The organism is Treponema peruense, from assembly GCF_016117655.1.
GTDB classification, from domain to species: Bacteria; Spirochaetota; Spirochaetia; order Treponematales; family Treponemataceae; genus Treponema_D; species Treponema_D peruense.
In genome coordinates, this window is sequence record NZ_CP064936.1 from 1,956,041 (window position 1) to 2,013,711 (window position 57,671).

Consider the following 57,671-nt stretch of genomic DNA (forward strand, 5'->3'; position numbering starts at 1 on the left):
CGTTTGCCTGTGCTTCTATTTTTTCTGCAGTTTTGGAAGAAAGTTCCTGTGCAGAAGAAAGCTTCTGTTCAATTTCAGAAATATCAGATTCCACACCAGCCCTGATTGACTCGGATTTCTGTTCTAGTTCCTGAAGAGCCTTTGTAACGCCGTCCTGCATTCCATCTACATGAAGCTGGACTTCGGATTTGTACTTTGCAAGATTTGCTTCACTTATTGCAGAAAATTTTTCATAGGCTGCAGTTTCATCATCTGAAGCTTTCTGAAGGGCATCTGCATACAAAGATTCAAAGCGGCTTTTGATTTCGTCTGACTGGCTGTCAATGGCCGACTGAACTTTTTTGAGCTGTTCTGAATTGCCCGAACTCTGTTCTGAAAGGGACTCTGATACAGCCTTTATTTCTTCAAGTGAAGAGTCCAGCTGTGCCTTTATTTCTTCGAGGCGCTGCTGTGTTTGGGAAGTAAGGCTTTCGGAGCGGGCATCTACATCAGAAGTAATTGCGGCTGCCTTTGCATTGAGTTCCGAAAGTTTCTGCTTCATTACAGACTCAAGTGCAGCTGTCTTTTCCTTAATCTCTGAGTCAAGTTTTGCAATTTTTGTTTTCATTGCCGCACCTAGACTGTCAGAAGACTTGTTCAGTTCAGCATCAAGGCCGCTGACTGTCTGCTTGAGTTTTGCATCAAGGGCAGTTGTTTTTTCATTGAAAAGCTGGACGAGTGAATTAACCTTTGCTTTCATTTCTGATTCGGCACGGCCTGTTTCACCTTCCATGTCAGAAGAAATTTTTGTACTAAAGTCGTCAAAGCGTGAATTGAATACAGAAATTCTTGAGTCAACATCCTTCTCTATAGAAGAAATCTGCTCTTCCACGGACTGTTCAAGGGACTCAATTTTTGAAGTAATGCGGCCGTCAAGGGCTTCCGAGTTTTCTGAAAGTTTTGTATCAAGTGAAAGAAGACGGTTTTCAAAATCATCTGACATTTCGGAAAGTTTGCGTGAAAGTTCGTCTGCCTTAAGCTGGAACTCATCATCGAGCGAAGATGTTTTTTCCATAATGGTATTTCTAAAATCTTCACTTTTGGAATCAACCAGAGCGGCAAGCTGTTTTGTCTGCGAATTCAGTTCTTCCATGCATAACGAAACCCTTGCTTCTGAACGTTCATTGAGTTTTGCAAAGGCTTCGTCTTCTATTTTCTGCGCTTTTTCTGCAGCCTTGTCGTAGGCATCATTTATATCAGAATCAATTTTTTTCATAATTGAAGCGGCACGATTCAGGGACTCTTTTGTAGAAGAATCAAGTTCGCCTGCCCTCTTCTCATAGCGTTCCAGAAGATCGGATCCGATGGCCTTAAGCTGTTCGGCATTTTTTGAAGAAAACTGGCGCACTACTTCGGGAATGCGTTTTTCTGTTTCGTCAACAGATTTTTTTACGGTGTCAAGTTTCTGACCAAGTTTTTCTACTATACCGGCCTCTGCCTTGATTTTTCTGAGATTTTCTTCGACCGCAGACGTCATCTGCATAAGGTTAGAAACAAGAGTGTCGTAAGAATGAATTTTTTCACCGATATCGCGAACTGCTGCAACAGGTTTTTCAAGATCGGCAGAGTTTTTTTCAAAGTCTTCATACTGCATCTGAAGACGCTTTACAGCTGCCTTTGCCTGAATATTTTTGGCATCAAGATCTGAAGCAAGAAGCTTGAGTTTGTCTTTTTCGTCTTTAAAATACGCTTCAAAATCATTTTTGCGAAGATTTGCATAGCGTTTTATGTTTTCCATGGAATTCTCATTCCGGTCAATTTTTCTGATAACAAGAGACACTACTGCCGACACGAATGCGGCTGCTATTATTCCGAATACTACTTCTATCACTTTATTTCCTACCCACTTTTATTTTAGCACAATATCCTGCAACTGGCGATAATTTTTGAACGAAATATCGGCATCAGGAATTTTTATTCCGAACAATTTTCTAAAACCGGTCTGAATACATGCACTTTTCATTCCGGCTTTATTTGCACCAAGAACATCATATTTGTGACTGTTGCCCACGTACAGAATTTCGGACGGAGCAACCCCCAGTTTTTTTGAAAGAATTCCAAACGGATAAATTGAAGGCTTGAGCGCTCCGGACTCTTCCGAACCTATGCATACGTCGCACAAACTGCGTATTCCCCAGATGTCGCCCTTCTGTTCCGGCGGAAAATCAGAAAGAATTCCTATTTTAAGACCTGCGTTTTTCATTGCAAGCACGCAGTCATATACATGTGCAAAAGGCTTTATCTTTGTAAAAAAAGGCTTGAGTCCGTCATAGCATATCTGCCTGATGATCTGTTTTGATTCATCAGCCGGCTTTGAACTGACGAAACCGAAAAGCCGTGCCTGGTACTCGTAAAAGTCAGCGAGCGGCGCGGTTTTGTGAAGCTGTTTTCTTACCCTGTTGTATTTTAAATAAAACGAAATGTGACGCAGGAAGTATCCAGGCATGCGCACGTAAAGAGCCCATGAAGGATACAGAGTTCCATCAATATCGAATGCTACGGCTTTTATCCCCTCAAACATTCCTCTATTATACAGGAAAATTCATCTAATCTCAAGCGTATAATCAAAGGATGCACGGCCGGAAGTTCCAGAAGGATCACTTGAGAAAATCCAGAAACGAAGCTGGTTTTTAATTTCATCCTGTATTTTGGGCGGGAGAAGTGATGAAGGTCTTATTTCAATTTCACCGAGCGGAACACTTCCGTCTGCAAGAACAGTAAATGTAATTCTTACAGTTCGTGATGAGTCGACAAGCATTGCGTTTTCAGGAGAAATATCCAGAACAGGATTTTTTGGTGAAATAAGTTCACGCATTTTTCCGTTTGCAAGCATTATTGAAACCCTGCCGTCTGTTTTTGAAGACTGCATTGAAGTTGTACTTTTTGCACTGTCAGAAACAGACATTGAGTATTCTGTATCTGCAATGTCAGACAAAGCAGAAGCTGTGGAATCAGAAGCAGAAGAAGATCTGTCTTTTCTTGAAGTTGCACTTACCGAATCAGATGCGCCGGATGAAGCAGAAGCAGCTGTTCCTTCCAGTGAAGAGGAGAGAGTGTCTGCAGAAGAAGACTGCGAAGATGATGAAGACGAACTTTCCCATTCCGCAGAATCGTCAAACATACTTTCGTCCCACTGTGCCTTTTTTGTCTGGCCGGCATTCTGTTCTGCCATAAGTTCTTCCACACTTTTTCTGATCTTTGGTTCGGAAACTTCCTGTTTTTTTACAGGAGCAGGAGCCACTTTTTTTGTCGAAACTTCAGCACTCTTTTTTTGCACGGCGGAAGGTTTGGGTGTATTTTCTTTTTTTACTGCATTTCCCTTTTTTGGAGCAGCATCTTTTTGAGGCGCAGTTTCTTTTTTTGGAGCAGTATTTTCTTTTACAGCGGGAACCGTTTTTTTCTGGGGTTCAGTTTTTTTAACAACAGCTGACGGAGACGCAAGCTGAATCTGTATTGTTTTGTATTTTACCGGCGGCTCGAATTTTACAAAGGCAAAAATCACAAGCATGAGTATAAAACAGACTGCACTTGCGGCTGCCGAAAAAATACAGCTTTTTCTTTCCAAATTATTTGTCATTTTTTCCTGTCATTTTTTACAGATGTTCTGAGACTCACGGCACTGAATCCGCACTGTCTTAAGGCATCAAACACTTTTACAATTGTACCGTTAGTAACCTTGTCATCGGCAGAAACCATAACGGGAAACTCTTCACGCTTTTTTTCACCGGTGTCAAAGGCATTCAGTCCGGAAACAAGTCCCTTGAAGTCAACCTGTGCGTCGTTAAGCCACATTGAACCGCTTTCTTCTACAGTAATCGTAATTCCACCGGCATCAGAACTTTGCGCAGTTGAACTCTGCGGAAGATTAAGACTTATTCCTGGAAGCATCGCAAAAGTTGTGGACACAAGAAAAAATAAAATAAGCTGAAAAATTACATCCAGCATCGGGGACAAATCTATTCCCGAAGACACGGTATTTCTTTTTGATACACGCATGCACTTTTCCTTAAACCGGAGCTTTTCCGGTAAGCTTGAATATAACTTTTGTTACAAGAGATTCCATGTCCCTGATTTTATGATTCACCTGCGAATTGAAATAATTGTGAAAAATAATGGACGGAATTGAAACGGTAAGACCGCCGACAGTTGTAACAAGAGCTTCTGCAATTGCGTTTGCCAGAAGTGCAGGATCGCCCATGGAGCCTCCGTTTCCAAGAACACCGAACGCTTTTATGTTGCCGGTAACTGTTCCCAAAAGACCGAGCAGAGTCGAAATATTTCCTATTGTTCCGAGGGCAGTAAGAAGATGCTCAAACTTCGGAACAACAGAGTCCATCTTTGTCTGAACAGCTTCTTTTAAGTCAGCCTCATTAAGGTTGCGGTAAGAAAGAGCTGTTCTTACAACATCGGCGCAGGGTGTGTCTGCAAGAATACAGGCACTTTCTGCAGCAGAATAATCACGCTTATCTAGTGCACCGCAAATATCTTCTTCGAATTTCTGGTCGCGCTTTTTTACATTTATAAAATAGTAAAGTCTTTCTATAATAATAAAAAGAGAAGCAAGACCACACATAATAATCGGAACCATAAGGATTCCGCCGTTTTTTATTGTCTGAAACATATTTACCCCCATTCTAATTTTTTAATTTCAGATTTTATGACATCTCTAAAAATTACAATTTTCAGATTCTATCTTTATTAAAAGAAGAAGCGTACAGAAATATTTGCGCTTCCAGAATTTTTAATATATTTATTTCCAAAGTATGTTCTGTCATCCCCGGCAAAAAGTTTTACAAGATCATCCAGTTCTGCAGTAAGTCTGATTGAATCATGAATCTTGTAGAAAACTGTTCCGCCAATAACCGGAACAACGTCGCTTCCTTCACCCAAAAATTCTTCGAGTGCAGCAGAAAATCCCCATATTCCATTCTGGGACTGGAACGAAATGTCTGCTTTTACAGAATTGGCATATTCATTTGACGGAACATGCATCCAGTGCGAATTCCATCCTGCGCTGAAGTTAAAGGTTTTCCAGACATAGGAAAGAGATACTTCTGTCGTAAAAAGAGTGCGCTCATTTTTTTCAAAGGAATAAAGTCCCCATTCAGACTCAGAAGAATAATCTGCTTCACGCGCACCGTTTCCGAAAGCAGTCTTTTTGAATTGTGCAAGAAGATCAAGATTCAAAACTGAACTTACGGGAACTGCCGCCTTGAAGTCTGCAAACCAGTCCGTAGTTTCAGAATCCAAAGAGTCTGCTGCAGAATATGCATATTCACGCTCGGACTGTGCGTAAGTTGAATGTGAAGATTTTATTCCGCCTGCCAAAGACAGTTCAAGCGGCCTTTTTGAAAGAGCTGTCATCCATTTTGCGCCAAATGAAATGTCAAAAACCGGAACAACAGAATTTTCACCGATGGAAGTTCCTACTACTACACCACCGCCCGCACCTGCTGAAAGAAAAGAATTTTTCCAGTCAGCATCAAGAATAAAAACTCCGCGGTTAACTGACTGCGAAGAATAATTACTTTCACCGAATGCCGACTCAAAGTCATACGCAGCGCTTAAACCTGCCGAAAAATATTTTCCCTGCCAGAAAAAGCGTGCACCGGGATTCAGGTAAAATACATCGGCAGATTCCGAACGTACAGGAAGTTTTTCTGTTGCAATTTCTATATCAGGAACACCTGCATAGCGGCTGTAAAATGAACCGGACAGTTTAAAATCAAGTCCGAAACCGTGTCCGATTTTCCATGCAAACTTATTATCAGTAGAAAAAAAACGCTGGTTTAAATCATAAAAGAACGGACTTTTTCCCTGAAGGCCGTATGTGAGTGTTTCATAACCTGCATTCAGATCCAGAGTAATTTTGTCAAAAGAAAGTGTCTTTTCACCGAAAAGCGCGGTGTTCGCATCAAAATAACCGTCGCCTGCAGAATTAAGTCCGTAACCGTTTTCGCTTTCGTGCAGGAATTTAAGCATAAAAGGTTCATCGCCTGAACTTTTGTAAATTGAAAAATCCCCTTTGAAGTATCCAGGAAATCCGCAGCCTATAAGTCCCTGCGCATATACAGAACGGACAGAATCTTCTCCAAGATCTGCAACCGGTTCTTCTTCGGCAGTCACTGCTACAAGGCCCGGTAGTTTTGGAAGGACATCTTTTCCTGAAGGGGCAGCTGGAATTATTTTTGAAAAATCGGGAAGCGCATCTTTTCCTGCAGAAAGTGAATCTCCTGAAACTGTCGTTGTAACTTCTGGAAGAATAATCTGCTCGTCTTCTGAAACAGCACTGTTGTTCTGGCAGAAAGCAGAAAAGCAGAATGCAGCAAAAATACAGGCCGCCGTTTTTTTTCTTATTTCACAGTTCATATAAACCTCACAATTATTTCTATTTCAAAAACACGCGGACACTCTGTGCATAAGGTCCGTCGGGATAAAGTTTCAAAAGATTTTCTGCAGTAAGTGAAGCATCGGCTTCTTTTCCTGCAGCACTGAAAGCTTCTGCAGCACCGTACAAAGCTCGGCCGGCATCATCGTCATTACCGCTCATTCTTGCATACCGTGAAACAGAAAGATATACATTTGCCGCAGACTCACTGTCATTCTGAGAACGCCTGTGTGCGGCAACAATCATTCCTGTTTTTGCGGCCCATTCAAATTCAGAAGCCTCATTTTTTTTCGAAGACTGAATTGAATAAAGTTCTTCTGCAAGAACAGCCGCGTCATCTTTTTTATTGTCCTGACTCCAAAGATATTCAGCAAGTGCAGTTCCATTAATGCGTCCTTCGCGCGTTGAACTTCCTCCTGCAGACTTGTATTCATTTTCAAGTCTTAAAGCATCTTCTTTTATTCCGGATGCAAGAAGCGAAAGTTCTTTTCTTTCATTATAAATTCCGTCTTTTGCAGATTCTTCAGGAAAGTTTCCAAGAAGGATATTTGACTGTTCAAGTGCGGCTTTGTAATTCTGCGTAGTACGGTAAATGTTCATGAGATTTTTGCGCGAACTGTAAATGAAAGAACTTTCAGGCATTTCAGAAATAAGTGTCCTGTACTGAAGTTCGGCCATTTCATAGCGTCCCTGCTGTGCGTAACTGTCTGCGATATAGTAAACTGCCGCATCAAGAAATTTTCCGCGCGGAAACTTTTTTTGATATTCTGAAAAACGGCTTATTGCAGACGCATATTCTTTTGCTGAATAATAAAGTTCCCCACGCCTGTACGAAGCTTCGTCTGCAAAGTTTCCGGCAGAAGAATCATTCTGGATTTTTGCAAACAGAGCGTCGCTTTCAGAAAGATTTCCAGAGGTTGCATAAAGCTGGGCAATCTGGTAGCGTGAACGTATTCCAAAGTCATCATTCTTTTTTGCAGGTTCCGAAAGAACACGGATTGCGTCATCATAACGGCGCGCATCTGAATAAACCGAAGCGCATAAAACATACGCATTCTGTTTTTCTTCATCGCTGTTAGAAAGATTGAGTGCATTTTCTGCATGGCGTGCCGCTTCATCATAATTTGAATTGGCAGCCGCAACATTTGCTGCAACCATATTTGCATTCCACGCAAGAGGGTGATCAGAATAGCGGCCTGTAAATTCAGAAAGCATTTTGTATGCAGAAAGATTTTCGCCCAGTTTGTAGCGGCTATATCCGCAGTAAAAAAGTGCATAGGGAACATTTTCTTTTGCACCGCTTTCAATATATTTTGAAAAATATTTTTCAGAAGTACGCCAGTCTGCCAAATTGAATGAAGAAAGAGCCGTCATGTACCAACCGTCGGGTGTGTTTGAAAACAAAGACTGTCTGAGTGCCGCTTTCATGTAACCGCATGAAAACAAAACCTTTGCATAGTCGGCAGATGAATCCTTGTCAAGAAAATTCATTGCATCAAGTTTTTTAAACTGTTCAAGGCTTTCATTTTTTTTGCCTGCGGAATAAAGAAGTCTTGCATACAAAAGAACAGATTCCGGGCTTTTGCGTGACTCTTCCCTTTCCAAAGCTGCAAGAGCTCCCTTTGAGTCGCCCAGCATTAAAGAAGAAAATGCAAACCAGTAAGAAGCACTTTCATAAAGATTATTTTTGTAAGCCGGAGCCGCCATTGAAGAAAGTGCATTCTTTGCATGAAGCAGCGACTGTGTCCATTCTTTTTCATAAGCGGTACATTCTGCAAGGGAAGTTTCGTAATCTGCATAATAGACGCTTTCTTTTCCGATCTGCGATTTTGAAAAATAAGATTCCAGTACTGCCCGTTTGTCTGCACCCTTCATGCGGCTTCTGTAAAGACCGACAACAGCAAGCACATCACCCGCTGCACCGTCAGATTCAGCATTATCAAAATAAGATGCCGCTTTTTTAAAGTCCCCGTCAGCAAAAGCATCTGTTCCTAGTCTGGTCCAGAATTCTGCAAGAAGTGAATCGTATTCAAAAAGCGTATCGCGTGCACTTTCAAGAACTGCACCGGGGTCGCGGCCTACTTCTTTTTTATGGGAACTTGCAATTCCGTAAGCCTTCTGCAGCGCTTCGGCCGCAAGCGCAGAATCTTCACCAAGAAGAACAGCGGCATAACAGTCATAGGCTTTTTTATACATACCGAGCATTGCATAGGAATCTCCCGCACAAAGTGAAATCTTTGATTCAATTTCTGAACGGTTTTCTGTTTTGGAAAAATTCTCATACACTTCTATTGCGCGTGTGTAATTTTCTGTTTTTGAATAGCAGTCAAAAAGCATAACGCAGGTATCGCCATACTCAGAAAATCCGTATTCATTCCCGCCGGAAATAACTTTTTCAAAAAGCGGAACAGCCTTTGCAAATTCATTCAGGCGGTAAAAAGATTTTCCTGCATACAAAACAGACATATTGTAAAATGTGCGCACACTGTCCGGAAGATTTTTTTCTGAATACCGGAAACAGACTTCATAAAAAGAAGATGCAGCTTTGGAATAGTCGGCAAGTGCAAACTCAGATCTTCCTTTCCAATAAAGTGACTCTGCTGCGGTTTCTGAATCGTCGCCGGCAAGTTCACCTGCTTTTTCCAGAGTTTCTGCCGCTTCGGAATATCTTACCAGATGATAAAAACTTTTTCCCTTAAGCAAAAGCGTTCTTGGAATGAGCAGGGAAAGCGGAAAGTTTTTTTCCATTTGAACAGAGAATTCCACTGTTCCCGGATATGCACCGCTTGAATATGCAGACTGAATCTCACCGAACAAAGAAGAGTCGGTAAGTGTTTCTGCAGAAAACAAAAATGAACATGAAGCACAAAAAATTATTAAAGAAAATATTTTTTTCAATTTAAAAATCTCCCCGCATTAATTCACAGGAAAAAAATAGTCCGTAGCGCGGACCCTTTCCAGATGGATAAAGGAACTGCTGTTGTCAGAAATAAATTTTTCAAGTGGAACTTCGCCGCCGTTCATAAAGACAGCGCACTTGAATTTTCCGGCATCATCAAAATATGGGAACAGCGCGGCACATCCGTTAAAGACAAGTTCATCGGGTTTAATGGAAGACTGCTGCCTTATTGCGGCAAGATAAAACCACCCTGGATCCCGTACAGAAAGCACGTATAAAAGCGCCTTAAGTGACTGCGGGGGATAACCAGAATCAGGAACATAATGATACCGTTTTGCAGAAGCAGAATCATCTACCGCTCCCGAAAAAAAGTTTTCTTCTACATCAACACCGCATTCAGAAAAAACATAATCTTTTCCCGCACGCACTGAATAAATTTGTGAAGCAAGATTTCGCGTCCAGTCCAGTGCAAGAGTAAGATTCCATTCCTGCGAGATAACACCGTTTTTTCCAAGTTCGCTGAACAAAACCGTAGGAGCTGCAAGTCCTTCAAGTTTAAGTGCAGAACCCGAAAGAGGCTTTACAATTCCGTCTGCAATCCATTTAAGGAATCCCGCGCCGCCAACAGTAATGCGTCCGTTTTCAGGAGGTTCAACGGGGTTTCCGTCCTTGTCGGGAACAGTATATTTTTTTCCGGTAGTAATAAATTTGCGCGTACCGTCGCTATCGTAACAGACATCTTCTGTATAATCAAACAGCGGAATATTTTCGCGGATTACCTGCGCCATCTGTATAATTTCATGGTACTGCCCCGTAACTACAGAAACTTTTTCCCAGGGCAGGGAAGTTTTTGTCCACCTCAGAACATCGGCAAACGAAGCTGAATAGAGTCTTGTGAATGCAATACCGACGGGAACAGAATGTGCAGCATAAAGTCCGCAGACAACCAACTGCGCAACAGTACGGTTCTGTGATTCTTCAAACTGAACGTAAACGTCACTGTCTGTATTGAAGTACCAGCGTATTTTCTGCGGCTCACCGTTTTTTTTGTTTCTGTAGAGAACCCAGCTACCAGGAGAACATTCAGGATAAACAGCGGCCCTTACAGAATCAGAAACTTTTCCATCTTCAACAATGTCAACGTCAATAAAAGAACGCGGTGCCACAATAACGGCAATTGAGTCCATGCGTTCTTCCATTCTTATCTGGAACACGGTACCGGCAGAATTTTCCTTGAGTTCGGACGGCTTTGACTTAAGGGACGAAACGGGTGCCTCAAGCCAGGCATCTGTTATTCCCGATCTTATTTCTGCAGAATCAGGAATTCCGGCTCTGTTGTATTCCGCAAAAAACGGCAAAACAGCAAATACAGAAATAAATGCATACGCAGCAAGCTTTTTCAGCAACGCCAGCCTCCTCTGCCTAGTTTATGTCCGAAGCAACAGGAATATCGCTTTCTTTAACCGGCTCGGGGTCTGTGAAACCTGCACCGCCTTCTGCATAGGCAATTTCGGGTTTTACAACCTTTCCGTCTGGAGAATGAATCATTCCGTCGCTTTCTTCGTCAGGATGATTTCCTATGGGAGCATTGCTGAGCAAAAGTTTTAGACGGTTAATCTGGTTTACTTCGCTTGAACCCGGATCATAGTCAATAGCAGAAATATTTGCCTGCGGGTAACGGCGGCGCAGTTCCTTGATCATGCCTTTTCCGGTTACGTGGTTTGGAAGACAGGCAAACGGCTGTACACAGGCAATGCTCGGGCAGCCCGAATGTATGAGTTCAACCATTTCTGCAGTAAGGAACCATCCTTCACCGGTAATGTTTCCTATCTGAACTATATCGTCAACGCCCTTCATGAGATCGTAAATAATTGTAGGCGCGTCAAAGCGATGGCTCTTTTTGAGTGTCTTTTTCATATACTTCCTGTACAATTCCAAAAACCACACAAAGAGCTTTGCGTTACGCTCTGTTTTCTTTGGGAATGCAAGTTCGCGGTGTCTGAAAATTCCCGTACTGAATGTATAGAACAGAAAGTCTGCCAGATCCGGCATTACACACTCTGCACCTTCGCGCTCAATAGTTTCGACAATCTGGTTGTTTGCAGTCGGGTGGAATTTTACAAGAATTTCACCTACAACACCTACACGAGGTTTTTTGACTGGAACAAGCGGCAGGTTGTCAAAGTCATGCACAATTCCCTTTATGAGCTTGTGGTAAGTGCGGTTTGAAAGGGACTTGAGCGCAATTTCGCAGCGGCCGTTCCACTTTTCGTAAAGGGCATTTGCACTTCCCGGAACAGCTTCGTAAGGTCTTGTCCTGTAAAGAACACGCATAAGAAGGTCGCCGAGCATAACTGCATGAAGCATTCTGTGAAGCATTGGGAATGAATACGTAAAGCCGGGGTTCTTTTCAAAACCCTGCGCACTCATTGAAATAACCGGTACCTGTGAAAGTCCCGCGTCATTAAGCGCACGCCGTATAAAACCAATGTAGTTTGTGGCCCTGCAGCCGCCGCCGGTCTGTGTAATAAGAAGACTTGTTTTGTTCAAATCGTATTTTCCGCTCTGAAGGGCCGAAATCATCTGGCCTGCAACAAGTATTGACGGGTAACATGCATCGTTGTTTACATACTTGAGTCCTGTTTCAACTGCGGCGGGATCTACTGCGTCAAGAATAACAAAATTGTACCCTGAATAGGCAAATCCTTTCTGCAACAGCCTGAAGTGAATGGGACTCATCTGAGGTGCAAGAATCGTGTACGAAGTTCTCATTTCTTTTGTAAACACCTGACGCTTGTAGGCCGCACTCTTTACGGCGAACTTGCGGTGGTTGCGTTCACGGGCCTTAACAGCGGCAATAAGGGAACGGATTCTGATTCTTACGGCACCAAGATTGCTTCCTTCATCTATCTTTATGAGCGTGTACATGCGGCTCTTTGACTTGAGAATTTCGTCCACCTGGTCTGCAGTAACGGCATCAAGTCCGCAGCCGAAAGAAGTAAGCTGAACAAGTTCAAGATTCGGCATTCCGCTGGTAAAGGAAGCTGCACGGTAAAGCCTGTTGTGGTAAGTCCACTGGTCTATTATGCGCAGCGGGCGTTCAATGCTTCCAAGATGGGCAACTGAATCTTCTGTAAAGACAGCCATTCCCAGTCCGTTGATCATTTCGGGAATTCCGTGGTTAATTTCGGGGTCAAGGTGATACGGGCGTCCTGCAAGAACAATTCCGTTTGCACCGCGGCGTATAACTTCTTCAAGGGCTTCCTCACCCTTTTCCTTTACGTCACGGCGGAATTTTTCCTGTTCTGCCCAGGCTGCATCTACGGCTTCTTCTATTTTCTGCTTTGAAATGTGGAATTTTTCACCCATTTCTTCGTACAGACGCTCGCCAAGACGCTTTTTGTCGTAAATTGGAAGAAACGGGTTCATAAACAAAACAGAATCAGACTGTCTGAGTTCGTCGATATTATTGCGCAGAACTTCGGGGTAACTCGTTACGATAGGACAGTTGTAATGGTTTCCTGCCCCGGAATCTTCGGTTATTTCATAAGGTGCGCACGGATAGAAAATAAATTTTACACCCTGTTTCAGAAGGCTTTCGACATGTCCGTGCGAAATTTTTCCAGGATAGCATACCGACTCTGACGGAATTGTTTCGAGCCCCTTTTCGTAAACTGCACGACTCGAACGCGGTGAAAGCCTTACCCTGAAGCCCAGTTTTGTAAAGAAAGTAAACCAAAGCGGGTAGTTTTCGTACATGTTGAGTACACGCGGAATTCCTACATCACCCATCGGAGCATCTTCGCTCTTGAGGGGAACGTAGTGGAAAAGCCTCTTGTACTTCCACTCAAAAAGGTTGGGAAGATTTTTTCCGTCGTCATAGTCACCGGATTTGTCTGCCTTGTTGCTGGCGTCAACAACATTTGAACCTTTTTCTGATTCAAGTTCGGCACCGCGTTCACATCTGTTTCCCGTAATGAATTTTCTTACGGTTCTGCCGTCCCCGTCTTTTGAGCCTTCTACAGAAGAGCCGCCGGTAATAAAGGTATTTATTGTAAGAAGACAGTTGTTTGAACATTTTCCGCAGCGTCTCAGATCAAGTTCTACGCGAAATGAGTCCAGCTGTTCAAGAGTTGCAATGGAACTCTTTACAAACTTTGGCGTCTGGTCGGGGTCATCGGGCTTGGGGCGTCTCAAATCTTCCCACTGATCCTGTGCAATAAGTGCCGAACCGTACGCGCCCATAAGGCCTGCTACATCTGGACGGTAAACGTTAACACCGGCAATTTTTTCAAAAGCACGCAGAACGGCATCATTGTTGAATGTTCCGCCCTGAACAACGACTTTTTTGCCTATATCGCTTGCCTTGCGCAGTTTTATTACCTTGAAAAGTGCATTTTTAATTACTGAATAGGAAAGTCCGGCAGAAATATCTGCAACTTCGGCACCTTCCTTCTGGGCCTGTTTTACTCGGCTGTTCATAAAGACAGTACAGCGCGTTCCAAGGTCAACAGGTTTTTTGGCAAGAAGCGCAATCTTTGAGAATTCCCTTACGTCCATTCCCATTGTTCTTGCAAAGTTGTCCAAAAAGCTTCCGCAGCCGGCAGAACATGCTTCGTTAAGCTGAATTGAAATAATTGCGCCGTCCTTCATTCTGAGGCACTTCATGTCCTGTCCGCCGATGTCCAGAAGGAATTCAACCCCAGGAACAAAGAAATCTGCGGCACGGTAATGGGTAATTGTTTCGACTTCACCGGCATCTACTCCGAGGGCCGCCTGGAAAAGAGCTTCGCCGTAACCTGTAGAAACAGAACGTGCAATGTAGCAGTCCTTGGGCAGGATTTTATAAAGGCTTTTGAGTACCTTTACGGCAAGTTCCACCGGGTTTCCTGCATTTACATCGTAAAAACGCCACAGAATGCGTCCCTCGGTGTCTGTAAGAACAGCCTTTGTTGTTGTAGAACCGGCGTCCAGTCCCAGAAATACAGGACCTTTTGCAGTAGCAAGATCCCCGGTAAGTGCCTTTTCTTTTGAATGGCGCTCATTGAACTCGTCAAGTTCTTCCTGTGAAGTAAAGAGCGGCTCCAACCTCTGGACTTCCTGCATTTCGGCACCAACAAGATTCTTTAAACTCTCGCGGAATTCCTTTATTGTAGGGAATTTTGCTCCCTGTGAAGAAGGATCAGAGCATTTTACTGAACGTTCTGCGGAATATGCGGCACCGCTTGCGACAAAAAGCTGGCTGTTGTCAGGAACAATTGTCTGTTCCGGGGTAAGTTTGAGTGTTATTGCAAAGCGTTCTCTAAGCTGATCAAGAAAGTGCAGCGGTCCTCCAAGAAAAGCCACGTTTCCGCGGATTGGCTTACCGCAAGCAAGACCTGAAATTGTCTGCGAAACAACGGCCTGGAAAATAGATGCCGCTATATCTTCACGGCGGGCTCCTTCATTTATAAGCGGCTGTACGTCTGTCTTTGCAAAAACACCGCAGCGCGCGGCAATAGGATAAATTGTTCCCGCTCCCCAGGCCAGTTCGTTAAGGCCGGATGCATCTGTTTCAAGAAGAGCCGCCATCTGGTCAATAAAAGCGCCCGTTCCGCCTGCACATGTACCGTTCATGCGCTGCTCTACACCGCCTTTGAAGTATGTGATTTTGGCGTCTTCACCGCCAAGTTCAATAACAACGTCTGTCTGCGGAATAATTTTTCTTACGGCTGTCGTTGCGGCTACAACTTCCTGGATAAAAGGAATGTTCAGCCACTGCGAAACAGAAAGTCCGCCCGAACCGGTTACTTTTACGGTAACAGTCTGTTCTTCGCCAAGAGGAAGCTCTTTTTCTATCGTATCAAAAGCTTTGTTTACAACCTGAATAATCGTATTGCGTATATCTGCACGATGTCTTTCGTATGCCCCGTACAAAAGTTCGTCGTTATCGCCAAGAATAACAACCTTTACTGTCGTAGAACCTACGTCTATTCCCATGCGCAGTGGCTTTGCAAGAGGCTTGAAAACTGCTCCTTCCAAAGTACTTTCTGCTCCACTATTTGTAATATCTTCCATATAAAACCTTCTGAATTCCTTAATATAAAACGCTCTAAGCAATAAAAAAAGTATCTCAACGATATATTTTATACGGAAAATAGTATTTAGGCAAGAACGGACTCTTTACAGCTCATTCAAGGTCTTTTCCGGGGTAATTTTGGCCTGTTTTTCCTGAATTATTTGAATTATTCAATTTATTTGAATAATTCAATTTATTTTACACTTCTTGTCTAATAAGGCAAACAGTATTATTCTATCTGAATGAAAAACGGTAAAAGTTCATCCCTTCTTGCAAAGGGTCTGTCGCTGTCGGTACTGACACTATTTTCAAGAATACTGGGTCTTGTGCGTGAAATGACAAAGGCACGCTTTCTTGGAACTTCAGCATATTCGGATGCATTCGGAATAGCATTCATGATTCCAAACCTGTTCAGAAGGCTTTTTGCAGAAAATTCAATTTCGGTTGCATTTATTCCGACTTTCAGAGGCTATATAGAAGACTGTTCCACAGAAGATGCAAAAAAAACGGCACAGGACTTTGTAAGCGCAACATTTACACTGGTAACATTTTTAACGGTTGCCTTTGTTTCTGTGGGAATGATTTTTGCTCCGGCAATACTGCGTATTTTTTACGGAACAGAAGATGCCTCTTCAATGTCAGAAGCAATTGTTCTTACAAGAATAATGTTCCCTTACCTGGTTGTAATTTCAATAGCGGCATTTTTCCAGGGAATTCTCAACGGAATGAAAATATTTTCGCCTTCAGGATTTACGCCAATTCTTTTCAATTCAATAGTAATTGCAGCGACATACATTCTTGCCCCGCACACGGCAAACCCTGCACGCGCAATGGCAATCGGTGTAATAACAGGAGGTGCTGTTCAGGCTTTGTTCCAGCTTCCGTTTGTTTTGAAGAATAACTGGAAGGTAACATTTGCTTCACTTCCAAAAGCATTTTCTAACCCCGGAACAAGAAAAGTAATTGCCCTTGTAGGACCTACAATTATAGGAATGGCCGGCTACCAGATAAACGACATTGTATCTTCTGCACTGGCAACGCGCGCAGGAGAAGGTGTTGTTTCAAGCCTTCAGTATTCGCTTCGTCTTCAGGAACTAATACTCGGAATATGCGCAGTAACTATAGGAACAGTTATTCTTCCAGACCTTACAGGATTTGCAAAACGCGCTGAATGGAACAAATTCAATTCCATGCTTACACAGGCTGTTAAAATTATGGCACTTATTGCAATTCCGATTACATTCTATTCGCTCATAATGGGACGCGACATAATTACACTTGTTTTTGCAGGTGGAAAATTCGATGAAAATTCAATTACGATGACAATGGGTGTATTTTCGTTCCACATTGCGGGACTTTTCTTTATTGCAGTAAACAGAATTGTATCGCCGGCATTCTACGCACAGCAGGATACAAAGAGCCCGACCATTGCAGGACTCATAAATTTTGCCGTTAACGTAATACTTGCGGCAGTTCTTACAGGTCCCATGGGCGGAAGGGGAATTGCGCTTGCACTTACAGTGGCAAGTCTTGTAAACACCGTCATGCTGTTTGTTTTCCTTAAGCGCAGTCCTTCTGTAGATGTAGCGGGAGTCGTAAAGTCAACACTTTTGTACAGCATAAAAATTGCAGTTCTTTCGGCTGTGTCGTCTGTTCCGATACTTTTACTGCGTTCGCCCTTACAGACACTGTGTGCCGGAAAGGGAAGAATTATTTCAAACGGAATTCCTGTTGTGGTTACGGCAATTGTTTTTGCTGCTGTCGGAATTGCACTCATGGCTTTGACAAAAGATTCCATTCTTGGTTTGCTTGTTGCAAAGATAAGAAATAAGACAAAAGCAGCAAATGTTAATGGAAGTAAAAATGAAAACTAAATTTGATTCGATAATTGAAGGCGCAGATTTTGAAAAAATATACAGCGAAAGAAGAAACAAAGTTTTCTCTTTTATGGCTGAACACAATATCGGCGCGGCAGTATTCAGCGACTTTGAAGAAAAACGAGACCCGGCGGTAAGATATCTTTGCGGACATCCGGGAGACGCACTTCTTGTTCTGGCAGAAGACAAAACCGCAACACTTGTTCCGTGGGACATAAACCTTGCAGAACAAAAGGCCCATGCAGATGAAATATGCGCTTATTCAGACTACGGGCGCAATTATGCAAATGCTATAAAAGCGGTTCTTGCAAAACACTGCGGCGACAGAAAAACAAAAGTCTGCATTCCGCCGGAAACAAGCCACATAAGTTTTCTTAAACTTTCTGCAGAACTTCCTGATACCCAGTTTGTATGTTCTGAAAATTCTGTCCACGACTTTGTAATAAAAATGCGCGCAGTAAAAGATGCATACGAAATTGCATGTACAAAAAAAGCATGCGCAATTACCGATGTAATGACAGATATAATAGAAGAAAATGTGCGGTCAGGAAAATTTTCTAAAGAAACAGATGTTGCACTTTACATTGAGCGCGCGCTGAGGGAAATGGGTTGTGAAAAAACCAGCTTTGACACGCTTGCAGCCGGTCCTGAAAGAAGTTTTGCAATACATGCTTTTCCGGGATACACTGCCGGCAGATGGGGAACTGAAGGTCTTTCTATACTTGACTATGGCGTTTGTTTTGAAGGCTACGCAAGTGACTGCACTATCACTGTGGCAAGGGGAAAACTTTCTGAAGGCCAGAATGAACTTCTTTCCCTTGTAGAAAAAGCCGCAGCTGAATGCTTAAAACTGTACAGCCCCGGAAAGCCGATTCTAGATGCCGCACTTAAGGCAAAAGAAATTTTTGCAGAAAAAGGAAGGGAAATGCCGCACAGTCTTGGCCACGGAACAGGACTTGAAATTCACGAACATCCTTACGTAAGTCTCAGGGCAGATTCTAAAGAAACATTTGTTTCAGGAAACATTGTCACCCTTGAACCGGGACTTTACGATCCTTCACTTGGCGGAACAAGACTTGAAAATGATATTCTGATTTGCGACGATGGAAACGAATGTCTCACATCGTCGCGTATTATCAGAATTTAACGGAGCCTTTCAAGAATATCTTCTATCTTTTCTGAAAGCGCTCCGGCCATGTTGCGGTCGGGAAGGTTTCTTACGAGTTTAAGTGAATTGCCAAGAACAGAAACAAGGAGCGCACGGCCGCTGTCTGTTACGCTGCCTTCTGTTTCTGAAATTTTATTTTTCTTTCTGAGAATATCTGCGGCCGCAAGAAGGCCGCGCCGCCCTGACAGACGGGATATAATGTAGTCGAGCTGAAGTCTTGTATTGCTCTGCAAAAACTCATCTTTCTGTTCTGCCGGCAGATACTCGATAAGAGCGCGCAATTTTTTAAAGAGGCTTGCGGCAAGTCCAAATTTCTGCGCTATGAGTTCGTCGGTCATCGCTTCTGCAAGACTTTCAAATGTGCGCGCGGTCTCATCTATAAGATCCTGCGGAATAAGATTTGGCGCGGCCGGCTGCACTTCTGCGGCACAAGTCTGCGGTTTTTCTGCCAGAGTGTCTTCTGACACTTCTTCTTCTGTAAAGTCATCGTCTTCGTATTCGGGAAGTTCTGCAGGTTCGGGAAGAATTTCTTCTTCACACTGCGGCACACTTTCAGACGTCTCTTCTTCGACGGGGGCTTCTTCTTCAATGAATTGGGCTTCGGGAACTTCTTCGCTTTCTTCTTCATCTTCAAAGTTGGCCGCAGGAATATCTTCGTCTTTCAGTTGCAGTGCAGAAGGTTTTGGTTCGGGTTTGGGTTCAGCCACTGGTTGCGGTGCGCATTCAGGAACTGCACTTTTCTTTTCGTCTTCGGTTTCGATTTCTTCGGGCAAAAACTGAGTTTCCATTTCTTCTTCTTTGGGGCTTGAAGCATTATCAGCTGAATATGCAAACGGATTGTCGCTGAAAAAATCATCCGGGTCTGAATCATCGCGGGCAAGATCTTCCATTGAATCATTTTCCTGCGGTTCAAATGCTTCGTCTTCTTCATCCAAATCTTTTTCAAATACATCTGCATTTTCTTCTTCTTTTGAAAGAGGCTCAAGAGTATCTTCTTCAATGTCAGGAAATTCTGCTTCGGGAATTGTGTCATCACCGACGGCTTCTGTTTCTACGGGAGAGTCAAAGTCTGGGTTTATGTCTTCATCTGCAGAAGAGAATTCGTCAAACTCAAAGTCGTCTGCAGGTTTTGCTGCAACAGGTGCGGCCGTTCCCAGAATCTTTGCACTTACGCGGTCTGTTCCCTGCTTTGCTGCAAGATTGTCACCGTCAAGCACATCGAGTTTTCTGTAAATTGCGAGCGCATCACTTAACCGGCCGGACTTTTCGTATGTCTCGGCGAGCATTCTGTTTCCTTCAAAGTCTTCGGGATTCTGGTTCAAAAATTTCTGAAGGAATTCTTCTGCCTTTGAATAGTTGCCTGTCTGACTGTAACGCTTTCCACCGTCGCGGTAAAATTCAGTGGCGGCAGGATTTATTGCATGGATTTTTTTAAAGCAGCCGAGTGCCTTTGAGTCTTCACCCTTACATATATAGTACTGGCCAAGAAGATTGAGAGCATGCAGATCTTTTGGATTTTCATCCCACAGTTTTTTTATTTTCTGGCTGGCTGCATTCAGTCTGTTTGCCGTAAGAAGTATGCGTGAAAAACGGCGCAGCATATTTTTGTCTTCGGGACGCAGCGTCTCTACTTTTTCCATTTCGGCGACGGCTTCATCTGCGCGCTCCGTACTTTCAAAAGTATCTGCAAGTCCTGACATTGCCTTTGTGTTATCGGGATCAATTCTGAGCGCTTCGTTGTATTCTGATTCGGCACCGTCATATTCACTCTGCTTTCTGAGTACATCGCCGAGTTTTGTGTGCATGGAAGAATTCTGCGGGTCTATGATTATTGCATGCCTTACAATGTCGCCTGCAGCCTTTGTTTTGTTGCGCTTGAGAAGAAGATCGGCGTATCCGTCTATTGCATCAAGCCAGCCCGGTTTTGCCCTGAGCGCCGATTCATATTCAACTGAAGCCCTTTCATATTCCCCAAGTTTTTGATAGCTTTCTGCAAGATTCAGGTGAAGTACAGGATGGTTGGGGTCTATCTTCAAACCGCGCTGATAGGAAAGAACTGCCTCTTTATTCTGGTTTTTGAGCGCATAAATTGAACCGATGTGATTGTATGCAAGTACATCATCAGGATTGGCCTCAACTACAGTATTGAAACACTGGAGCGCATCATCGTAACGACCCATGAGTTTGTACGTAAAGCCCAGATTGTAGAAAACCTGCATATTTGACTCGTCTGCAATAACGGCCTGTTCCAAAACCGCAATTGACTCATCGTACATTCCGAGCCTTCTGTAAATTGCACCGAGGTTATTGAGAGCTGAAATATTTTCGGGATCGGTCCGCACAATTTCCTTGAAATAAGGAAGGGCACTTTTGTCGTCACCGCTTTTTACGTATATGTTTCCCAGTTTTACAAGAAGGTCCTTGTTCTGCGGGTCAGTTCTTAAAAGCCCCTTGTACAGTCTTGCAGCAAGGTCATAGTCCCTGGAAAGAACAGCTGATTCAGCCCGCTCCAAAATGATTCCGTTCTGTGATTTTAGTACATCCATAATTACCTCTGTCTGACTGATTTTTCTGTTTTTTTCTGCGGCCGGGCAAACACTTCTTTTGAAAGTTCCCCTGTTATTCTGTCGTCAATTTTTGAATAAGATGCAACCGCAAAATAATATATCTTTCCGTTCCTAAGACCGCTTACGGTAAAGGACGAACTGTTTCCTGCCCTGATTGGTGAGCGGCCTTCTGCTGCAGTTCTGCCAAGGTATTCCCCCGGACGCTCCCCGTAATATACGTAATATCCGCCCGCAGTGTTGTCTACGGAATACGACCAGCTGAGTGTTACTTCACCGTCACCCGGAGTTGCAATTACCGTAAACGGCGCAAGCGGAGAAGGCACCTCGTCAAATGTGAGTTCAAGCTGGGTAAGTGACGGCGTTTTTGTTCCGGCTCCGTCTGGAAGAAGTTCTGCAGCCACCTGAAAATACAATCCCTTTACATCAGCAATTTCTTCGCCCGGATTTACTGCAATCCATTCAGGCTCGCTCCGTGTCCAGTTAAAAAAATTGTCCCCGCTTCTTACATAAAAAAGAATGTCTGTCTGTTCTGGAACGGTTGTTACCGCGTCTACTCTTTTTAATGCTGCACCCTTTGAAACCATTATAGGCATTGTTTCAAGACGGCCGCCTTCGGTTCCGTAGATGTCGCAGAGAAGACTTCCGTCGTCTTCAGAAACGGCAGAGCGCACAAGGTTAAAGTCATCTGCGAGGCCTGTAAATTCGGGGCATATTTCAATGTCTGCCACAACACCGAGTATCATTGAATGAACGGAACCGCCTGCTTCACGCCCGTTTGATGTTACATAAACAAGGGATTCAAGAGAACCGTCCACCCAGTATTCGAGGCAGCCGTTTTCGTCATTGTAGCTTATTGAATGATGTGACCATTTTTCGGGAACTACAGCTTTATATCCAGAAAGTGTTACGGCACCGTCATTTTTTGTATAACCGTCAAAAACATTTGAAAAAGTCCATACAAGAGTGTTGTTAAAAAACGAAGCAGAAATAAACTGGTAAAGAGGATAACCTGCAACTGTTCTTGAAGAACGCCACGAAAAAACAATTTCACCGTTTTCTGCAATAAAAGGATTGAGCCAGAATTCAATCGTGAAAGGACCTGTTGTTCCGCTTTTTCCGAAGACTGAACTGCTGTTGCCGCGAAGACGGATTCCGCCTGTACCTCGGAATAGACGGCCGCTCTTTCCCATAGCCGCATTCTGTGAAATGACAGAAGAGTCCGAGTCCACGCTGTAGTTTTCTGCACGGTCAGTTACACTGCTGCCCTCGAAGTCCAGAAGCATGTCTGTGTCCAGACCAAGCCGCCGGCCGTTTGTGTCAAGCTGCCTGCTTTCGTAACCAAAGCGCCCTGTTCCCGAAACAATTCCATCCTGCACGGAAAGTTCGGGCCAGCCGGCTTTACCGCCAAGAATAATTTTACGTTCCTGTGTTCCGGCGGGATTTAAAAACAGCGCAAAAAATGCTATAATTACTGAAACATATTTTATACTATTGTTGACACGCATATGAGTAACTCCGGTAATTCCGATTCAAAAAACAAACTCCCCTTTTACGAGACGCTGCACAATACTGCACTCAGAGCTCCTTCACAAAGCGGTGTCTATATGTGGCGCAATCCGTCGGGAACAGTCATCTATGTAGGCAAGGCAAAAAACCTCAGAAACCGGCTTTCATCCTACTTTAGCGGAAATAAGGACATAAAGACTCGTCTTCTTATAGCAAACGCCGCCAGCATAGAATACACAACGACAGGCAATGAATACGAAGCTTTTCTTCTTGAAAACAACCTCATAAAAAAGTACAGCCCGCGTTACAACATTTGTCTTAAGGACGGAAAATCCTACCCGTCGCTCAAGCTTACCAGAGAAAAATTCCCGCGGCTCATAAAGACACGGAACATTGTAAAGGACGGTTCGGTTTACTTTGGACCCTACCCCGATTCCAATGCTCTTGAAACTTTTCTGGAAACGCTGTACGAGATATACCCGCTCAGGCACTGCCGAAAAATGAGCGCCGCCTCGCCGTGCATGTACTATCACATCGGAAGATGTCTGGCACCGTGCAAAGATAAAGGCTGCGAACCCACCTATATAGAATATATCGAAGAAATACAGTCCCTACTTGAGGGCAAAGGCGAAGAAACATCAAAAAAAATTGAAGCCGAAATGAAAAAAGCCGCGCAGGACATGAACTTTGAAAAGGCAGCACGGCTCAGGGACGGACTCAAAGCGCTTAGCATAATGCAGAACCAGAATATTGTAGAAGGCTTTGACTCTGATGACCGCGACTACATAGCATACTGGCGCGAAGGGGAACTCATTTCGTTTACAGTCATGCAGATGCGCGGCGGAAAACTTCTGGGGCGCGACAACTACAGAACGTCCAGTCTTAATGAAGATTCAGAACTCTGTGCTGAATTCATGGGCGCATACTATACTGACAAAAATGAAATTCCGCCAAAGATTTATGTTACCGAAAATGACATTACAGAAAACATCTGCCGCTGGATGGAAGAAAAATACGGAACGCTCATACAGATAATTTCTGTTCCCGAAGCAGCAGAAAACACTGCGGAAGATATGGAAAATACTACAAAGGAACGCGGCCAAAGCGGAACAGGACTTGCACTTCACCGGGCTGCACTGAATATGGCAAAAGAAAATGCACACGAAGATATAATCCGCCTTATGAGGGAACGCGGTGACTTTCCTGCAATGCGGGAACTTCAGGAAATACTTGAACTGCCAAAACTTCCGGTGCGCATAGAAGGTTTTGATATAGCACACATAGGCGGAAAATTTCCTGTCGCAAGTTTAATCAGTTTTCTGAACGGAAACCCGGACAAAAAAAATTACAGATATTTCAGACTCAAAACTACAGACGGAATAATTGACGACTTTGCTTCAATGCGCGAGGCTGCGTCCAGAAGATACACGCGCCTTGTAAACGAAGGGAAGGAACTGCCAGACCTTATTTTAATAGACGGCGGTATAGGCCAGGTAAATGCCGTACACGGAATAATTTCTGCGCTCGGACTTGAAATACCGATAGCGGGTCTTGCAAAACGTGATGAAGAAATTTACCGTCCCGGAAAAAGCGAACCGGTCTGTCTTCCCAAAAGAAGTGATGCTCTCAGGCTTCTGCAGCGTGTGCGCGACGAAACACACCGCTTTGCAACAAGCCGCAACCAGCAGCTCAGAACAAAAGAAAATACAGTAACGCCGTTCCTTAAACTTCCGCACATCGGAAAAGAACGCGATAAAATTCTTATGAAAACTTTCGGTACGCTCAAAAAACTTGCACTTTCTGATGAAGCACAGGTTGCACAGTCCCTTCACGTAAGGGCAGACATTGCAAGCGATATTCTGATGCATGCAAAAATTCTTTTTGAAGAACAGGAAAAAAAGAAACAAGAAGAACGCATGTCGCTGGGGCTTCCCGGAACAACAAAGGAAAAAGCTGCACGCTACAAACTGAATTCAGATCTGGCTTCGGCAGCACTCGAAGTTGCTTCATCCGAAAAGGAGACTTTTTCTACAGAGAATTGATTCCCATAAAGGCACATTCATCGCGGTAAAGGCGCGGTGTCTTTCCTGTAATGCGCGTAAATTCTTCATAGAACTGGCGGCGTGAACCAAAACCGCACTGGACAAAAATATCATCAATTCTGTCGGAACTTTCGCGCAGTCTTATACAGGCAAGTTCAACCCTTCTTCTTGCAATATACTGCCCGACCGGAATATGCATCGCGTTCTTGAAGATGCGCCCAAGATAGTCTGCATTGACATTCATTCTGTCTGCAAAAAATTTAACTGATGCATCTGCATTTGAAAGTTCATCTTCCATCATTACAATAAGCTGTCTTACAATAGACGGGGTTCCGCCGGATTTCTGGAAGGGCTGTTCCTCATTGAAACACTCGCCACTCAGTTCAAGAAGAAGATTAATCAGTTTAATGCGGTACACAAGTGAAGAAAAAGAAGGCTTCTGATATTCGCAAAGAATGTCCGAACACATGCGCGTTACAGAAGAAGTATTTTTAAGGTCCAGGCTCTGCGGAAGAATTATTGAATCACAAAGTCTTTCATAGGCAATGGCAGGACTGCTCAGAATTGTAAGTGCTTCTTTTTCTTCCATAAGGTGGGGCGCATAAAAACGCTTTTGTCCGCTTACATTTTCACACTGGCAGAAATGAAACCAGTAATAAGATGCAGGAGACTGAATCTTACGCGTTCCAAAATGAAACTCTCCGGCAGGAAGAAGAATCATGCGACCGGGTTTTACTTCGAGTTCAAGTCCGCAGCAGGTAATTGAAGCACGGTTTTTCTTTCCGATAATGAGTACGGTATCGTTTTCAAGAGTGCGGCTCATGTGGGACCAGCCGGGGTTAAGCATTGCACAGCCGCACACAGACGGAACAGTTTTGTCCACATGCGAAAAATGAAAGTAATTCATAAAACCTCTTTACGCGAATAGAAACAGAGTAAAAAAGTCGGAATTCCGCACACATTCTCTGTATTTTGTATCTACAAAAATTACACATTCCAAAATAAAATATGTGTATGAGAAAGTCAATTATTTTAACAGCAGTATTTTTATTTTTAGGAGAAGCCTGTATGAGCGCACAGAAAACGGTTCTTGAAGAAAATTCATTATTCCAGAAATCGCAGAAGACAGGTCTTGAATATGTTTTAAGGCTCGATCCAGACAGACTTCTTGCCCCGTGCAGAATCGCCGCAGGAAAAAGACCTAAGGCAGCAACTTACGGTGGTTGGGAAAGCATGCAGATTCAGGGACACAGTCTTGGACACTACATGTCTGCACTTTCTGCTTTTGTTAATTCTACAGGAAATGCGCAGGCAAAAGAAAAACTGGACTACGTTGTTTCCGAACTTAAGGAAATACAGTGCGCAGACGGCTACATCGGCGGAGTTCCTTCTGTTCCCTTTGACACAGCGTTTACAGGAAATTTTGAAGTTGATAGGTTCAGCCTGGCAAAATACTGGGTACCGTGGTATTCTGTCCATAAAATTTACGCAGGACTCATTGACGCATACACTCTTACACAAAACAAAGACGCTCTTGAAATCGTAAAAAAAATGGCAGACTGGGCAGTAAACGGAACAGCCAATATGACAGAAGAACAGTTTCAGAAAATGCTCACCTGCGAACACGGCGGAATGTGCAAAGTCTTTGCTGACTTATATGGTATTACAAAAGATGAAAAATATCTCAAAATGGCAGAACGTTTCATTCACCAGGAAATTGTAAAACCGGCAATGAAACAGTCAGACAGACTGCAGGGCTTTCATGCAAACACTCAGATACCAAAATTCATAGGTCTTGCAAAACTATACGAACTCACAGGCAAAACGGAATACCGCACAGCCGTAGAATTCTTTTTTGACACTGTAACAAAAAAAAGAAGTTATGCTATCGGGGGAAATTCAATAGGCGAACACTTTGGCCCTGAATACCAGGAAATACTCGGACGCGACACCTGCGAAACATGCAACACTTACAACATGCTTGAACTTTCTGAATATATTTTCAGGTGGAACAAAAACGCAGACGCAGCCGATTATTACGAAACTGCACTTTACAATCACATACTTGCCTCACAGGAACCGGTCACCGGAGCAAAAACATATTTTGTTTCTACTCTGCCCGGCTTCTATAAAGTATACGGAAGTTTTGAAAATGCATTCTGGTGCTGCACCGGAACCGGAATGGAAAATCCTGCACGATACAACCGCTTTATTGCAAAAGACTACGACGGAACAATTTACATAAATCTGTTTATTCCGTCTGCAATTACTACAGAAGACGGATGGAAAATTGCCATCGAAACAAAATTTCCGTATGAACAAAGTGCGCAGATAAAAATTCTTTATGAAGGAAAAAATCCGCGTTCATTAAAAATACGCACACCGTTATGGACAGAAGATGCAAGAACCGCTGACGGCTACGAACTCAAGTCTGAAAAAATAAGCGCAGGCGAAACTTATTCCGTAAATCTTCCAATGAACCTTCACACAAGAAGAACAAGGGACAGAAGCGGAAACTTCAGCATACTTTACGGACCACTCGTTCTTGCCGCAGACATGGGAAAACGTGCAATGCCCAACGACACCGTAGACAACCAGCTTGTGTACATGAACTCTCCGGCACAGAAAATTTCTGCCATCACCGCCGACCCACTTACACCGCAGGGCTGGATAGAAGTTTTGGACAAAGAAAACCTGACTTTTGCAACAAAAGAATCTGCCGCAGAAAACGGAACTTCATACACATTAAAGCCTTTCTACGACATTCACCACACACGCTATTCCGTTTACTTCAATGCATTAAACCCCGCAGAAGACGAGCGTGAAGCGAAATACGAAAGCATAACCGTTGACTTCGTTGAACCCGGCCGCCAGCAAAGTGAAGTTGAACACCGTTTCAAAAACGAAGCAACAGAAATGGGATATATCCCAGAAGTTGACCGCAGTTACAGAAAGATTATGTCAGGTGAAGGATTTATTTCTTACAGAATGAAATTCGACAATACAAACAAAAATAAAATTGTTCTTACAACATACGGTAAAGATGCAGGAACAATAAAAGTATATATTGACGACACAGAACTTTCTTCAGTAACTCTGGCCGGAACAGACGGTGAAAAACTAACCGACACACAGATTGAAGTTCCCGCAAAAATCATCAAAGAAAAGGCAAAGTCACGAAGAACAGCCATAATGAATGTAAAGCTCATCTGCGAACAATCACAAAGCCCGCGCATACTTGAACTAAGAGTTACAAAATAAAGTTGTCTCTAAAAACCCAGTTTACCGAGTTTTTAGAGATGCCATAAGCGATTATACAGTTGGGAAATTCTTTCCCAACTGTATAATCGTTTTCCTTCGTACTGCATATCGTGCACAACTGTAAAGCCCAAACAAATTCATCCATTCCATAGAAATCATTGAATTTACTCCAATTTATTTACATATTCTGATATATAATTAACAAGACACTGATAAAAAACGGAATTTCTATAAATATTATACGAATGATGATTCAAATGATTTTTGTCATAAAAGTTTTTAATTTCACTTAAAGCAAATAATATATCTTCAATATACTTGCTTTTGAAATTATGAGTAGCAGAAGAAGTATTCAATAAATAAACATAGAGTTCATCATACAAAAATACTGCACTTTTAATTTGATAAAAATAATGAAGATTAAATACATAATCCTCACAGACAAGCAAATCTTCTCTAAATCTAATTCCGTTCAATAAACTAGCACAGAAAAGTTTATTGACTGGAGAATGCAGTACTACAGCATTCTCCAGTCTTGAGCGTAAGCGAATAATTTTTTGAAGAAATTCACGTCGATTTTTACAAACTGTATTTTTTTTTATTTTCTTTTTATAATTATTTTTAAGAGTTTCATATCCAGCAATTTGCTGTATTCCGCACATAATAAAATCAGAATTATTATTAATCGCAGCTTCATACATTTTTTGCATATAATCCGCTTCAATCAAGTCATCACTATCTACAAAACAAATCCACTCACCTTTAGCCACATCCAGCCCGACGTTACGCGCAGAACTAACACCGCCGTTTACTTTATGAATCACTTTTATTCGACTGTCTTTTACAGCATACTCATAACAAATAGCAGGAGAATTATCAGGGCTTCCGTCGTCAACTAAAATCAATTCAAAGTCAGTAAATGTTTGATTAAGTATAGAATCAACGCAACGGCGCAGATATTTTTCAACATTGTAAACAGGAACAATGCATGAGATTTTTGGAGTTATTTGATATTGTTCTGAAATTTGATTTTCCATAGTGTTTTTGCACTACGAAAAAGTTTGTTGTGTTTAATAAACAGGTAAGAAATTATAACTGGTCTATTGTAATTACTGGAATCTTACTGAACTGGAGTAACTGTTTATCATTGCCAAAATACAAGTCGCAACTGCTGCAAACTGCACAAGACAATTGAAAAGAATCCATTGCTTTGAAATCCTTGAAATCAGCTCTGATTTTTGCAGCTTGATGCGCAATTTCATTCGTAATGTCAAGAACTGTAAAATTCAGATCATTCAAAAATTTCTCAAAGCGATAAACTTGTTCAAGATCCATATTTCTGTAGGGATATACACAATATTCCTCAACAGTAATAGTTGATGTAACAAATTCAATTTGCTTCCGATAACATTCTTGAAAAAATGATTTTACTTTGTCAAAAAAGAATTCATTCCTTTCCAAATAGTATATAAAAGGTGCGGTGTCAAAAAAAACTTTGTTAAACTCTGTCATCAGCACGCATTTCTTTCATATATTTTTCAACATTCTGTCCGCGGTCTGATTTTACCACGTAAGAATCCCAGTCAACAGCCCTACGAGTTTTTTGTTCCGGAGAAAGAATCGTAACCATAACTTTTTGCCCCTGACGTAATGAAACATCTTCATCAAGAACAATATTTGTTCCATTGTAATAGGCGTTTACAGTCTGATACATATTTACCTCCAAAAAAAAACTCTATACTTAATATAACATCCCAGTTTTCTGTTGTCAACAAACTTTTCTAATGCATTTCCTCCTTTTGTTTATGATTATTCTCTTCCAACGCAATTTTCAAAAATTCTTCTGATTCTTTTTTCAAAGTAAAATCTTTATCAACTGAATAAGATTTATCAAGAATTTTAAAATCAGTATCTGTAATATATCTTTCACCGCATCCTGTCATTTCAAATAAACTTTCAAGTCTGGAATTCATTCCGCTGTTTAAACCATTTAATTTAATTGCTGCAAATTTCTTTTCAAACAAAACACTGAATACACAGCAATGAAAACTGTTTGTAATAACATATTCCGCGTTATCCACAAGGCGAAGCCATTCAGATACTGTTGCAAAGTTTTTTTTGAAATTATCAATACAGGCATTTCCAGTAACATATTGAACATCCAGATTATTCTTCTGGGCAAAATTCCAAACTGTCTTTTTGTCAAACCTTCCACCATTTTCTAAATAATAAAAAAGAATATAAGGTTTTGAAGGAGTTTGAATCTTCTCTTCTTTATAAATAGTTCTGTAAATTTCAGCATTTAAAAGCAGTGCCGGATCGCACACCCATTTTGCGTCATTTCTACCAATTTGTTTACAAAGATTGATTCCATTTTTTCACGTACACTAATAAAATCAAAATTTTTAAGAAGTTTTTGTATTTCACTCTTTTCATTCCCTAAGAAATTATTTCGCCCCCCCAACTGGCAGCATATGAAATTCGTTTTGTTTCAGACTTTCCAAAATCAAGGAAATATGAATGAATGACATTTTTAAAAATACGTAAATTACCTTTTCCAAAATTCCAGACTTGATCACTTCCAACAATATAAGCATCTGCTTCAGGCGGATTTGATTTCAATTCTTCGAAATTAGAATATGCTTTATCTGAGAATTTAAAATAATTTTTTCTGAATTCACAAAAATGTCTTGAATGTAATTCATTTTCTTTTTTTGAATCTGCAATTCTTTTCTTTTGAACAAAAAATTTAAATAAAATAATCGGATTCAAAGCTTTCAGAATTCTAACAAAGAAATTTGTTCTGCCCAAATCATTTTCATAATTATATCTAATCAAAAAAGCGTCATGCCCAGCATTCCTTAAATATTTTTGCAAAGCATAAGCCTGAAGCTGCTGCCCGTAATTGTCTTCACTCCACCAAAAAGTAAGGATTCCTATCTTCATTTTACTCTCCCCAACATCTTCTTAACCGCTTTAATTCCTTTATCGCCAAGTATTTTTCTTCCACAACGACACGCTGCTCTGCCCTTGTTTCAATTGCAATATTTCCTGCAGCAAGTTTTGCAGCTCGCTTTAACATAAACGGGTCAGTTCCGCTAAGTTTGTCCTGCGAATAAAAATTCTCTGCAGCCTCAATCAAATGTTTTGTAAGGCTTCGTCAGTGTAAAGGTTTGCCGCATGTACATTTTTTATCTTCACATGCAAAAACACTTACCTGTCGTCCAGGTTCAAAAGCAAGATTGTGTTCAAACATATGCGCCACATAATCGCAATCTTTGGCGTTCAGAACTTTGCCACTTTCTTCATACAGTAAACCGGCTTCATCATCGGTCATTTTTTTTGAACAAAAGTCAAATATATTTATCTGTCGCTCACACCAGTTTTCAAACTTAATTTCAGGAACAAGATCCCCGCCGGGGCCAAGACAAACGCCACAGCTGTTGCGTACATCACCGCCCTTTAGTGAGCAATATAATAGAAGAAAGTCGCTATTTTCAGAAATCCGTCGCAAAATTCCAGCAAGGTCGCTCCATTTTGGGCAGGAAGTTACAATAATATCGCTTTCGCACCATGCTCCTCCGGCCGGTGTCCTAAGAAAATTGAACATCTGCTCCACGTCGCTGTTATTGACCAGAGAAATATCTTCATAACTTAATAAAAGCGAGGTTCGCTGCACAGCTTCTCTCCAAAACATAAATGGTTGCGTATTGTCAATAATAAAAAACCTCAATTGACGTATTATAGACTTATGTCCAACAACTTTAGAGAAAATTTAAAAGACGAACTTGAATATCAGGATATAACTATTAAAGAACTATCTCTAAAAACAGAAATCTCAAACCGATCAATAGAAAATTATCTGAGCAAGCGCGAATCTATTCCGCCGGCAGACTATGCTGTAAAAATTGCAAAAGCACTCGGCGTCACAGTTGAATACCTTGTCACCGGCCGGAATCCCGACTGCACAACACCCGACAAAACCCAGCAGATTTCACGAATGCTCCATAAATGTACCGAAGACCAAAAATCAGCCGTACTCTCACTTTTACAGGCATTTGCCGCAAAATAAAAAATGTACATACCAACAAAATGCGAAAAATCAGTTCTGGAATTTTTTAAGAAAAAACAGATAAAAACACTCACAAAAGAACAGATTGCAGATTCTTCATCCGGAATAAAAAACGCACTTCCCGCACTGGAAGGTTGTGTCGCAAAGGGTTATCTGACTTATTCAACCGCAGGCTACACCCTCACCCCCGCCGCAGATGACATACTTTAGAACGATTGAGCAAGTATCAACTTGCGATTGAGTTCAATTAGTGCGCGTAAGCGCACATATAAATAAGGCAGTTGTGCAACAACTGAAGTTTTTAAGAACGGCGCTATCTCCGCCGTTCTTAAAATACATACTTTGAAAATAAACTTGACCCGATGTAACAATTATGTTACATTAGAAGCATGAGAGTTAAATTCCGCGTATTAATCAATAAGCAGGGGACCAAACAGATAAAAAAAGCTCCGCCTACTGTCAGGTTGCTGCTTAGTGATTTAATTTCAGATATAGAAGAAAAAGGTCCTATTCGAACAGAATGGAAAAACTTCAGTGACTTGGGAAAAAACAAATATCACTGTCATTTAAATTACAGTTATGTTGCTTGCTGGTATTATGATAAAAAGGCAGATGCCTATTTAGTGGAGGTAACTTATGCAGGTAGTAGAGAAAACGCGCCATATTAATGCAACTCTCAGCGGAAGGGGAATTCCTCTTATAAAAGAAGCCATATTAAAAGCATATCCAAAAGCAATAATTCGTGAAGATGATACAGATGAAGAATATATTGACTGGGATGAATCTGATCTGGCAAAAGAAATAAGGGCAGAAAGAACCCCTGGACTTGTTTTGGCAGCCTATCGTGAAAGAGAAGGACTTACTCTTGTTCAGCTTGCAGAAAAAGTAGGAACAAAATATACTGCAATCAGTGCAATGGAAAACAACAGAAGACCCATTGGTTTAATTATGGCAAAAAAACTGGGAAAAGCACTTAATGTTGACTATAAAAAATTTCTTGAATAACTGTCTAGATCTTTTGTATATTGAATTCAATTAATACGCGTAAGCGCACACGTCTATAAAACAAACAGGCTGTTCCAAAAGGACATACCTTAAGGAACAGCCTGTTTGTTACAAATCAATCAACTTTCTTCTATATATATGCGTTTATTTTGCAAATCTTACTCTGCAAAGAGTGCTGTAGAAAGATAGCGGTCGCCGGAATCAGGAAGAAGAGCAACAATTGTCTTTCCCTTGTTTTCCGGACGTGCAGCAAGAATTTTTGCAGCCTTGAGTGCAGCACCCGAAGATATTCCTACAAGAATTCCTTCAGAACGTGCAAATATTTTTCCTTCTGCAAATGCATCTTCATTTTCTATAGGAATTATCTCATCATAAATCTTTGTATCCAGTGTATCAGGAACAAATCCCGCTCCGATTCCCTGAATTTTATGAGGACCGGCAACTCCCTTTGAAAGAACAGGGCTTGTAGCAGGTTCAACAGCAACAATCTTTACAGCAGGGTTCTTTTCCTTAAGGTATCCGCCTATTCCGCTGATTGTTCCGCCTGTACCGACTCCGGCTACAAAAATATCTACTTTGCCGTCTGTCTGCTTCCAGATTTCGGGACCTGTTGTCTCGCGGTGTGCCTTGGGGTTTGAAGGATTAACAAACTGTCCAAGAATAACAGAACCCGGAATTGAATTGTGAAGTTCTTCGGCCTTTGCAATTGCTCCCTTCATTCCCTTTGTTCCGTCAGTAAGAACAAGTTCGGCACCGTAGGCCTTAAGAAGATTGCGTCTTTCTACACTCATTGTTTCGGGCAAAGTAAGGATTGCCTTGTATCCCTTTGCAGCAGCAACACTCGCAATGCCTATTCCGGTATTTCCCGAAGTCGGTTCAATAATTGTAGCGCCAGGTTTAAGTACTCCGCTCTTTTCTGCATCTTCAATCATTCTGAGCGCAATTCTGTCTTTTACGCTTCCCGCCGGATTCAGATATTCAAGTTTGGCAAGAATAACAGCACCTTCAATTCCTGACTTCTTTACGTAATTATTCAGCTTTAATATAGGTGTGTTTCCGATAAGTTCCAATGCGCTTTCTTTAATGTCTGCCATAAATCCTCCTGGCGTTTTTATTTTCCTACTTAATCTATAGGTTATAAGTATATATTAAAATATTAAACCTACTATGTCAATAGGTTTTTGTAGTTTTTATTCATAAAATTTCCAATTCTTTTGTTTGATTTCTTTCTTCCATAATTAGCGTAAAATAAATAAAAATTTATAAAAAAACGCTAATTATAGTATTTTTTATAAAAACAGGTTGAAAGTTTTATTTGAATGGTTTATAGTTAAAGAGGTCATTTAATATCGTTACTTAAACTAATTTATATCAAAGAGGTTGCAAAATGGTCCAGAAAGAAGAATGGAACGGATTTGAAGGAAGACTGTGGCGCGAAGAAGTAAATGTTCGCGACTTCATTCAGAACAACTACACACCTTATGACGGAGACAAGAGTTTCCTGGCAGGTCCAACCGAAGCTACAAACAAGCTTTGGGGCAAGCTTCAGGAACTTCAGGCCGAGGAACGCAAGAAGGGCGGAGTTCTCGACATGGATACAGACATTGTATCTGGCATCACGTCACATAAGCCCGGATACATCTCAGAGGACCTCAAGGGACTCGAAGCTGTTGTCGGACTTCAGACAGACAAGCCTCTCAAGAGAGCTTTCATGCCTTACGGCGGAATCAAGATGGCAGAAGAAGCCTGCGAACAGTACGGCTACAAGCCCAATCCTGAACTCCACAAGATTTTTACAGAGTATCACAAGACACACAACCAGGGTGTTTTTGATGCTTACACACCAGAGATTCGTGCAGCACGCAAGGCTCACATTCTTACAGGTTTGCCAGATACATACGGACGCGGACGCATCGTAGGAGACTACCGCCGTATCGCTCTTTATGGTATTGACTACCTTATCTCACAGAAGAAGTACGACCTTGCCAACATCGGCGACGGAACTATGACAGATGACGTTATTCGTCTTCGTGAAGAAGTTGCTGACCAGATTAAGGCTCTTGTACAGATGAAAGAAATGGCCGCTTCTTACGGATTCGACATTTCAAAGCCTGCAAAGAACGCACGCGAAGCATTCCAGTGGCTTTACTTCGGCTACCTGGCAGCTATCAAGACACAGAACGGTGCAGCTATGTCTGTAGGACGTATTTCTACATTCCTCGACATCTACATCGAGCGTGACCTTAAGGCCGGAATTCTTAACGAATCACAGGCTCAGGAACTCGTAGACCACATTGTTATGAAGTTCCGCATGGTAAAATTTGCACGCATCACTTCATACAACCAGCTCTTCTCAGGAGACCCGGTTTGGGCAACTCTCGAAGTAGCAGGTCTTGGACAGGACGGACGCTCAATGGTAACAAAGAACGACTTCCGTTTCCTGCACACTCTTGAGAACATGGGTCCTTCACCGGAGCCAAACCTTACAGTTCTCTATTCAAAGAGACTTCCAATCAACTTCCGCAAGTACGCTGCATACATTTCTGTAGCAACAAGTTCAATCCAGTACGAAAACGACGATGTTATGCGTCCAATCTGGGGCGATGACTACTCTATCTGCTGCTGCGTTTCTGCAACACAGACTGGAAAGGAAATGCAGTTCTTCGGAGCACGCGCAAACCTTGCAAAGGCTCTTCTTTACGCGCTCAACGGCGGTAAGGACGAAGGTCTTGTTCCGGGTATGCAGGTTGGACCGGCTTATGCACCTATCACAGCCGATGTTCTTAACTATGACGAAGTTATGGCAAAGTATGATCTCTACCTTGAATGGCTTGCAGACATCTACGTGAATACACTTAACCTTATTCACTACATGCACGACAAGTACTTCTACGAGGCAGCAGAGCTTTCTCTTATTGACACAGACGTTCGCCGCACATTTGCTACAGGTATTGCAGGATTCAGCCACGTTGTTGACTCACTCTCTGCCATTAAGTATGCAAAGGTTACAGCAATCCGCGAAACTGCAGAAGGCCCCACAAAGGGTCTCGTAAAGGACTTCAAGATTGAAGGTGACTTCCCGCGCTATGGTAACGACGATGACCGTGCAGACGACATCGCAATCTGGCTGCTCAAGACCTTTATGGCAAAGATCAAGAAGCACCACACATACCGCAATTCTGAACCTACAACATCTATCCTTACAATTACATCAAACGTTGTATACGGTAAGGCAACAGGTGCTCTTCCTGACGGACGTGCAGCCGGCGAGCCATTCTCACCGGGAGCAAACCCATCTTACGGCGCAGAAAAGAACGGACTTCTTGCTTCACTCAACTCTGTTGCAAAGGTTCCGTACGAGTATGCTCTTGACGGTATCTCTAACACCCAGACAATCAACCCGGGTGCACTGGGACACACAGATGAAGAGCGCGCAGACAAGCTCGTAACTGTTCTTGACGGATACTTCGAACAGGGTGCACACCACCTTAACGTAAACGTATTCGGAGTAGAAAAACTTCTTGATGCACAGGCTCACCCTGAAAAGCCTGAGTATGCTAACTTCACAATCCGTGTTTCAGGTTATGCAGTTAAGTTCATTAACCTTACCAAGGAACAGCAGGACGACGTTATTTCAAGAACTTGCCACGCCAGCCTGTAAGGAGACATATGACAGACAGTTCTGAAACATCAGGACAGTCTGTGTATGGTTACATTCACTCTACGGAATCATTCGGTTCCGTAGACGGGCCCGGAGTCAGATTCATTATATTTGTTTCCGGCTGCCCGCTCCGATGCAAGTACTGCCACAATCCCGACACCTGGAAAATGGAAGACGGAGAGCGCTTTACTTCTGACGAGATGCTTGCAAAAGCCCTCAGATACCGCCCGTATTGGAAAAATATTGGCGGTATTACTGTTTCTGGGGGTGAGCCTCTTTCCCAGATTGATTTTGTTTTGGATCTGTTTAAAAAGGCAAAGCAGAATAATGTAAACACATGCATAGACACGTCCGGCGGACCGTTTACAGCAGAAGGCCCCTGGTTTGAAAAGTTCCAGGAACTTATGAAATACACAGATCTTCTTCTTGTTGACATAAAGCATATCGACGAAGAATCCCATGTTGAACTTACCGGGCATACAGGAAAGAACATAAAGGAAATGTTCCGCTATCTTTCCGACACAAACAAGCCTATATGGATAAGGCACGTACTTGTTCCAGGAATTACCGACGATGACGGTGCGCTTGAGAGAACAAGGGACTTTATACGCACACTCAATAACGTAAAGCGCGTGGAAGTTCTTCCCTACCACACTCTGGGCAGAATGAAATACCAGAAAATGGGTATTCCGTACAGACTTGAAGGTGTAGATTCCCCAACCGCTGACCGACAGGCAAACGCAAGGGCAATTCTTGAGTGTGACAAATACACAGCCTGGGAAACCGAGTTTTTGAATTAAGAATAAAAATGTCTGTCTCATTCTTTTGGGACAGACATTTTTTTGTGAAAACCTTCACACTGATTTTAATTTATTTCCGTTTTTTACAAGTTTTTTTATTGAAATAATCTTAAATATTAACAGACACATCTCTTTATTTTCATATATAAAAACAAATTAGCATAACAAAAGCAGCATTAACCCACCATTTGCATAAAAAAAACAATATTACTAGTATTAGAACCGCAGTGCAAACAGGCACAGGCAAGGAGTAAACTTATGAAAATGAATTTAAAGGGAACAATTGCAGCTGTCGCATTGGTTTTTGGAATGTCAGCCGTTTCTGCAGAAGGTCTTTCTTTTGGCGGATACTTCCGCACGGGAGCTGCATTCAATCTTGACTCAGATGCATCTAAGGCAGAAGCTAAATATGCAGAAGGAAACTACTACGGCGGTGGAGACAGACTTCGCCTTAACATCGCTTATGATTCAGGCAGTGCAGGAGTAACATTCCGCTTCCAAAATGCCGCAACAGGTGCTTACTTCAGCGAAGATAACGTAAAGTGGGCAATGGGTTATGCAAAACTTTTTGACGGACTTGTAGTTGCAGAAGCAGGTATTCTTACAGACTCATACACAGGTTCTGACGGTTGGGAAGGATATGATTTCTCTGGCAGCAAGGGAATTGGTCTTGTTGTTCTTCCTGTAGAAGGACTTGCAATCCAGTCAACATTCCTTTTGGACGGAACTTATGCAGACGTTGGGGATCTTACACTCAACGCAAAATATACTGCAGACGGTTTTGCTGTAGCAGGCGGATACAAGTTCAGCGGTGAAGCTTTTGGTTATGTAGGAATTTCTGCTGTAGAAGATCTTTCTGCAGCATTCGAAGTAAAGTGGGTAAAAGACTCTACTCTTGACTTTGTAGAAGACATCGGATATTCATTCACAGATTCTTTCAGCGCAGGACTTCTTGCATACGAAAGACTCGGCGGTGATGACCCGGTATTTGAATTCAACCCGCACGCAATGTTTGGAATTGACGACACATTTGCAGTTTCTGCAGAAAGCTACATTACAGTTCCAACAGCAGAAGGAGAAGATGTAAGCTTTACTGTAACACCAGCCCTCTGGATAAGCGTACCAAAGGCAACAGTAAGCGTATTCTACACATTCAAAAAAGCCGGCGACACTACAACAAACGTTGCCGGTGCAGGTGTAAAAGTTGCTCTCTAATTCAAAAAATTAGATTACAAAATCGAGGCTGTCTGTAAGGGCAGTCTCTTTTTTTTTAAGCAGATTTATTCTATACTGTCTGAATGGAAAATATCACAAATAATGAAATTGTAATTTATACAGACGGTGGTTGCAGCGGAAACCCGGGGCCGGGCGGCTGGGGATGCGTAATTCTTGACGGTACAAAAGAAACAACTCTTTCGGGAGGGGAATCGCCCACTACAAACAACAGAATGGAACTTACAGCGGCAATAAGTGCTTTAAGGGCAGTATGCGACAGTCCCGAATTAAAATGCCGCCCGGTTTGCGTCTACTCTGACAGTCAGTATGTTAAAAACGGAATTACTTCGTGGATAAAAAACTGGAAAAAAAACGGCTGGAAAACTGCCGCCAAAAAGAGTGTTCTTAACAAAGATCTTTGGGAAGAACTGGACATTTTATTCAACTCGCTTTCTGTAGAATGGAAATGGGTCAAAGGCCACGCCGGAATAAAATACAACGAAATATGCGACAGTCTTTGTCAGGAAGAGATTCACAAAAGAATGTAAATAAGAATAATCTGTCTTCGGGCAGATTATTCTTATTATAAAAAATGGCGCCTATCTTAAAGACGCCACCCTTTTGCAGACTAAAAGAATGCTCTAAAGTTCTTCGGCCCTAACCGCGAACATTTTTATTCCCTCGCTCTTGAACTTTTTTTTGACACTGGCAATTACAGCCTTTGCAACAGGAAGTTCGCTGTCCTCTATGTAGCTTATAAGAACAAAATTTGTTTCGGGCCATGTAGTGGTTCCAAGCTTTCTGTCAGCACCGCCGCGCCCGTAAACAAGCGGAACAGTTGTATAAAGAATGTGCGGCAGATTTTCTTCAAGTGCACCCGTTATTTCTTCTTCTACCGATTTATTCGAAATTATTTCAATCCTGTACATTTTTTCTCCCTAAAATATCAGCCGGAATTTCAACTACAACACCGCTTTTTTCTGTCTTTTTTTCCTTCATGATAAGTGAATACAAAACAGGAATAAAGAACAGAGTAACAAATGTAGAACTCGTAAGTCCTCCTACTACGGCAACACCAATCGGCTGAACCATTCCGGCACTTCCGCTTGTGGCAAAGCACATAGGAATCATTCCAAGAATTGTCGTAAGAGTTGTCATGAGAACCGGGCGCAAACGGCTGCATCCTGCTTCAAGACATGCTTCCTTTTTCTTCATTCCGCGGTCAACCAGAAGGTTTGTGTAGTCAACAAGAATAATTCCGTTGTTAACGACTATTCCGACAAGCATAATAAGACCGATTGCACTCATCATCGAGATAGGCTGGTTTGTAAGCTTGTAAATTGCAACGACACCTATAATCAGGAACGGAATGGTTGTAAGGTTGATTATCGGAGCCTTAAAGCTTTCGTAAGTTGCAGCCATTACTCCGAATACCAGAATAATTGCCATAACGATAATCAGAAGATATGTCTTTGCCTGACTTTGCATGTCCTGCCATGAGCCTTCATAACTTACCGTTACGCCTTCGGGAATTACAAACGATTCTGCAATTCCGTCTTTAATCATATCTTCCACAACATTTGCATTCTTTTCAGAAATAATGTTTGCAGTTACGTGAACAATTCTTGTGCGGTTTTCATGAGAGATTGTTACAGGTCCAAGCCCCTTGACTACTTTTGCAAAGTTCGCAACGCTTACAAGACCGTTTGTTCCGGATACATAAATCTGTTCAAGGTCAATTACGTTACTTCTGTCTTCGGGACGCAACATTACGTATACAGTATAATCTTCGCCGTCCTGTCTGTAAACTGTGCTGGCAGTTCCTTCTATGCTGGCGTTTATTTCATTTGCAACAGTGTAAACGTTAACGCCAAAGTTGTAGGCACGCTGGCGGTCTATTTCTATTTCTACCTGCGGAAGTCCTTCGTTTGTGTCTATGGAAGGTTCGCCTATGTCAGGAATGCTGCTCATTACGTCAGACACTTTTTTTGCAACCTCAAGTGCATTGTCCAGACTGGAAGAACGGATTGCAATGTCAAGATCGTCTCCTGTCATCTGTCTGCCCATTCCCTGTCCAAACGAGAATGTTACATCGGTAAAGTCGGCAAAATGTTTTCTGAGCTTATTCTGAATTGTAACATCATTGTCTATCTGTTTGTCACTTTCGGGAAGCTGAATCTGAATGGAGCCGCTGTAAGACGAACCGCTTCTTCCGCCCGAACCGACTGTTGTAATAAGAGTTTTGTAACCTTCAATTTCGGACTCGATAATATGCTGGAACTGTTTTACAACTGCTGTAGTTTCGTCAAGCGTTGTTCCGACAGGAAGAGTCATTTTTACGGTAACGCTGTCATCGTGTCCTCCGGGCATCATGTTAATGCGCATAGTCGGAATAAGCATAAAGCTTGCAACAAGTGCCGTTGCACATACAATTACAGTTACTGCCCTGTGGTTAAGAGCGGCTTTTAGAATTTTTCTGTAAACGCGGTCAATTGCACTCTGGCATGAATTAAAGAATCCGTAGAGCTTGATAAGAAATTTGTTTTTAACCGGCTTTTCGCTTCTATTCGTAAGTGGAAGGAAATGGCCTGCAAGAACAGGAACCAGAAAAATTGCAACAAAAAGACTGCTTACGAGAGCAATAACAATTGTAAAAATAATGCCCTTGAACATCTGTCCCATAAAGCCAAGATCTTTCATAAAAAGAAGGAAAGGAACAAATACGCAGATTGTCGTAAGGTTTCCCGAGATTACGGAACTTATCATTTCCTGGCTTCCAAGAATAGCTGCAATTCTTGGCTTGGCTCCCCTTGAGCGGTAGGAATAAATGTTGTCTATCATAACAATTGACGCATCAACAATCATTCCTACACCAAGAATAAGTCCGGTAAGGGTCATCATATTCAGTGTAATTCCAGCAAGGTTCATACACAGAAGTGTTATGATAATTGAAAGCGGAATTGAAATTGCAATAATAATTGTTGTCTTGAAAGAACACAGGAATATGTAAAGTATAATTACAGCAAGTACAAGTCCCTGCCAGGCGCTGTCCAAAAGCGTTGCAATTGTATCACGTATTCCTTCAGTATCGTCACGGATTATTTCAAGAGAAATGTCTTCGGGAAGAGTGCGTTCAAGTTCGTCAATTTTTTGGTAAACTGCATCGGCTACAGTAACACTGTTTTCTCCGGACTGCTTTGTTATTGAAACATACACACCGGGAAGACCGTTTATGTAAACTATGCTGGATGCATCTTTGTACCCCATGTAGGCGCGTCCAATGTCAGAAAGTTTTACATCATAGCCGTTTACTGTTTTTACAACAGTATTGCTTATTTCATCAATGTCAGAATATTCGCCGGTTGTTCTAATTGAATAGTCCGTTTTTCCTTCAGTAATTGTTCCGCCGCCGAGTTCTATATTCTGCTTGGCAAGGGTAGAAGAAACGCCGCTTAAAGTAAGGCCGTAAGCCTGAAGTCTGTTCTGGTCAAGTTCAACGCGCACAATCTGTTCGCGGCCACCCATTGTATTTGCTTCCCCTACACCGTTTGCCTGCTCAAGAACATCTACAATGTTGTCGTCCGCAATTTTTTTAAGTTCATCTACAGAACGGTTTCCGCGGACGGCAATGCGCATGATAGGCATACTGTTACTGTCCATTTTCATGATTGTAGGTGTAACATCGTCGGGAAGACTTCTTGTAACGCGGTCAAGTTTGTCACGCACGTCATTTGTAGCAATGTCCAAATCTGTTCCGTAGTTGAATTCAAGCGAAACAACACAACGTCCTTCAGAAGAACTCGAAGTAATATTCTTTAAATTGCTCAGACTTACAAGCGCATTTTCTATAGGTGTCGTAACTGATTTTTCTACTGACTCAGGGCCGGCGTTTGTATATGAAGCCATAACCATAAGATAAGGCATGTCAACATCAGGCATAAGGCTGATCGAAGTTCTGCTTAAGGTAAATATTCCGGTAAGGCCCAGAAGAATAAAAACCATCAGCGTAAGAATCGGGTGCCGGAGAGTCTTTTCACTAACCATTATTCTGCCTCCGTCTTTTGAATATCTTTAATCAAAGCGCCGTCGTAAAGAAGTCTTATTCCTTCTACAACAACACGCTCGCCTTCTTCTATTCCGGAAAGAACCTGAACCGTATTGTCTACGGAATGTCCCAGTGTTACTTCGCGCTTTGAAACTGTTGTTCCGTCTGATGATGCAACATACAGAATATTTGTTCCGTCAAGTTCAATAACTGCACTTTCGGGAACAGTAATATAACCTTCGTAAAGAATTGTGTTCAGCTTTACTTTTGCAAACATTCCTGCGTTTATTCTTTCATCTTTTTCATCAAAGACCATTATGATTTCTTTTGTGCGGCTTTTGGGGTCAACAACAGGTGAAATGTTAACCACGCTCGCGCTGAACACTGTGTCGGAGTAAGCTTCTACTGTTACATCTGCGTGAAGGCCTTTTTTAAGTGCAGCAACATAGCGTTCAGGAATCTTTGATGTAATCTGAAGGTTTTTTACATCGCCTATTACAGTCAGCGCAGTCGAAGTAGAAACCTTTGCTCCAACTTCAAGCGGAGTGGAAGAAATTGTTCCCGAGATAGGTGCATAAACCGGACTGTTTGTAAACTGGGAACCAGGAACAGAAGGATCTACTTCTGCAATTACGTCGCCCTTCTTTACATGGGAGCCGAGCGAAACATAAACTTTTGCAATCTTTCCGCCAATGTCGGGGTAAACTTCTACAGAATTGCGGCTTTCGATTTCACCGTTTGTAAGGACATAATCCTGCAGTGCGTTAAGATGAGCTGTCTGGGTTCTGACCGTAACAGCAGTCCTTTCTGACTGACCGCCGTTCATTCCTTTAAAATCGGAACCGGATTTTCCGACAACCTTAACATAGATAAATGTTCCCGCAAGAACAACAGCACAGACTGCAACAACAAATACGCTTTTTCTGATTTTCATTTTTCACATCCTATAAAAAAATCTATACAATTATTCAGCAAGTAATGTACCGAACGGAACTCCAAGCAGGTTTTCAAGATCAAGAACGGCGCACACAAGATTGTATGCTTCCGAAAGAAGATTGAGTTTTGACTCCAGCAGGTTGTCATGTGACGTCTGGAGTGTAAGCAGATCTTTTGTTCCATGATTATATGCATCTCTCGTCATATCGTAAGTAGACTGGGAAAGCTCAATTGAACTTCTTCGCATTTCCATGTTTGCAAGCGACTGGTTGATTTTGTTCATATAAGTTTGTGCGTCCACCCTGAATTCAGAACGTGCATTTTCAAGCTGGATTTCCAGATCGGCAACAGTATCTTTTTTTGACGCAATTGACTGCGCGCCCGAAGACCACGGCAAAAATCCGTCAAGCGGAATTGAAGCGCCCAGAGAAATACTTCCTGGTGAGTCAAAGGAAATTTCATCTTTTGCGCCGTTTGCATTTGTTGCGCTGTATGTGTAGGAAGCACTCAGCGACGGTCCCCACGCGGCAAGTCTTGAAGCGTTGACTGCATTCTGCGCAATTTCGAGCTGCTTTTCCAAAGATGCAATTGTGTAAGACTCAGGGGTAACGCCGGAAGCATCCACTTCTGTAACAGCCATTATTCTGTCAAAGCTGCCCGAAAGTTCAATCTGCGTGTCCTGCGGAATACCAATCACCTGTTTGAATTCTGCAAGTGCGTTATCAAGAGAAGTTTTGAGCGTGTCCAGTTCAAGCTGTTCATTCTGGTAGGTAACCTGCGCACTCAGAACATCAAGTTTTGACAAAGTGCCGCGGTTAAACTTTGAAAGGTTTGACTCGTACTGGCTCTTTGCAGTCTCAAGACTTTTTTGCTTGAGCTTTACATTTTCTTCCTGGTACAAAATTGAATAGAAAGATTTTCTAACAGCAAGTTCAACACTTCTTAAAGTTTCGTCATAAGTCATCTGCTGCTTTTCGTAATTAAGGCAGGCGTTTTTTACAGTAGTATAAATTGAAGGAGCAAGATTTACCTTTACCGACCCCGAAAGTGAAAGTGCATTTTTGTCGGAATCCAAAGGCATTGTAACACTTGCACTTCCGTTGATTGTAGGGCTCACTGAATTCCACGAAGTTCCTGCCGCGCGTTCTGCCGAATCCAAAGAAATTCTTCCGCGTTTTACGGAAACATTTTCTTCAAGTGCTTTACTGACAGCTTCTTCTATTCCAAGTGCAACAGGTTGTGCAAAAACATTTGCTGCTGACAAAAACACAGCCAAAAACAAAACCGCTGATTTTTTCATAAATAATTCCTCTTTCTAGAAAACCGACATTCTCTTCTATAATACAATAGTATAATAAACCCGTCACAGGAAAATTACTGTTATTATGGTAAAATTTTCTGTTAACCGGGTAAATTTTACGTTAGATTTATTTCTTTTCAAAAGATACTTAAGTTTCGCATAAGATTCAGAATACGCAAATATACGTGCACGAATGCCGTGTAATGCCGCAGTACGTTGAATTTTATGTAAAAAAAATGTAAACTAAAAGAACTATGGATTTAATCAAGAAACTCGAAGACCTTTCAAAGCGCTATTCAGAAGTAACCGAAATGGTTGCAGATCCTGACCTTATAAAAGACCAGACCAGATACAAAGACACAATGCGCGAACACCAGCACTTGAGCGAACTTATGTCTCTCTATGACGAATACAAAAAAACACTTTCGGGAATAGAAGAAAGCACCCGTCTCATAACAGAAGAAGACGACCATGACATGAAAGAGCTGGCCCGTGAGGAACTCAAGGAACTTGAAGAAAAAAAGCCAAAGCTCGAAGAACAGATAAAACTCAAGCTCATTCCGCCTGACCCTCTTGATGAAAAAAATATTATTCTTGAAATACGCGGCGGAGTCGGCGGTGACGAAGCAAGTCTTTTTGTAAGGGACGTCTGGGAAATGTACTGCCACCTTGCAGAAATGAAAGGATGGAAGTACGAAGTAATGAACAGCCAGCCCACAGAAGTCGGCGGATTCAAAGAAATTGTAACTTCAATAAGCGGCAAATTTGTTTACGGAACACTCCGCTGGGAAGGCGGCGTTCACAGAGTACAGCGCGTTCCCTCTACAGAAGCACAGGGAAGAATCCACACAAGTACAATAACAGTAGCCGTTCTTCCCGAAGCAGAAGACACAGAAATCGTAATAAAACCCGAAGACGTGCGTGTAGACGTAATGCGCGCGGGCGGACCGGGAGGACAGTGCGTTAACACAACAGACTCTGCCGTTCGCCTTACGCATATTCCCACCGGACTTGTTGTTATTCAGCAGGATGAAAAAAGCCAGATAAAAAACAAGGCAAAGGCATTCCGCGTTCTTAGGGCAAGACTTTTTGACCTCGAAGAAAGCAAGAAAAATGCAGAACGTTCGGCCGCAAGAAAAAACATGGTCGGTTCCGGTGACAGAAGCGAAAGAATCCGCACGTACAATTTTCCGCAGAACAGAGTTACAGACCACCGCATAAACTTTACGATATACAAACTTGACCAGTTTATGATGGGCTACATGGACGAAATGCTTGACGCGCTCAACGTATATGCAAAAGAAGAGCAGTTCAAAGACGTAAGCGAACTTTCAGAAAACTGATGAATATAAACCAGGCAAGGCAGGAAGGACAAAAACTTCTTGCGCAAAGCCCTACCCCTGTTTTGGACACCGACTGCATTCTTGAAAGTGTGCTTGAAAAAGACAAAACCTACATTCTCTTTAACCGTGACGATGAACTTACACAAGAGCAGCAGGATTCTTTTTTTGACGGAATAAAAAAACGCGCACAGGGACTGCCGGTTGCCTACATTACAGGACACAAGGAATTCTACGGAATTGATTTCTTTGTAACACCCGACGTTCTTATTCCAAAACCTGACACCGAAGTTCTTGTAGAAGAAGCAGCCGGAATAATACGCGCACAGTTAAAAAACATCGGTACGGTAAGAGTCTGCGATATGTGTACCGGAAGCGGGTGCATAGGCATCTCTGTCCTTAAGGAATGTCTTGTTCCGGGACTGCCGGCCGGAACACGTCTTGAGTTTACAATGGCCGACATAAGCACAGCCGCGCTTGATATTGCAAAAAAAAATGCGCTCAATATTCTGGGAAAAGAAACGTTCAGTAAAATAACATTTGTGCGCGGCGATCTTTTTGAAAATATTTCCGGCCGGTTCAATGTAATTCTGTCCAATCCGCCTTACATACCAAAAGCACTTGTTCCAGTCCTTCTTGCCGACGGACGCAGCGAACCTTCACTTGCACTTGACGGAGACGCCGCAGAAAAAAGCAGTGACGGCCTTGGAATAGTCAGAAGACTTGTACCGCAGGCAGCATCCCATCTTGCCCCAGGCGGAATTCTTCTTATAGAAACCGGCGAGTACAACGCACAGGACGCAGAACTTGTCTTTAAAAAAGAAGGCTTTAAGGACACGCGCATAATTTACGATCTTTCTGGAATGATGCGCGATGTCTTTGGCAGAATCTAGCGCTGCTTTTTGAACCTGTTCATTTCTATCTGACGCTGCTTGGACTTTTCTTTGTTCTGTTCGCGCAGTTCGGTTTCTTTCTTTGACTTTTTGCGTTCAGTTGTGTCCCATTCAACAGGAACAGAGCGTTTTTCAATGTCCGGAATCCTTAAAAATGTAAGACAGTTTGCCGCATGAACGGTAATTCCCCTGTTGCGCGAAATGTACCCCACAATCGGATCCCCCGGCTTTGGTTTGCAACACTGTGCCATTGTTACAAGAAAGTTTGTCGTGTTTTCTATTACAACGCGGCCTGTATAATCGGTCTTTTGAGAAACATTTTTCTTCTTTTTTTCTTCGCGCAGTTTTTCTGCAACCTGCTTTGAATGAAGTGTATTTGCAGCAATTTCTGCCTCGCGCCTTTCCAATGCATCTTTGTCAATAAAAGTCGGGTCGTTTTCTGCAAGCCATGAATGTATCTTCTGTCTTGCTTTGGAAGTTTTTACGGCCTTGTACTGTGCCTGCGTCGGATGTGCCTGCGGGTTGGTGAGTACTTCAATTATCTGCGTGTTTTTGAGCGGTGCCGTAAGCGGAATTATTTTTCCGTCTGCCTTTGCCCCTACAACTTTTTCGCCTATTCCGGAATGAATCGCGTATGCAAAGTCAATTGCGTTTGCTCCGGCCGGAAGTTCCTTGACGTCGCCCTTCGGAGTAAATACATAAATCGAGTCTCCCAGAAGCTCATTTTTGAGTTCACTGAAGAAACTTTCATTGCTTAAGTCTTCGTCCCTCAAAGCCCTGAGCTGGTTTATGATACTCAAGTCTTCGGCCTTTACAAGATCACGGTTTGTTCCCTTTTTGTACAGCCAGTGGGACGCAACACCGTGTTCGGCAACATTGTGCATTTCCTGCGTGCGTATCTGGATTTCAAGCGGCTTTCCGTCACACATTACGGTTGTATGAAGTGACTGGTAACCGTTCGCCTTTGGCATGGCAATGTAGTCCTTGAACCTGCCTTCCATCGGTTTCCAGAGACCATGCACAATTCCTATAAGCGTGTAGCATTCAGCGTTTGTCTGACAGATAATTCTTAACGCAAAAAGGTCAAAAAGTTCACCGGGCTCTTTGTTGCGCTTTCTCATTTTCTGATATATTGAATAAAAGTGCTTGGCGCGGCTGGTTATTGAAACAGATATTCCTGCCTTTTCTGTTGCCGTATAAATCTTTTTTACAGCCTTGTCCAGGTATTCTGCGCGCTCGGCTTTTTTTTGCGCAACAATTGTTTTAATCTGCTGGAATGCCGCCGGATTTGAATACTTGAGGCTCAAATCTTCCATCTCGCTCTTTACGTCTGACATACCAAGACGGCTTGCAAGCGGACACCAAATGTCTATAACTTCTTTTGCAACTGCACGCTGTGCTTCGGGACTTACCGACTTTAAATTTCTCATGCGGTCAAGGCGGTCGGCCAGTTTTACGAGAATAACCCTTATGTCATCGACCATGGCAAAGAGCATTTTGCGAATATTGTCTGCTTCCTGGATTGAAGAACTCTTTATTTTAAGACCGGTGATTTTTGCCGTACCGCTGCAGATTACAGACACATCCTTACCGAACTTTTCTTCTATTTCTGAAAGGCACTCCGAATCTACTTCCAGAATATTGTGGAATAAACCCGCGATGATGCAGTCAGCGCCAAGATTTTTTTCGGCAAGAACGCGGGCAACTCTCATCGGATGCAGGCAATAGGGCTTACCGCATTTGCGTTTGAGACTGCCGGTTTTTTCTATAAGAAAACTCCATGCAGCGCGTATTTTCTGTTCTTCCTGCTGTGTATAGCTTTCAGGAAAGTCCCTGAAAAAATTATTAATTAATTCGTCAGGATCAGTAACAAGATTAATCGGATCCAATTCAGCCATTTTTCCCTCTCAAAAAATTCAAAGACTGTTCCACCAGCCAAAGTCAATCAGCGGCCGTTATCCCTGAAGCGGCCTTCAACATAACCTTCATCCTTTATTCTTACAAGAGATGCACTTGCAATTTCTTCTGCAGTATAAATTACGCACGGGTGACCGTCGCAAACCCAGTTGTATGTTTCACCGTTTTCGGGATTGACCAGCAGAAAGTCCTTTGAACAGAGCTTTTTTGCCACGCAGTCAGGGGAAACAACTTCAAGTTCTGAATCTTTTTGAATCATATTGAGTGCCTTGAGCGGGTACATTTTCCACCCTTCGCGCTCTTCAATTCCTTCAAGGTATTTGTCGGGATTCGCGGCCGTGCGTTTGTCAAAGGCAGCCCGCGCTTCCTGACACATAGCATCGTATGCGGTTTTTCTTGAGTCCCTCAGGAATTTTCCTTTTTTAAGGACAGCATTTTCTTCTTCCTTACAAAGAGGCTTTCCAAGTTCAGCACAAAGCTGGTAGGGACTGTCTGTTGCACCGCTTACCGTAACATCTGCATCTGACCTTCCGTAGTAAAAGCCTGTTCCGAAAGGTCTGTGGCTTACCTTGTACAGTTCAGAAACAAAAGGTTCTGCTTCTTTCTGCGTAATTTTTCCTTCAAGGGCATCCAGTGCCTTTCTGTATGCGCGCGTAATAAGGGCAACGTAATAAACGCTTTTCATGCGGCCTTCAATCTTAAGACTGTCAACACCGGCTTTTTTAAGGTCTGACAGATGGTCAATCATGCACAAATCTTTTGAAGACAGAACTGCAGTAAAATTTTCGCCTTCGTAAACAGGAAAATATTCGTCAGGCCTCTTGTGTTCGCGAAGATAAAGTGCACCGCTCTGTGCAAGTTCGGAAGGTTTTACCATTACATCATAGTCCCAGCGGCATGTATGCGAACAAAAACCTTCCTGGGCACTGCGTCCGTTAAGATAGGCACTCATAAGACAGCGGCCGGCATAGGCAATACACATTGCACCGTGAACAAAACATTCAATTTCCATATCCGGAACAGCATCTTTTATCTCTGCAATTTCAGAAAGAGAAGCTTCACGTCCCATGACTACGCGCGAAAATCCCAGCGATTTGTACATCTTTACGGCTTCGCGGTTCATGCAGCTGGCCTGTGTAGAAAGATGCAGCTGTGCGTTGGGGAAATGCTTTTGCAGAATGGGAACGATTCCAAGATCCTGAACAATAAACGCGTCTATTGGATACTGTTTAAAATAAGGAATATCTTTTATAAAGCGGTCTATTTCGTTGTTATGGAAAGAAATATTCAGAGCACAGTGAAGTCTGCGTCCGGGAAATTCATTTTTAAGCTGAATAACCTTACTGTATTCGTCCTCGTAAAAATTGTCGGCCTTTACACGAAGCGAAAAGTTTTTTAAGCCGATGTAGGCCGCGTCTGCACCGTAAGCATAGCAGTATCTGAGTTTATCGATATTTCCGGCAGGAGAAAGCAGCTCCATATATTCCTCACTCTGTTACATCAATATTGTTTTTTTTAAGAACAACAGCTCTTTCACCACCGTCGTCATCCTCGGGGCGTCTGTTTACATAGCGGCCTATTCTTTCTACGGCAAGATGCGATTCCATAAGATATTCGTCTGCCATCTGAAAAAGATGCATCATACCGGGCCATACGTCAAGCACGCAGTTTATTCCGTTGTCCATAAGAAGGCTGCAGAAGTCACGCGACTGTGAAAGAAGAATTTCCTTTTCACCGCACTGAATGTACACTTCGGGAAAACCTTCGAGCATGGCTTTGTCTGCCTTGAGTGGGGAAACACGCGGGTTCATTACATTCGATGCGTATGTGTACAAATCTGCAGCATGAAGAATATCCTCTCTTGCGATAACTTCATCGCGCGCCTTTTTTGAACCGAAGTCATAGCTGTCAGAAATATCCAGCCACGGTGAAAAAAGAATTATTCCTTTTATCCGCGAACGTGCGGCGCTGTCCAGACCAAGCACGGATGCAAGCGCAACAGAAGCCCCGCTGCCGTCTGCCGCAATTAAAATTTCTGTACCGGAGTTTTCATCTGCAAGTGCATTGAAAACAGCGCTTACATCCTCTGTTCCCGCAGGAAACGGATGTGTCGGTGGCAGCCTGAACTCGGGTACAACAGCCCTGGCAGAAACACTGTCTGCAAGTCCTGCGCAGAAACTCCTGCAGCTTTCACGCGAACCGCCGGAAAATGAACCGCCGTGAACATAAAGCAACACTCTGTTTGCAGAAAATGCACGGGGAACAAGAATATCGCACTTAACACCGCCTATCATACTTTCGGAAAGTTCTGCTCCGTTTGGAACAAAGTCGCAGGTAAATTTCTTTTCTAATTTTGAGCGAAACTGGCCCACTTCATGCTTTGGAGTAAGAACCAGAGTACGAAGTTTTTTTACCGCGGCCCGGCGGTCTATTCTTATTTCCATATTCTGCAAGTATAGCAAATATCCGTTTTTTTTTGCTATATTTGCTATAATATCGCGACTTAGAACATCGCATTTAAAAAATGTCTCTGAAAATTTCAATTTTTAGAGCCTTCCTATACAAAACTTTTAAGGGGAACACTGTGCCTATAAAAATAGACTCCGACCTTCCAGCAAGATCCACTCTGGAAAACGAAAACATCTTCGTAATGACGCAGGAACGCGCTGCCTCACAGGACATACGCCCCCTTAAAATAGCAATTGTAAACTTAATGCCAACAAAAGAAGTTACCGAAACCCAGCTTCTGAGGCTTCTGTCAAACACGCCGCTGCAGATAGACATTTCGCTTGTTCAGATGAAAGGACATGTTTCAAAAAATACAAGCAGCGCCCATCTTGAAAAATTCTATATAAATTCAGAAGACATTCTCTCGCAGAAATTCGACGGAATGATAATAACAGGAGCACCTGTTGAGCAGATTCCTTTTGAGCAGGTTGACTACTGGAACGAACTGTGCAAAATCATGGACTATGCAAAAAAGAACGTATTCTGCACGCTTTACATCTGCTGGGGAGCAATGGCAGGTCTTTACCACCTGTACGGAATAAACAAGCACGTGGTAAGGGACAAGTTTTCGGGCATTTACTACTCAAAGCTTCTTGATTCAACAGAGCCTCTTCTACGCGGATTCGATGACTTTTTCCCTGTTCCGACTTCGAGATACACAAGAATTCTTCCCGAAGACGTACTTAACAACAAAAAATTAAAGCTTCTGGCAAATTCTTCTGTTACCGGAGTCACAATCGCAAAATCAGCAGACAACCGTTCAATTTTTATGACCGGCCACCTTGAATACGACACAGACACCCTTGCGCAGGAATACAAACGCGACATAGAAAAAGGACTTGCAGCAGCCCTTCCTTACAATTATTTTACCGACAACAATCCGCAGAAAGCCGTTTTCTCACGCTGGAGAAGTACAGCCCACCTTTTCTATTCAAACTGGCTCAACTATTACGTTTACCAGGCAACACCTTACAGACTGGGCGACATAGAAGACAAATAGCCGTCAGTTTTCAAAAAATCTGCGCATTATTTCACCATGCTGAATTCAATTTTTGGTTCAACATGAATAAACGTAAGTTCGTGTTTGTTGTAATTAAGGTGAACGATTTTGCTGAACGGAATTTTTTCGAATTCAGCCACAAGGTTCCAGTCAATTTCGCCCTGCATCTTTATCGTACAGATCATCTGCTTTGTTTTGCCGCTGTCCAGCCACACGTGAATCCATTCCAAAAGACGTTCCGGGTAGCAGATAACGTCGCTTAAAACCCAGTCAAATTCACCAAGTTCTTTAGGGGTATATGTAAAGGCATCGTGCGCCCTGAACGTAACCAACGGATTTTTCATAAGTGACGGAGCAAGTTCGCTTCTGTCAACTGCAAAAACCGAAGAGCCGGCATTGACAAGAACCCACGTCCAGCCACCGGGACAGGCACCGGCTTCAAAACACTTCTGTCCGGGACCGGGAAGCTCGGCACCAAAGAAGTGGTTTGCCATACAAAGCGCTTCCTGAATTTTAAGGTAAGCTCTGCTCGGCGGATTTTCATGGTCTTCGTTAAACAGAAGAGAACCTGCAGGAAGACAGCTTGAAGTTTTTGCAGAAACAATCATCGTTTTGTCGTCAATAAGCGTGTAAAGGCCTATTGGAGCGCGAGGTATTTCAAAAGGAAAATTTCTGGCCTTAAGGTTCACGCGGGGAAGCTTATCCTGAATAAGAGCCGCACGCCTGAAACACGTAAATGTATAAGGAGCCCACGAACGCTGCATTCCGCGCAGAACATTTGCTGCTTCACCAATTGAGTCAAAATGTACAAGTGACGGTTCAAGCATAGCAGTGCGGCACCAGTACGGAATTTTGTCTGAATCATAATTCTTTAAATAAACAAGATCCCCGTAGTCATTGCGCCCGTCCAAAGTTACACCAAGACGCCGCGTAAGTTCCGAAAGCATCATTTCCTTCATATCTGTGTAAGGAAGAAGAGCCGCGCCGGGAATTTTTTCTATAGTAACACCCATTGTTTTTCCTTAAGGTCAGAGAGCATAAACAAAACCTGAACCTGACGATTCAAACATCCCGGCTATTGTTTCATCAGAGCCAGAGTCAGACTTGAAACAGTTTATGCAGTTTATAAGTTCCGGGGTATCGGGCGAGCGCAGAAAACTAAAGCCTATGTCTGTTTTGCTGCCGTCAGATTTGACCCAGCACGGGTGTCCCAGAAGATTGAGTCCCCTTCCGCAGTTGCCACGTGCAAGCCTTATAAGAAGCGTATAGTCATTTTCCATGTCAACGTCAACCGGATTGGTAAAATGAACCTTGCAGCCGGTTTCGCTTATATCATCAAGCACACCTGGAAGAACAGAAATCTGCCCGGCCTCTACACGGCCAAATTCATAAAAACGCTCTTCCTTTCTGTGTTCCTTTTTCATAACAATAAATTATGTACTTTAAAATGAATTAGGTCAAGGTACACAAAAAAAAGCATCGGCTGTATTTTTAAGAATACAACCAATGCTTTTCTAAAACCCGCGAATAAACAAAGAGTCTTCAAGAAAGACCAATTCTTTTTTACTCACGATGTTTAAGTTCTCTGATTATTTGGCTGAATCAGCGCTTCCTACAAGGCACATCCATTCGGCTTCTGCGCAGAGAGTCTCTCCTACATAAGCTTTTCCGGCCTGCTTTACCATGTGCGGTGTTGCCCTGAGATTGGTAACTTCCATGCGTACAGTATCACCGGGACGAACCTGGTGGCGAAACTTAACCTTGTCTACAGTTGCAAGAAAGAAAAGGCTTCCTTCTTCGAACTTTTTCTGAAGGCTTAATGCTGCTCCGCCGCCCTGGGCCATTGTTTCTATAAGAATAACGCCGGGAACAACAGGATATTCCGGAAAATGTCCCTTAAAGAAAAAGTCTTCGTCAGTAAATTTTCTTGTACAGACACATCCATTGTCGTCGTAGCTTTCAATTGTGTCAACAAAAAGGAACGGCTTTCTGTGCGGCAAAAGTGTTTCAATATCAGTAAATGCTGCCATTTTTATTCAGACTCCCCGCCAGACTCAGATCTTCTTGAAAACAAGAATTCCGTTGTGGCCGCCGAAGCCAAAGTTACCGCTCATTGCAACGTTAACGTCCATATCAATTCCCTTGTTGGGTGTGTAGTCAAGGTCACATCCGCCTTCTACATCAGGCTCGTCAAGGTTGATTGTAGGCGGAATGAATCCTTCCTGAATAGACTTTACGCAAACGAATGCTTCAAGTGAACCTGCGTTTCCGAGACAGTGTCCTGTCATGCTCTTTGTAGAAGAAATGTGCAGTTTCTTTGCAGCATCGCCGAATGCAATGTGAAGCATCTTTGTTTCGCCCGAGTCGTTAAGATGTGTACTTGTTCCGTGTGCGTTGTAATATGTTACATCTTCGGGCTTGACTCCTGCATCTTTCATTGCGGCTGTCATTGCCTTTGCACCGATAAGTCCGTCGGGGTTGGGTGCTGTAAGATGGTAACCGTCGCTTGAAGCACCGTAACCTGCAACTTCTGCATAAATCTTTGCACCGCGGGCCTTTGCATGCTCATACTCTTCAAGAACAAGAATTGTAGAGCCTTCACCCATAACAAAACCGTCGCGCTGCTTGTCGAACGGGCGGCTTGATTTTGTAGGATCGTCTGCCCATTTTGAACTCAGTGCCTGAAGAACAGCGAATCCAAGGTTTGAGAAACCGTTCTGTGTACTTTCTGCACCGCCTGCAAGAACAACATCGTTTCTTCCGCAGCGGATAGAATCAAGTGCATCACCGATAGCGTCTGTTCCCGAAGCACATGCTGTAGCAATTGTATGTGTAGCACCGTGAATTCCGAAAGTCATACTTATGTTTGCAGCAGCTTCGTTCGGAATAAGTTCAGGAATTGTCATTGGGGGAATGCGTGTAAAGTTTGACTCAAAGTAACTCTTGAGGCTGCTTTCTGTTACTTCAAAACCGCCGATTCCTACTCCAAGGAAAATGCTTGTATCGTTAAGAACTTCTTTGTTGTCTGTAAGATTTGAATCGTCAAGGGCCATTTTTGCTGCGGCAACTGCAAGCTTTGAGAACATAGCCATCTTTCTTGCGGCCTTCGGATCCATATACTTTGAAGCATCAAAATCCTTTACTTCTGCAGCATATTTTACCTTGAACGGTGTTGCGTCATAGCGTGTAATAAGTCCTATTCCGCTCTTTCCGGCCTTGATTGCTTCCCATGTTTCGTCTGCGCTGTTTCCTACCGGAGAAACGCATCCCATTCCTGTAACTACTACTCTACGCATAAATATCTCCAAAAAATTATTATAAAAATCTATAACTCAGCAGCCCATGCCGCCGTCAACTCCGATTACCTGTCCTGTAATGTAAGTGCTCATTCCGCTTGCAAGGAAAAGTGCTGCGTTTGCAACATCTTCTGCAGTTCCCGCACGCTTGAGAGGAATTCCTTCTACCCAGCTCTTGCGGATATCTTCTTTTACGGCCTTTGTCATGTCTGTGTCAATAAAGCCCGGTGCAATACAGTTTACGCGCACTCCTCTTGAACCGACTTCTTTTGCCAGAGACTTTGAATATGCAATAAGACCGCCCTTGCTTGCAGAATAGTTTACCTGTCCTGCACCGCCGTGGATTCCGACAATGGAAGCCATGTTGATGATAGAGCCTGTCTTTTTGTGAATCATGTCGTTGCTTACAATCTGGCATACAAGGAAAGCCGAGGTAAGGTTAACGGCAAGAACAGAATCCCAGTCTTCTTTCTTCATGCGGAAGCTAAGTGTATCGCGTGTAATTCCTGCGTTATTTACAAGAACATCAAATCCGCCGGCTTCAGAAAGTGCGCCCTTTACTGCGGCAGTAAGCTGTTCTGCGTTTCCTGCATCTGCATAGAACTCATGGAATTTTGTTCCGTGGTCTGCAGCAAGTTTTTCAAGTTCGGCTTTACCGGCAGACTCATGTGTACACATTCCCCAGACTTCGGCACCTTCTGAAAGAAAAGCCTCAGCTATTTTTCTTCCGATTCCGCGTGAAGAACCGGTAACCAACGCTTTTTTATTCTCAAGCAACATATTTCCCCCAATAGAAAAAAAAGAATAAAATCAAAGTGCAGCGGCATTAACGGAGTCGACCGTATTTACCGGGGCACAGACATATTTTTCACCGAATTCAGTATCGCGCCAGAGACCTGACAGAACCTTTCCCGGTCCCGGCTCAAGAACTGTCCACTCATTTGCAGAGTCAGCGGTAATAAGGCTGCCCAAAACCTTTTCTTCGTCGGTCCAGAGAACCGGGTGTGTAAGGTGAAGAACAGCAGAAGACTTTGCCTCGTCTCCCTTAAGAACTTCTTTTCCTGTAACGTTTGAGAAAAGCTTTATTTTCGGGTCTGCAAACTTAACATCTGCAATGGCCTTTTCAAACTCAACTGCTGCCTTCTGCATAAGCGGGCTGTGGAAAGGACCTGCAACCTTAAGGCGGATTGCGCGGCGTGCACCGGCTTCTGTAGCGGCTTTTTCGGCTGCGGCAAGTGCATCAAATGTTCCGCTTATAACTGTCTGCTTTACAGAATTCATGTTTGCAGCATAGGCATCCTTTATTCCAGCTGCAATTTCCTTTACTTTGTCAGGGGAAAGGCCGATTATTGCGCTCATTCCGGGAACATGGCCTTCATTTTCTGCGGCAATTTCTTCACAGACTGCCTGCATAATAAGACCGCGGCGGCGTACTACACTGATTACATCTTCAAAAGAAAGAACTCCTGCAGCATAAAGGGCAGGAAATTCACCAAGGCTGAATCCCATGGCAGCAGAAGGTTCGATTCCCTTTTCCTTAAGGACTGCCATCAAAGCTATGGATGCCGTTGTAATTGCAATCTGGCTGTTGTCAGAACGGCTCAATTCTGCGGCATCTGATTCCCACAAAAGCTTTGCCATATCAAGATTGATAATTGCAGAAACATCGTCTACAACTTTTTTTGCTGCAGGAAAAGCGTCTGCAACATCCTTTATCATGCCGGGAGCCTGTGCACCCTGTCCCGGAAATAAGAAAGCATACTTCTTGGCCATAACATTCACCTCAAAATAAAATATGGGAATAAACGCGGGTTTCAGACTGCACTGTTCAGGCAAAGTGAAACTCACATGACAACCCGCAGGCTGCCGTATTCACAT

At 42.8% G+C, this 57,671-nt stretch carries 48 protein-coding genes (1 of these 48 cut by a window edge); 15 read left to right on the forward strand and 33 right to left on the reverse strand.

The window, feature by feature from the left end; genetic code table 11:
• From IWA51_RS08990 to IWA51_RS09030, 9 genes are all read right to left on the reverse strand, one after another.
• Nucleotides 1-1,870, reverse strand: partial view of a SpiroCoCo family coiled-coil protein gene (locus tag IWA51_RS08990; protein ID WP_198442157.1) — the 5' portion only. 2,204 nt of this gene lie to the left of the window's left edge; 1,870 of the gene's 4,074 nt are visible here — the first part of the coding sequence; its start codon is at nt 1,868-1,870; its stop codon lies off the left edge, out of view.
• A gap of 18 nt (nt 1,871-1,888) precedes the next feature.
• The gene (locus IWA51_RS08995; RefSeq protein ID WP_177527590.1) at nt 1,889-2,560 is read right to left on the reverse strand and encodes an HAD family hydrolase; all 672 of its coding nucleotides are present in this window, start codon (nt 2,558-2,560) and stop codon (nt 1,889-1,891) included.
• Nucleotides 2,561-2,581: 21 nt separating this feature from the next.
• Nucleotides 2,582-3,616: a hypothetical protein gene (locus IWA51_RS09000; protein ID WP_198442158.1), complete on the reverse strand. Its 1,035-nt coding sequence runs from the start codon at nt 3,614-3,616 to the stop codon at nt 2,582-2,584.
• On the reverse strand, nt 3,613-4,035 hold the full coding sequence (locus tag IWA51_RS09005; protein WP_198442159.1) for an ExbD/TolR family protein: 423 nt from the start codon (nt 4,033-4,035) through the stop codon (nt 3,613-3,615). The genes IWA51_RS09000 and IWA51_RS09005 overlap by 4 nt, the downstream gene beginning before the upstream one ends.
• A gap of 10 nt (nt 4,036-4,045) precedes the next feature.
• A complete protein-coding gene (locus IWA51_RS09010; RefSeq protein WP_177527593.1) occupies nt 4,046-4,660 on the reverse strand; it encodes a MotA/TolQ/ExbB proton channel family protein in 615 nt (204 codons plus the stop codon).
• Between the two features lie 77 nt (nt 4,661-4,737).
• The gene (locus IWA51_RS09015) at nt 4,738-6,408 is read right to left on the reverse strand and encodes a hypothetical protein (protein ID WP_198442160.1); all 1,671 of its coding nucleotides are present in this window, start codon (nt 6,406-6,408) and stop codon (nt 4,738-4,740) included.
• A gap of 19 nt (nt 6,409-6,427) precedes the next feature.
• A complete protein-coding gene (locus tag IWA51_RS09020) occupies nt 6,428-9,325 on the reverse strand; it encodes a tetratricopeptide repeat protein (protein WP_198442161.1) in 2,898 nt (965 codons plus the stop codon).
• Between the two features lie 18 nt (nt 9,326-9,343).
• Nucleotides 9,344-10,732, reverse strand: a complete 1,389-nt coding sequence (locus IWA51_RS09025; protein ID WP_198442162.1) for a hypothetical protein — start codon at nt 10,730-10,732, stop codon at nt 9,344-9,346.
• A gap of 16 nt (nt 10,733-10,748) precedes the next feature.
• Nucleotides 10,749-15,305, reverse strand: coding sequence for a 2-hydroxyacyl-CoA dehydratase (locus IWA51_RS09030; protein ID WP_230402747.1), 4,557 nt, complete (start codon nt 15,303-15,305; stop codon nt 10,749-10,751).
• 321 nt (nt 15,306-15,626) lie between these two features.
• Here IWA51_RS09030 and murJ point away from each other — a divergent pair, with 321 nt between their 5' ends.
• Both murJ and IWA51_RS09040 read left to right on the forward strand, forming a co-directional pair.
• Nucleotides 15,627-17,258, forward strand: coding sequence for a murein biosynthesis integral membrane protein MurJ (murJ, locus tag IWA51_RS09035; RefSeq protein WP_198442164.1), 1,632 nt, complete (start codon nt 15,627-15,629; stop codon nt 17,256-17,258).
• Nucleotides 17,248-18,408 (forward strand): M24 family metallopeptidase, encoded by a 1,161-nt coding sequence (locus IWA51_RS09040; RefSeq protein WP_198442165.1) that lies wholly within the window; start codon nt 17,248-17,250, stop codon nt 18,406-18,408. The genes murJ and IWA51_RS09040 overlap by 11 nt, the downstream gene beginning before the upstream one ends.
• On the opposite strand, the gene IWA51_RS09045 is transcribed toward IWA51_RS09040, so the two are convergent.
• Both IWA51_RS09045 and IWA51_RS09050 read right to left on the reverse strand, forming a co-directional pair.
• Entirely contained in the window at nt 18,405-20,975 is a 2,571-nt protein-coding gene (locus tag IWA51_RS09045; RefSeq protein WP_198442166.1) for a tetratricopeptide repeat protein, read from the reverse strand. The two genes, IWA51_RS09040 and IWA51_RS09045, sit on opposite strands and share 4 nt — an antisense overlap.
• A gap of 2 nt (nt 20,976-20,977) precedes the next feature.
• Nucleotides 20,978-22,501, reverse strand: coding sequence for a fibronectin type III domain-containing protein (locus tag IWA51_RS09050; RefSeq protein WP_198442167.1), 1,524 nt, complete (start codon nt 22,499-22,501; stop codon nt 20,978-20,980).
• Here IWA51_RS09050 and uvrC point away from each other — a divergent pair, their 5' ends adjacent.
• Nucleotides 22,502-24,544: an excinuclease ABC subunit UvrC gene (gene uvrC / locus IWA51_RS09055; protein ID WP_198442168.1), complete on the forward strand. Its 2,043-nt coding sequence runs from the start codon at nt 22,502-22,504 to the stop codon at nt 24,542-24,544. It begins immediately after the preceding gene.
• Here the strand turns inward: uvrC and IWA51_RS09060 are convergent.
• Nucleotides 24,531-25,451 (reverse strand): AraC family transcriptional regulator, encoded by a 921-nt coding sequence (locus tag IWA51_RS09060; protein ID WP_198442169.1) that lies wholly within the window; start codon nt 25,449-25,451, stop codon nt 24,531-24,533. The two genes, uvrC and IWA51_RS09060, sit on opposite strands and share 14 nt — an antisense overlap.
• 161 nt (nt 25,452-25,612) lie before the next feature.
• Between IWA51_RS09060 and IWA51_RS09065 the strand changes: the two genes are divergently transcribed.
• Entirely contained in the window at nt 25,613-27,805 is a 2,193-nt protein-coding gene (locus tag IWA51_RS09065) for a beta-L-arabinofuranosidase domain-containing protein (protein ID WP_198442170.1), read from the forward strand.
• A gap of 164 nt (nt 27,806-27,969) precedes the next feature.
• Here IWA51_RS09065 and IWA51_RS09070 read toward each other — a convergent pair whose 3' ends face one another.
• The 7 genes from IWA51_RS09070 to IWA51_RS09095 form a co-directional block, all read right to left on the reverse strand.
• The gene (locus IWA51_RS09070; protein ID WP_198442171.1) at nt 27,970-28,842 is read right to left on the reverse strand and encodes a glycosyltransferase family 2 protein; all 873 of its coding nucleotides are present in this window, start codon (nt 28,840-28,842) and stop codon (nt 27,970-27,972) included.
• 52 nt (nt 28,843-28,894) lie between these two features.
• Nucleotides 28,895-29,317, reverse strand: a complete 423-nt coding sequence (locus IWA51_RS09075) for a type II toxin-antitoxin system VapC family toxin (RefSeq protein WP_198442172.1) — start codon at nt 29,315-29,317, stop codon at nt 28,895-28,897.
• Entirely contained in the window at nt 29,304-29,519 is a 216-nt protein-coding gene (locus tag IWA51_RS09080) for a hypothetical protein (RefSeq protein ID WP_198442173.1), read from the reverse strand. The genes IWA51_RS09075 and IWA51_RS09080 overlap by 14 nt, the downstream gene beginning before the upstream one ends.
• Nucleotides 29,520-29,586: 67 nt before the next feature.
• A complete protein-coding gene (locus IWA51_RS12795) occupies nt 29,587-30,174 on the reverse strand; it encodes a polysaccharide pyruvyl transferase family protein (RefSeq protein WP_329601804.1) in 588 nt (195 codons plus the stop codon).
• A gap of 70 nt (nt 30,175-30,244) precedes the next feature.
• A complete protein-coding gene (locus IWA51_RS12800; RefSeq protein WP_177527609.1) occupies nt 30,245-30,751 on the reverse strand; it encodes a polysaccharide pyruvyl transferase family protein in 507 nt (168 codons plus the stop codon).
• A gap of 1 nt (nt 30,752) precedes the next feature.
• Nucleotides 30,753-30,887, reverse strand: coding sequence for a hypothetical protein (locus IWA51_RS12805; RefSeq protein WP_268969358.1), 135 nt, complete (start codon nt 30,885-30,887; stop codon nt 30,753-30,755).
• A gap of 78 nt (nt 30,888-30,965) precedes the next feature.
• Entirely contained in the window at nt 30,966-31,484 is a 519-nt protein-coding gene (locus tag IWA51_RS09095; protein ID WP_177527611.1) for a hypothetical protein, read from the reverse strand.
• A gap of 72 nt (nt 31,485-31,556) precedes the next feature.
• On the opposite strand from IWA51_RS09095, the gene IWA51_RS09100 reads away from it, so the two are divergent.
• The 4 genes from IWA51_RS09100 to IWA51_RS09115 all read left to right on the forward strand — a co-directional run bounded on the left by IWA51_RS09100 (nt 31,557) and on the right by IWA51_RS09115 (nt 32,882).
• Entirely contained in the window at nt 31,557-31,877 is a 321-nt protein-coding gene (locus tag IWA51_RS09100; protein WP_177527612.1) for a helix-turn-helix domain-containing protein, read from the forward strand.
• 3 nt (nt 31,878-31,880) lie between these two features.
• Nucleotides 31,881-32,087: a hypothetical protein gene (locus tag IWA51_RS09105; protein ID WP_198442175.1), complete on the forward strand. Its 207-nt coding sequence runs from the start codon at nt 31,881-31,883 to the stop codon at nt 32,085-32,087.
• A 179-nt stretch (nt 32,088-32,266) separates the two neighbouring features.
• Nucleotides 32,267-32,545, forward strand: coding sequence for a hypothetical protein (locus IWA51_RS09110; protein WP_177527614.1), 279 nt, complete (start codon nt 32,267-32,269; stop codon nt 32,543-32,545).
• Nucleotides 32,514-32,882, forward strand: coding sequence for a helix-turn-helix domain-containing protein (locus tag IWA51_RS09115; RefSeq protein WP_177527615.1), 369 nt, complete (start codon nt 32,514-32,516; stop codon nt 32,880-32,882). The genes IWA51_RS09110 and IWA51_RS09115 overlap by 32 nt, the downstream gene beginning before the upstream one ends.
• Before the next feature lie 158 nt (nt 32,883-33,040).
• Here the strand turns inward: IWA51_RS09115 and cysK are convergent, their stop codons facing one another.
• On the reverse strand, nt 33,041-33,976 hold the full coding sequence (gene cysK, locus IWA51_RS09120; protein WP_198442176.1) for a cysteine synthase A: 936 nt from the start codon (nt 33,974-33,976) through the stop codon (nt 33,041-33,043).
• A 293-nt stretch (nt 33,977-34,269) separates the two neighbouring features.
• Here cysK and pflB point away from each other — a divergent pair, with 293 nt between their 5' ends.
• From pflB to rnhA, 4 genes are all read left to right on the forward strand, one after another.
• Complete coding sequence (gene pflB / locus IWA51_RS09125) at nt 34,270-36,543, forward strand: formate C-acetyltransferase (protein ID WP_177527617.1); 2,274 nt, start codon at nt 34,270-34,272, stop codon at nt 36,541-36,543.
• A gap of 8 nt (nt 36,544-36,551) precedes the next feature.
• Complete coding sequence (gene pflA / locus IWA51_RS09130; protein ID WP_230402642.1) at nt 36,552-37,343, forward strand: pyruvate formate-lyase-activating protein; 792 nt, start codon at nt 36,552-36,554, stop codon at nt 37,341-37,343.
• A 258-nt stretch (nt 37,344-37,601) separates the two neighbouring features.
• Entirely contained in the window at nt 37,602-38,558 is a 957-nt protein-coding gene (locus IWA51_RS09135) for a hypothetical protein (RefSeq protein ID WP_198442177.1), read from the forward strand.
• Between the two features lie 83 nt (nt 38,559-38,641).
• The gene (gene rnhA, locus IWA51_RS09140; RefSeq protein ID WP_177527619.1) at nt 38,642-39,106 is read left to right on the forward strand and encodes a ribonuclease HI; all 465 of its coding nucleotides are present in this window, start codon (nt 38,642-38,644) and stop codon (nt 39,104-39,106) included.
• 93 nt (nt 39,107-39,199) lie between these two features.
• On the opposite strand, the gene IWA51_RS09145 is transcribed toward rnhA, so the two are convergent.
• Genes IWA51_RS09145 through IWA51_RS09160 form a run of 4 tightly spaced genes read right to left on the reverse strand, consistent with a single transcriptional unit; the run spans nt 39,200 to nt 44,839 of the window.
• Nucleotides 39,200-39,487 (reverse strand): PG0541 family transporter-associated protein, encoded by a 288-nt coding sequence (locus IWA51_RS09145; RefSeq protein ID WP_177527620.1) that lies wholly within the window; start codon nt 39,485-39,487, stop codon nt 39,200-39,202.
• Nucleotides 39,474-42,602 (reverse strand): efflux RND transporter permease subunit, encoded by a 3,129-nt coding sequence (locus IWA51_RS09150; protein ID WP_198442178.1) that lies wholly within the window; start codon nt 42,600-42,602, stop codon nt 39,474-39,476. Before IWA51_RS09150 ends, IWA51_RS09145 begins: the two co-directional genes overlap by 14 nt.
• Nucleotides 42,602-43,537: an efflux RND transporter periplasmic adaptor subunit gene (locus IWA51_RS09155; protein ID WP_198442179.1), complete on the reverse strand. Its 936-nt coding sequence runs from the start codon at nt 43,535-43,537 to the stop codon at nt 42,602-42,604. The genes IWA51_RS09150 and IWA51_RS09155 overlap by 1 nt, the downstream gene beginning before the upstream one ends.
• Nucleotides 43,538-43,567: 30 nt before the next feature.
• Nucleotides 43,568-44,839, reverse strand: a complete 1,272-nt coding sequence (locus tag IWA51_RS09160; protein WP_177527623.1) for a TolC family protein — start codon at nt 44,837-44,839, stop codon at nt 43,568-43,570.
• A 254-nt stretch (nt 44,840-45,093) separates the two neighbouring features.
• Between IWA51_RS09160 and prfA the strand changes: the two genes are divergently transcribed.
• Both prfA and prmC read left to right on the forward strand, forming a co-directional pair.
• Nucleotides 45,094-46,182, forward strand: a complete 1,089-nt coding sequence (gene prfA, locus IWA51_RS09165) for a peptide chain release factor 1 (protein WP_198442180.1) — start codon at nt 45,094-45,096, stop codon at nt 46,180-46,182.
• Nucleotides 46,182-47,072, forward strand: coding sequence for a peptide chain release factor N(5)-glutamine methyltransferase (gene prmC / locus IWA51_RS09170; RefSeq protein ID WP_198442181.1), 891 nt, complete (start codon nt 46,182-46,184; stop codon nt 47,070-47,072). The genes prfA and prmC overlap by 1 nt, the downstream gene beginning before the upstream one ends.
• Here the strand turns inward: prmC and IWA51_RS09175 are convergent.
• From IWA51_RS09175 to IWA51_RS09185, 3 genes are read right to left on the reverse strand one after another with little or no spacing between them, the layout of a single operon-like run.
• On the reverse strand, nt 47,069-48,970 hold the full coding sequence (locus tag IWA51_RS09175) for a RelA/SpoT family protein (protein ID WP_198442182.1): 1,902 nt from the start codon (nt 48,968-48,970) through the stop codon (nt 47,069-47,071). The genes prmC and IWA51_RS09175 overlap by 4 nt on opposite strands.
• Nucleotides 48,971-49,017: 47 nt before the next feature.
• Nucleotides 49,018-50,469, reverse strand: coding sequence for a peptidase U32 family protein (locus tag IWA51_RS09180; protein ID WP_198442183.1), 1,452 nt, complete (start codon nt 50,467-50,469; stop codon nt 49,018-49,020).
• Nucleotides 50,470-50,476: 7 nt separating this feature from the next.
• Nucleotides 50,477-51,433 (reverse strand): alpha/beta hydrolase fold domain-containing protein, encoded by a 957-nt coding sequence (locus tag IWA51_RS09185; protein ID WP_198442184.1) that lies wholly within the window; start codon nt 51,431-51,433, stop codon nt 50,477-50,479.
• Between the two features lie 140 nt (nt 51,434-51,573).
• Between IWA51_RS09185 and IWA51_RS09190 the strand changes: the two genes are divergently transcribed.
• Nucleotides 51,574-52,497 carry a homoserine O-succinyltransferase gene (locus IWA51_RS09190; protein WP_177527629.1) on the forward strand — a complete coding sequence of 308 codons (924 nt, stop codon included), beginning with the start codon at nt 51,574-51,576 and terminating at the stop codon, nt 52,495-52,497.
• Nucleotides 52,498-52,523: 26 nt separating this feature from the next.
• Here the strand turns inward: IWA51_RS09190 and IWA51_RS09195 are convergent, their stop codons facing one another.
• From IWA51_RS09195 to IWA51_RS09220, 6 genes are all read right to left on the reverse strand, one after another.
• Nucleotides 52,524-53,510, reverse strand: a complete 987-nt coding sequence (locus tag IWA51_RS09195) for an SAM-dependent methyltransferase (RefSeq protein ID WP_198442185.1) — start codon at nt 53,508-53,510, stop codon at nt 52,524-52,526.
• 15 nt (nt 53,511-53,525) lie between these two features.
• The gene (locus IWA51_RS09200) at nt 53,526-53,921 is read right to left on the reverse strand and encodes a PilZ domain-containing protein (protein WP_198442186.1); all 396 of its coding nucleotides are present in this window, start codon (nt 53,919-53,921) and stop codon (nt 53,526-53,528) included.
• A gap of 165 nt (nt 53,922-54,086) precedes the next feature.
• Nucleotides 54,087-54,527, reverse strand: coding sequence for a 3-hydroxyacyl-ACP dehydratase FabZ (fabZ, locus tag IWA51_RS09205; RefSeq protein ID WP_198442187.1), 441 nt, complete (start codon nt 54,525-54,527; stop codon nt 54,087-54,089).
• Between the two features lie 24 nt (nt 54,528-54,551).
• Nucleotides 54,552-55,793: a beta-ketoacyl-ACP synthase II gene (fabF, locus tag IWA51_RS09210; protein ID WP_177527633.1), complete on the reverse strand. Its 1,242-nt coding sequence runs from the start codon at nt 55,791-55,793 to the stop codon at nt 54,552-54,554.
• A gap of 36 nt (nt 55,794-55,829) precedes the next feature.
• On the reverse strand, nt 55,830-56,573 hold the full coding sequence (fabG, locus tag IWA51_RS09215) for a 3-oxoacyl-[acyl-carrier-protein] reductase (protein ID WP_198442188.1): 744 nt from the start codon (nt 56,571-56,573) through the stop codon (nt 55,830-55,832).
• Between the two features lie 30 nt (nt 56,574-56,603).
• Entirely contained in the window at nt 56,604-57,566 is a 963-nt protein-coding gene (locus IWA51_RS09220) for an ACP S-malonyltransferase (RefSeq protein ID WP_198442189.1), read from the reverse strand.
• Nucleotides 57,567-57,671: the final 105 nt, after the last annotated feature.

Excerpts from the sequence above, each read along its gene's own strand:
- IWA51_RS08995 (WP_177527590.1), bottom strand. The coding sequence starts at position 2,560 with ATGTTTGAGGGGATAAAAGCCGTAGCATTCGATATTGATGGAACTCTG.
- IWA51_RS09000 (WP_198442158.1), bottom strand. The coding sequence starts at position 3,616 with ATGACAAATAATTTGGAAAGAAAAAGCTGTATTTTTTCGGCAGCCGCA.
- IWA51_RS09005 (WP_198442159.1), bottom strand. The coding sequence starts at position 4,035 with ATGCGTGTATCAAAAAGAAATACCGTGTCTTCGGGAATAGATTTGTCC.
- IWA51_RS09010 (WP_177527593.1), bottom strand. The coding sequence starts at position 4,660 with ATGTTTCAGACAATAAAAAACGGCGGAATCCTTATGGTTCCGATTATT.
- IWA51_RS09015 (WP_198442160.1), bottom strand. The coding sequence starts at position 6,408 with ATGAACTGTGAAATAAGAAAAAAAACGGCGGCCTGTATTTTTGCTGCA.
- IWA51_RS09030 (WP_230402747.1), bottom strand. The coding sequence starts at position 15,305 with ATGGGAATAGACGTAGGTTCTACGACAGTAAAGGTTGTTATTCTTGGC.
- murJ (WP_198442164.1), top strand. The coding sequence starts at position 15,627 with ATGAAAAACGGTAAAAGTTCATCCCTTCTTGCAAAGGGTCTGTCGCTG.
- IWA51_RS09040 (WP_198442165.1), top strand. The coding sequence starts at position 17,248 with ATGAAAACTAAATTTGATTCGATAATTGAAGGCGCAGATTTTGAAAAA.
- IWA51_RS09045 (WP_198442166.1), bottom strand. The coding sequence starts at position 20,975 with ATGGATGTACTAAAATCACAGAACGGAATCATTTTGGAGCGGGCTGAA.
- IWA51_RS09050 (WP_198442167.1), bottom strand. The coding sequence starts at position 22,501 with ATGCGTGTCAACAATAGTATAAAATATGTTTCAGTAATTATAGCATTT.
- uvrC (WP_198442168.1), top strand. The coding sequence starts at position 22,502 with ATGAGTAACTCCGGTAATTCCGATTCAAAAAACAAACTCCCCTTTTAC.
- IWA51_RS09060 (WP_198442169.1), bottom strand. The coding sequence starts at position 25,451 with ATGAATTACTTTCATTTTTCGCATGTGGACAAAACTGTTCCGTCTGTG.
- IWA51_RS09065 (WP_198442170.1), top strand. The coding sequence starts at position 25,613 with ATGAGCGCACAGAAAACGGTTCTTGAAGAAAATTCATTATTCCAGAAA.
- IWA51_RS09070 (WP_198442171.1), bottom strand. The coding sequence starts at position 28,842 with ATGGAAAATCAAATTTCAGAACAATATCAAATAACTCCAAAAATCTCA.
- IWA51_RS09075 (WP_198442172.1), bottom strand. The coding sequence starts at position 29,317 with ATGACAGAGTTTAACAAAGTTTTTTTTGACACCGCACCTTTTATATAC.
- IWA51_RS09080 (WP_198442173.1), bottom strand. The coding sequence starts at position 29,519 with ATGTATCAGACTGTAAACGCCTATTACAATGGAACAAATATTGTTCTT.
- IWA51_RS12800 (WP_177527609.1), bottom strand. The coding sequence starts at position 30,751 with ATGAAGATAGGAATCCTTACTTTTTGGTGGAGTGAAGACAATTACGGG.
- IWA51_RS12805 (WP_268969358.1), bottom strand. The coding sequence starts at position 30,887 with ATGTTAAAGCGAGCTGCAAAACTTGCTGCAGGAAATATTGCAATTGAA.
- IWA51_RS09100 (WP_177527612.1), top strand. The coding sequence starts at position 31,557 with ATGTCCAACAACTTTAGAGAAAATTTAAAAGACGAACTTGAATATCAG.
- IWA51_RS09105 (WP_198442175.1), top strand. The coding sequence starts at position 31,881 with ATGTACATACCAACAAAATGCGAAAAATCAGTTCTGGAATTTTTTAAG.
- IWA51_RS09110 (WP_177527614.1), top strand. The coding sequence starts at position 32,267 with ATGAGAGTTAAATTCCGCGTATTAATCAATAAGCAGGGGACCAAACAG.
- IWA51_RS09115 (WP_177527615.1), top strand. The coding sequence starts at position 32,514 with ATGCAGGTAGTAGAGAAAACGCGCCATATTAATGCAACTCTCAGCGGA.
- cysK (WP_198442176.1), bottom strand. The coding sequence starts at position 33,976 with ATGGCAGACATTAAAGAAAGCGCATTGGAACTTATCGGAAACACACCT.
- pflB (WP_177527617.1), top strand. The coding sequence starts at position 34,270 with ATGGTCCAGAAAGAAGAATGGAACGGATTTGAAGGAAGACTGTGGCGC.
- pflA (WP_230402642.1), top strand. The coding sequence starts at position 36,552 with ATGACAGACAGTTCTGAAACATCAGGACAGTCTGTGTATGGTTACATT.
- IWA51_RS09135 (WP_198442177.1), top strand. The coding sequence starts at position 37,602 with ATGAAAATGAATTTAAAGGGAACAATTGCAGCTGTCGCATTGGTTTTT.
- rnhA (WP_177527619.1), top strand. The coding sequence starts at position 38,642 with ATGGAAAATATCACAAATAATGAAATTGTAATTTATACAGACGGTGGT.
- IWA51_RS09145 (WP_177527620.1), bottom strand. The coding sequence starts at position 39,487 with ATGTACAGGATTGAAATAATTTCGAATAAATCGGTAGAAGAAGAAATA.
- IWA51_RS09150 (WP_198442178.1), bottom strand. The coding sequence starts at position 42,602 with ATGGTTAGTGAAAAGACTCTCCGGCACCCGATTCTTACGCTGATGGTT.
- IWA51_RS09155 (WP_198442179.1), bottom strand. The coding sequence starts at position 43,537 with ATGAAAATCAGAAAAAGCGTATTTGTTGTTGCAGTCTGTGCTGTTGTT.
- IWA51_RS09160 (WP_177527623.1), bottom strand. The coding sequence starts at position 44,839 with ATGAAAAAATCAGCGGTTTTGTTTTTGGCTGTGTTTTTGTCAGCAGCA.
- prfA (WP_198442180.1), top strand. The coding sequence starts at position 45,094 with ATGGATTTAATCAAGAAACTCGAAGACCTTTCAAAGCGCTATTCAGAA.
- prmC (WP_198442181.1), top strand. The coding sequence starts at position 46,182 with ATGAATATAAACCAGGCAAGGCAGGAAGGACAAAAACTTCTTGCGCAA.
- IWA51_RS09175 (WP_198442182.1), bottom strand. The coding sequence starts at position 48,970 with ATGGCTGAATTGGATCCGATTAATCTTGTTACTGATCCTGACGAATTA.
- IWA51_RS09180 (WP_198442183.1), bottom strand. The coding sequence starts at position 50,469 with ATGGAGCTGCTTTCTCCTGCCGGAAATATCGATAAACTCAGATACTGC.
- IWA51_RS09185 (WP_198442184.1), bottom strand. The coding sequence starts at position 51,433 with ATGGAAATAAGAATAGACCGCCGGGCCGCGGTAAAAAAACTTCGTACT.
- IWA51_RS09195 (WP_198442185.1), bottom strand. The coding sequence starts at position 53,510 with ATGGGTGTTACTATAGAAAAAATTCCCGGCGCGGCTCTTCTTCCTTAC.
- IWA51_RS09200 (WP_198442186.1), bottom strand. The coding sequence starts at position 53,921 with ATGAAAAAGGAACACAGAAAGGAAGAGCGTTTTTATGAATTTGGCCGT.
- fabZ (WP_198442187.1), bottom strand. The coding sequence starts at position 54,527 with ATGGCAGCATTTACTGATATTGAAACACTTTTGCCGCACAGAAAGCCG.
- fabF (WP_177527633.1), bottom strand. The coding sequence starts at position 55,793 with ATGCGTAGAGTAGTAGTTACAGGAATGGGATGCGTTTCTCCGGTAGGA.
- fabG (WP_198442188.1), bottom strand. The coding sequence starts at position 56,573 with ATGTTGCTTGAGAATAAAAAAGCGTTGGTTACCGGTTCTTCACGCGGA.
- IWA51_RS09220 (WP_198442189.1), bottom strand. The coding sequence starts at position 57,566 with ATGGCCAAGAAGTATGCTTTCTTATTTCCGGGACAGGGTGCACAGGCT.